The following is a 57671-nucleotide window of genomic DNA, read 5'->3' on the forward strand; positions in this document are numbered from 1 at the left end:
GTGACTCTCTCAAATCTTTGGCAAAGTTGCCTGCTACAACTTCAAGATCAAGTTTCAGCGAGTGATCTTAGCACTTGGCTTCGACCTTTACAGGCTGATGCAGTATCGAATAACCACATTGTTTTATATGCTTCTAATATGTTTGTGAAAGGTTGGGTTGAGACCCATTATCTCGCACAAATCCAGCAAATTTGTCAAACACTTGCACAAAATCCTGAACTACGTATTTCTTTAAAAGAAGGGGTCAAACCTGCACCCAAGATAGTGGAAAGCACACCAAATACAACACTTAGATCAGAAAGTGCGGTAGATTTTCAAACAGAATCTAATACGCCAATAAAATTTGAATCCCATCTCAATACTAAACATTTATTTGATAACTTTGTTGAAGGTAAATCGAACCAACTGGCACGCGCAGTCGGTCAAAAACTTGCTCAAGCACCGGGCGAACCATCAGCCAATCCTTTCTTTTTATATGGCGGCACTGGTTTAGGGAAAACTCACTTGTTACACGCCATTGGCAACGGCATTTTAGCCAATAAACCGAATGCACGTGTGCTTTATATTCACGCAAATAACTTTATGCAGCATATGGTAAAAGCAGTGCGTGATAATAAAATGGATCAATTTAAAAAATTCTATCGTTCTCTTGATGCGCTTTTAGTGGATGATATTCAATTTTTCGCTGAAAAAGAAAAAACCCAAGAAGAATTCTTCCATATATTCAATAACTTATTTGAAACGGGTCGCCAAATTATCTTGACGTCAGATCGTTATCCTAAAGAAATTGAAAAAATTGAAGAACGTTTAAAATCACGTTTTGGCTGGGGCTTAACAACAGCCATAGAGCCGCCCGATCTTGAAACGCGTGTAGCGATTTTATTGAAAAAGGCGGAAGAACATAATATGAACTTGCCAGAAGAAGTCGCTTTCTTCATTGCTCAACGCTTGCGTACCAACGTGCGTGAACTTGAGGGGGCGTTAAATCGAGTAAAAGCAATGCAAGACTTCAAAGGCGGCGACATTGATATTGATTTCGTGCGTGATACCTTAAAAGATATTTTGGCTCTACAAGAACGCTTGGTTACCATTGAAAATATTCAAAAAGTGGTGGCTGAATATTATCGAATTAAGGTTTCAGATTTAAAATCAAAAAGTCGTGCGCGTTCAGTGACTCGTCCACGCCAAATTGCTATGGCGTTAGCAAAAGAATTAACAAACCGCAGTTTGCCTGAAATCGGTCGTGCATTTGATCGTGATCACACGACCGTATTAAACGCTTGCCGAGAAGTGCCAAAATTCCGCGAGCAAGACAATAGCATTCAAGAAGATTGGGCGAATTTGATCCGCACTTTGTCCGCATAAAAGGAGAACGCAATGCAATTTAGCATTTCAAGAGAAAATTTATTAAAACCGTTGCAACAAGTATGTGGCGTATTGAGTAATCGCCCAAATATTCCTGTATTAAACAACGTATTGTTGCAAATTGAAGACAATCGTCTGACTATCACTGGTACAGATTTAGAAGTCGAATTATCGAGTCAAACTCAGCTTTCATCGTCTTCTGAAAATGGCACTTTTACCATTCCAGCAAAAAAATTCTTAGATATTTGCCGCACTTTATCTGATGATTCAGAAATCACGGTTACTTTTGAACAAGACCGTGCATTAGTGCAATCGGGGCGTAGTCGTTTTACGCTGACAACCCAACCTGCCGAAGAATATCCAAACCTCACAGATTGGCAGTCTGAAGTGGATTTTCAACTTCCGCAAAATACCTTACGCCGTTTAATTGAAGCCACTCAATTTTCTATGGCAAACCAAGATGCGCGCTATTTCTTAAATGGTATGAAATTTGAAACAGAGGGCAATTTATTGCGAACTGTGGCAACAGATGGTCATAGACTTGCGGTGTGTACCATTTCCCTTGAACAAGAATTACAAAATCATTCTGTGATTTTACCGCGTAAAGGTGTGTTAGAGCTGGTTCGTTTATTAGAAACAAACGATGAACCAGCACGTTTACAAATTGGCACCAACAATTTACGTGTCCATTTAAAAAACACGGTATTTACATCAAAATTAATTGATGGTCGCTTTCCTGACTATCGCCGAGTATTGCCTCGTAATGCCACAAAAATTGTCGAAGGCAATTGGGAAATGCTGAAACAGGCTTTTGTTCGTGCGTCCATTTTATCTAATGAACGAGCGCGCAGCGTGCGTTTAAGCTTAAAGGAAAACCAGCTTAAAATTACTGCCTCAAACACAGAACACGAAGAAGCAGAAGAAATTGTCGATGTCAATTACAATGGCGAAGAATTAGAAGTGGGCTTTAATGTCACCTATATTCTTGATGTGCTGAATGCACTTAAATGTAATCAAGTGCGAATGCGCTTAACTGATGCGTTCTCCAGTTGCTTAATTGAAAACTGTGAAGACAGCAGCTGCGAATACGTCATTATGCCAATGCGTTTATAATATGGCGATTTCTCGTTTACTGGTCGAAAAATTTCGTAACTTAACAGCAGTGGATCTTGATTTTGATCCCTGCTTTAACTTTTTAATCGGCAACAACGGCAGCGGAAAAACCAGCTTATTAGAAGCTATTTTTTATCTTGGTCACGGACGTTCATTTAAAAGTGCGGTCACAAACCGCATCATTTCTTACGACGAACCGCACTTTACCCTATTTGGGCAAATCCAAGAAAGCCAACATCAATGGTCTGTTGGCTTACAAAAACTGCGTCAAGGAAACACCTTAGTAAAAATTAACGGCGAAGATGGCAATAAAATTTCCGATCTTGCCCATCTTCTGCCAATGCAATTAATCACGCCAGAGGGCTTAACCTTACTCAACGGCGGGCCAAGTTATCGCCGAGCGTTTTTAGATTGGGGATTATTCCACCACCAAACAAGTTTCTATTCTGCTTGGAGCAATCTCAACCGATTACTTAAACAACGAAATGCCGCACTCGCACAAAATCAGCCTTACTCTGCCATAAAAATTTGGGACGTTGAACTTGCCAAACTTGCCCACCAAGTAAGTCAATGGCGTGCCGAATATGCAGAAGCTCTCCGCCCTGAAATTGAACAAACTTGCCAACTTTTTCTGCCTGAATTAGAAATTAATGTCAGCTTTCATCAGGGGTGGGAAAAAAATGCTGATTATTATGAAATTCTTCAACAAAATTTTGAACGGGATCGTGCCTTAAATTACACCTTTTCTGGCCCTCAAAAAGCGGATTTTCGTTTCAAAGCACAAGGATTGCCTGTTGAAGATGTGCTTTCTCGTGGACAACTTAAACTTTTAATGTGTGTATTAAGACTAGCGCAGGGCGAGCATTTAATGAAAGAAAAGCAACGCCATTGTATTTTTTTAATTGATGATTTTGCCTCGGAATTAGATCAATACAAACGCGCCTTGTTGGCAGAACGATTACAACAAAGCGGTTCGCAAGTATTTGTTACCGCCATCACTCAAAGACAACTAAAAGAAATGCAAGTGGAAAACAAAAAAATGTTTTCTGTCCATAATGGCATCATTAACGCCTTAAATTAACCAAAAGTGCGGTAAAAAATACGCCAATTTTTTAAAAAATATCAAAAATCATTATCATTACCTAATAAATGTAATTCAAGTTTTGAGCGATTTATGCTATAAAACCCACTCATTATAAAAATGAAGACAACTTGCAAACTATCAATGCAACACAGCCAAGATTTGAATCAACTTGTAGCCGTATATCAAATTGTGTCCTATCAAATCTACTTTTTAAACTTAATTAATAAAGACAGCTTCTATGCTAAATAAAAAATTCAAACTCAATTTTATTGCACTTACTGTCGCCTACGCATTAACCCCTTATACAGAAGCCGCGTTAGTGAGAGACGATGTGGATTATCAAATATTTCGTGATTTTGCAGAGAATAAAGGGAAGTTTTCTGTTGGTGCAACAAATGTGCTGGTAAAGGATAAAAATAATAAAGATTTGGGCACTGCCTTACCTAACGGTATTCCGATGATTGATTTTAGTGTGGTGGATGTAGATAAGAGAATTGCCACGTTGGTAAATCCACAATATGTAGTAGGCGTAAAACACGTTAGTAACGGCGTGAGTGAACTACATTTTGGGAACTTAAATGGCAATATGCATAATGGCAATGCCAAATCGCACCGAGATGTATCCTCTGAAGAAAACCGATATTACACCGTTGAAAAAAACGAGTATCCAACTAAATTAAATGGAAAAGCAGTAACTACTGAAGATCAAGCTCAAAAACGCCGTGAAGATTATTATATGCCACGTCTTGATAAATTTGTTACCGAAGTTGCACCAATAGAGGCTTCAACTGATAGTAGTACAGCGGGGACATATAATAATAAAGATAAATATCCTTACTTTGTAAGACTTGGTAGTGGTACTCAATTTATTTATGAAAATGGAACACGCTATGAATTATGGTTAGGTAAAGAAGGGCAGAAAAGCGATGCGGGCGGCTATAATCTTAAATTAGTTGGTAATGCTTATACCTATGGTATTGCAGGTACGCCTTATGAAGTAAATCACGAGAACGATGGGCTTATCGGCTTTGGAAACTCAAACAATGTACACAGCGATCCAAAAGGAATATTATCTCAAGATCCGCTTACCAATTACGCTGTTTTAGGCGACAGTGGCTCCCCATTATTTGTATATGATAGAGAAAAAGGTAAATGGCTTTTTCTTGGCAGTTATGATTTTTGGGCAGGTTATAACAAAAAATCTTGGCAGGAATGGAATATCTATAAACCTGAATTTGCAGAAAAAATTTATCAACAATATAGTGCAGGTTCTTTAATTGGTTCCAAGACAGATTATAGTTGGTCTTCTAATGGCAAGACAAGTACAATTACGGGAGGGGAGAAATCTTTAAATGTTGATTTAGCTGACGGAAAAGATAAACCTAATCACGGGAAAAGTGTTACATTTGAAGGGAGTGGAACGCTTACCTTAAATAATAATATCGATCAAGGTGCAGGCGGATTATTCTTTGAAGGAGATTATGAAGTTAAAGGCACTTCTGATAGTACCACTTGGAAAGGAGCTGGCGTTTCTGTTGCAGAAGGAAAAGAAGTTGTCTGGAAAGTACATAATCCAAACTCTGACCGCTTAGCAAAAATTGGTAAAGGGACATTGATTGTTGAAGGAAAGGGCGAAAATAAAGGATTGCTTAAAGTTGGCGATGGTACTGTTATCTTAAAACAGAAAGCTGATGCCAATAATAAAGTTCAAGCCTTTTCACAAGTAGGTATAGTGAGTGGTCGCTCAACCCTTGTGCTTAATGATGATAAACAAGTAGATCCAAATTCAATTTACTTTGGCTTTAGAGGCGGTCGATTAGATTTAAACGGTAATTCACTAACCTTTGACCACATCAGAAATATTGATGATGGGGCAAGACTAGTTAATCATAATATGACTAATGCCTCAAATATAACGATTACTGGGACAGGATTAATTACAAATCCAAGTCAAGTCACTCTAGATTATATACGCCCACGAGATGAAGAAAATCCTTATGCCCTTCGACGGATTAAAGATGGGGGACAGCTCTATTTAAATGAGGAAAACTACACTTATTATGCGTTAAGAAAAGGTGCTAAGGCTAATTTACAACTTCCTTATAATGACAATGAAAGCAATGAAACTTGGTTATATATGGGTAAAAATTCCGATGAAGCCAAAAAGAAAACGATGGAATACATCAATAATAGCCGTATGAATGGCTTTAACGGTTATTTTGGCGAGGAAGAGGGTAAAAATAACGGTAATCTAAATGTGACTTTTAAAGGCAAAAGTGAGCAAAATCGCTTTTTATTAACAGGCGGTACAAACCTTAACGGTGAATTAAAAGTTGAAAAAGGCACATTATTCCTTTCTGGCAGACCAACACCGCACGCAAGAGATATTGCGGGTATTTCTTCAACAGAAAAAGATAAACACTTTGCTGAAAATAATGAAGTGGTAGTAGAAGATGACTGGATTAACCGCACTTTTAAAGCAACCACAATGAACGTGACTGGCAATGCCTCACTTTATTCAGGTCGCAATGTTGAAAGCATTACTTCAAATATCACAGCTTCTAAGGAAGCAAAAGTGCATATTGGCTATAAAGCAGGCGATACCGTTTGTGTACGTTCTGACTATACGGGCTATGTGACTTGTACTACTGACAAGTTATCCGATAAAGCCCTTAATAGCTTTAACGCCACCAAGGTATCTGGCAATGTAAATTTATCAGATAATGCAAACTTTGTCTTAGGCAAAGCCAATTTATTCGGCACAATTCACAGCACGGGAAATAGCCAAGTCAATTTAAAAGAAAATAGCCATTGGCATTTAACAGGAAATAGTGATGTTCATCAATTAGATCTAGCAAATGGGCATATTCATTTAAATGCACAAAACGATGCAAATAAAGTAACTACATATAACACGCTGACTGTGAATAGCTTATCAGGTAATGGTTCTTTCTATTATTGGGTTGATTTTACCAATAAGAAAAATGACAAAGTTGTTGTAACCCAATCCGCCACAGGTAACTTTACATTACAAGTAGCAGATAAAACAGGCGAGCCAAATCATAATGAACTCACGCTTTTTGATGCTTCAAAAGCTCAAAGAAATCATTTGAATGTGTCATTAATTGGGAATACCGTTGATTTAGGTGCTTGGAAATATACGTTGAAAGAAACTGATGGACGTTACGATTTGTATAACCCCGAGGTGGAAAAAAGAAACCAAACTGTCGATACACCAAATATCACAACACCTAATAATATTCAAGCTGATGCACCTAGTGTACCAAGTAACAATGAAGAAATAGCCCGTGTTGAAGCACCAGTTCCACCACCTGCGCCTGCTACACCATCAGAGACAACTAAAACAGTGTCAGAAAATAGTCCGCAAGAAAGTGAAACCGTAGAGAAAAACGAGCAAGACTCAACCGAGACAACAGCTCAAAATAGAGAAGTTGCAAAAGAAGCTAAACCAAGTGTAGAAGCTAACACTCAAACAAATGAAGTGGCTCAAAGTGGAAGTGAAACCGAGGAAGCTCAAACGACTGAAACAAAAGAAACAGCTACGGTAGAAAAAGAGGAAAAGGCTAAAGTAGAAACAGAAACGGCTAAAGTAGAAACAGAAACGGCTAAAGTAGAAACAGAAACGGCTAAAGTAGAAACAGAGAAAACTCAAGAAGCCCCTAAAGTTGCTTCTCAAACGTCTCCGAAACAGGAACAGTCTGAAACTGTTCAACCGCAAGCAGAGCTTGAAAGTGAAAAGGTTCCGACTGTTAAGAATGCAGAAGAAGTTCAAGCTCAACTGCAAACACAACCAAGTGCAACAGTAAGCACTGAACAACCTGCGAAAGAGACTAGCTCAAATGTTGAACAACCTGCACCAGAGAATTCAATAAATACTGGATCTGCAACCGCAATGACAGAAACTGCTGAAAAATCCGATAAACCACAAATGGAAACTGTGACCGAAAATGATCGTCAGCCTGAAGCTAATACTGTTGCGGATAATTCTGTAGCAAATAATTCAGAAAGCAGTGAGTCAAAGAGTAGACGTAGAAGAAGTGTTAGCCAGCCTAAAGAGACTTCTACTGAAGAAACAACAGTAACTTCTACTGACAAAACAACAGTAGCTGATAATTCAAAAAGCAGTAAGCCAAATCGTAGACATAGAAGAAGTGTTAGCCAGCCTCAAGAGACTTCTACTGAAAAAACAACAGTAGCTGATAATTCAGAAAGTAATAAGACAAATAGTAGACGTAGAAGTAGAAGAAATGTTAGCTCGGAACCAACTGTTACAAGTGACAGCGATCGTTCTGCAGTACCATTGCGCGATCTCACAAGTACAAACACAAATGCGGTAATTTCTGATGCAAGGGCAAAAGCACAATTTGTTGCATTAAATGTAGGGAAAGCAGTTTCTCAACATATTAGCCAGTTAGAAATGAATAACGAGGGGCAATATAACGTTTGGGTATCTAATACTTCAATGAACAAAAATTATTCCTCAGAGCAATATCGTCGTTTTAGTTCTAAAAGTACGCAAACTCAACTTGGTTGGGATCAAACAATCTCAAACAATGTTCAGTTAGGTGGCGTGTTTACTTATGTTCGCAATAGTAACAACTTTGATAAGGCAAGCAGTAAAAATACTCTAGCACAAGTTAATTTCTATTCTAAATATTATGCGGATAATCATTGGTATTTAGCGGTGGATTTAGGCTATGGTAATTTCCAAAGCAACTTACAAACTAATCATAATGCGAAATTTGCTCGCCATACTGCACAATTTGGTTTAACCGCAGGCAAAGCATTTAATCTTGGCAATTTTGCTGTTAAACCAACTGTAGGGGTTCGTTATAGTTACTTATCAAACGCTAATTTTGCATTAGATCAAGATCGCATTAAAGTAAATCCAATATCTGTCAAAACAGCCTTTGCTCAAGTTGATTTAAGTTATACTTATCACTTAGGCGAGTTTTCCATTACGCCAATTTTGTCTGCTCGATATGATGCAAATCAAGGCAGCGGCAAAATTAATGTAGATAGATATGATTTTGCTTACAACGTGGAAAATCAACAGCAATATAACGCGGGACTTAAATTGAAATATCATAATGTGAAATTAAGTCTAATCGGTGGATTAACAAAAGCAAAACAAGCGGAAAAACAAAAAACAGCGGAAGTGAAACTAAGTTTTAGTTTTTAATAAGCCTGTTTGAATTAGCGTTATAGACGACAAAGCCCTGTGTATTACAGGGCTTTATTTTTGAATGAAATTCAGTGATTAAGTGCGGTGAAAAATCAGCTCATTTTTTATTTTTAACGTAAAAACGCTGGAATATTTTTTTCGTATGCTGAGATTTTGTCTTCGTGCTGTAGAGTTAAGCCGATATTATCTAAACCGTTTAGCAAACAATGACGGCGGAATTCATCCAGTTCAAAGTGATAAACTTTATCCCCTACAGTGACCGTCATCGCTTCTAAATCTACGTGGATTTGTTTGCCATCATTTGCCCATACCCATTGGAAGATTTCTTCTACTTCTTCTTCGCTTAAACGAATCGGTAACATGTGGTTGTTTAAGCTGTTGTTATAGAAAATATCTGCAAAACTTGGGGCGATCATTACTTTAAAGCCGTAGTCTGCTAATGCCCAAGGGGCATGTTCACGAGAAGAACCACAACCAAGATTTTTACGTGCGAGCAAAATCGTCGCACCTTGATATCGTGGATAATTCAAGACAAATTCTGGATTTGGCTTAGTGCCGTCCACATCTAAATAACGCCATTCGTGGAATAAATGTTTGCCGAAACCTACGCGAGTGATGGCTTGTAAAAATTGTTTTGGAATAATTGCATCAGTATCTACATTCGCCGCATCCAATGGAACGACTAAGCCTGAAAGTTGTTTAAATCCTGCCATTTTTCTTTTTCCTCTTATTGAGCCTTAATTTAATGCCACTTCACGAATATCAACAAATTTACCGAACATTCCTGCCGCCGCTGCCATTGCAGGACTTACTAAATGGGTACGCCCATTACGACCTTGACGCCCTTCAAAGTTACGGTTTGACGTGGAAGCACAGCGTTCCCATTCGCCTAAACGGTCGTCGTTCATTCCTAAGCACATTGAACAACCTGGATTACGCCATTCTGCACCTGCGGCAATAAAGATTTTATCCAAGCCCTCTTTTTCCGCTTGTTCTTTCACTAAGCCAGAACCCGGTACTACTAAAATACGTTTTACATTATCCGCTTTTTTACGACCTTTCATTACAGCCGCTGCTGCGCGTAAATCTTCAATACGCGAGTTGGTGCAAGATCCGATAAATACTTGATCAACTTTAATATCTTTTAAATTAGTGCCAGCTTCCAAGCCAATATAATGTAAGGCTTTTTCTGCCGAAGCACGTTGTACAGGATCTGCCATTTCTTGCGGATTTGGTATGGTTTCATTCACAGAAATTACCTGCCCTGGGTTTGTCCCCCAAGTGACTTGTGGTGCGATGTCTTTTGCTTCTAGCGTTACCACAGTGTCAAATTGTGCATCATCGTCAGATTTTAAGGTTTTCCAATAAGCAACCGCATCATCCCAATCCTTGCCTTTCGGCGCGTGTGGACGATCTTTCAAATATGCAAATGTGGTTTCATCTGGTGCAATCAAGCCTGCTTTTGCACCCATTTCAATCGCCATATTACATACAGTCATACGCCCCTCCATAGAAAGGTCTCGGATCGCTTCGCCGCAGAATTCTACAACGTGTCCTGTTCCGCCTGCCATAGTGGTTTTACCGATAATGGCAAGAATAATATCTTTTGCCGTAATACCTGATGCGACTTTACCACGCACTTCAATTTTCATACTTTTTGCGCGAGCCTGTTTTAAAGTTTGAGTGGCTAATACGTGTTCTACTTCAGAAGTACCAATACCAAAAGCCAAGGCACCAAATGCACCGTGCGTTGCGGTGTGTGAATCGCCACAAACAATTGTCATACCCGGTAAGGTTAAACCTTGTTCAGGCCCCATAACGTGTACAATGCCTTGCTCTTTGGTTGTTATATCAAATAATTTAATACCTGTTGCTTTGGTATTTTTATCCAATTCTAACACTTGAATTTTCGCTTGACCTTCAAGTTTATTGACGTCTCGTACTTGAGTAGAAATGCTGTGATCCATTGTGCCGAAAGTTTTGTTTACTTGACGTACTTGGCGATTTGCGACGCGTAACCCATCAAAGGCCTGCGGGCTGGTTACTTCGTGAATCAAATGACGGTTGATATACAAAATCGGCGTTTCGCCCTCTGCTTCATACACAATGTGTGAATCAAATAATTTTTCGTAAAGTGTTTTTGCCATAATATTTTTCTCTATTCGTTAAGGGAAGTGCGGTTAAAATTCGACGTGTTTTTCAGCCGCACTTTAAATACTTTGTCCCCCTGTTTATTGGGGATATTTCTAAATAACTAAGAGTGGGAGATTGCCCCCCTTCCGCCCTTCGGGCACCTTCCCCCGTAAACGGAGGAAGGCAAGTATTAAATTGCTTGTGTAATCAATGTACCCATTTCTGCCGTTGAAACTGGTGTGGAATCATCTGCTAAATCAGCGGTGCGATGACCACTTGCCAAGACTTTTTGAACCGCACTTTCAATAGCATCTGCTGCTTCATTTAAGTTGAAGCTGTAACGCAACATCATCGCGGCAGAAAGAATTTGTGCGATTGGGTTGGCAATGCCTTTGCCTGCAATATCAGGGGCAGAACCACCAGCAGGCTCGTATAAACCAAAACCTTCTTCGTTGAGGCTTGCAGATGGCAACATTCCCATAGAACCTGTGATCATAGCCGCTTCGTCAGAAATAATATCGCCGAAAATGTTAGAGCAAAGTAAAACATCAAAAGATTCTGGTGCCTTGATTAATTGCATTGTGGCGTTATCGATATAGATATGCTCTAAAGTCACTTCTGGATAGTCTTTTGCCATTTCTGTCACGGTTTCACGCCATAAAATAGAAGACTGTAATACGTTAGCTTTATCCACAGAAGTGACTTTTTTATTGCGTTTCATTGCTGCATCAAAAGCCGCACGTGCAATGCGTTCGATTTCATATTTGTAATACACTTCGGTATCAAATGCTTTGGTTTGTGTACCATCCCCCTCACGGCCTTTAGGCTGACCAAAATAAATTCCGCCCGTTAATTCACGTACTACCACCATATCAAAGCCTTTTGCGGCAATATCTGCACGTAATGGACAGAATTTTTCGAGTCCTTTATAAAGGGTAGCAGGGCGAAGATTACAGAATAATTTGAAATATTTACGCAAAGGCAATAATGCACCACGTTCTGGCTGTTGATCTGGCGGTAAATTTGTCCATTTAGGGCCGCCCACAGAGCCAAACAAAATCGCATCCGCTTCATCACAGCCTTTTAAGGTTTCTGCTGGTAATGGATAACCGCAATGATCAATGGCAGCACCGCCCACAAAAAACTCGTTAAAGTTAAGTTTAAAACCAAATTTTTCTTGAACTTTGTTTAATACTTTAATGGCTTCAGCCATTACTTCGGGGCCGATACCATCGCCTGCTAATACTGCTATATTGTATGATTGCATATTATTTTTCCTATTTTTTACTTCAAAAGTGCGGTTAGTTTTTTCGTATTTTTCCCCTCTTTGCGAAAAAGGGGAACTCGATAGATTAATGCTGTTTATGATTCTTAATATCTGCCACTTTATGCGCTCGATAAATGGCATTGATAGCGTGGACTAAAGCAAGTGCGGAAGATTCAACAATATCTGTTGCTAAACCGACACCGTGGAATTTACGCCCTTTGTGTTCCACCACAATATCCACTTGCCCTAATGCTTCTGCACCCTCGCCTTTAGCGGTTAAGTTATAGTGAGACATTTTGATTTCTAAGCCAGTTAAATTTAAGATGGCGTTGTAAACCGCATCCACTGGGCCATTGCCGCCAATTGAAGACGTACTTAATTTTTCGCCATCCAACTTCAATTGAACAAAGGCTGTTGCTGGATATTCTTTCGTTGAATGAGCAGAAAGTTTATCTAATACTAAGCGATCCTCGTCCCCTTGTTGCATATCGATAAACGCCAAGGCTTCCAAGTCATAATCGAACACTTGACCTTTTTTATCCGCCAATTTTAAGAACGCGTCATACAATTTATCCAAATCATAATCTTGTTCGTTATAGCCCATATCCGCCATATGACCTTTCACAGCCGCACGCCCAGAACGTGCGGTTAAATTCAATTTTTCTTTTTTCAAACCAATGGTTTCTGGAGACATAATTTCGTAGGTATTTTTGTTTTTCAACATACCATCTTGATGAATACCAGAAGAATGGGCAAAAGCATTTGAGCCTACAATGGCTTTATTCGGTTGAATTGGCATATTGCAAAGCTGGCTAACCATTTGACTCACGCGATGAATTTCTTGGGTATTAATACGAGTATCCACACCCATAAAATCCTGACGCACTTTCATTGCCATCACGACTTCCTCAAGGGAAGTATTGCCCGCACGTTCCCCAATTCCATTAATAGTACATTCAATTTGACGCGCACCATTTTGCACTGCCGTTAAAGAATTAGCCGTTGCCATACCTAAGTCATTGTGGCAATGCACAGAAATCACAGCTTTGTCGATATTCGGCACGCGATTATGCACTTGAGCAATAATGTTGCCATATTCATTTGGTAAGCAGAAACCGACTGTATCGGGAATATTTACTGTAGTTGCGCCTGCATTGATTGCGACTTCAACAATACGACAGATATTGTCAATGCCTGTACGCCCCGCATCTTCGCAAGAAAACTCAACATCATCCGTATAATTACGTGCGCGTTTCACTGCTGCAACTGCCATTCCTACTACATCATCAAAAGAACGTTTTAATTTCGCTTCAACGTGTAATGCCGAGCTTGCAATAAAAGTATGAATACGAAATGCTTCAGCGACTTTCAATGCTTGGTATGCGGCATCAATGTCTTTATCTACGGCTCGAGATAACGCGGCAACACGAGCGTTTTTGATATGGCGCGCAATGGTTTGAACAGATTCAAAATCTCCTTGAGAAGAAACGGGGAACCCCACTTCCATTACATCCACGCCTAAGCGTTCAAGTGCTAAAGCGATCTGTAATTTTTCTTTTACCGTCAAACTTGCTTTTAACGCCTGTTCCCCATCACGCAAAGTCGTATCAAAAATAATAACGCGATCTGTCATAACAATTTCCTTACTAAAAATTCCTCTAAAATCACTCCAAAAGTGCGGTGCGTTTTTCCTGTATTTTTTAGACAAAAAACCCGCAACTTATAAAGTGCGGGTTTAAAATTGGGTATTTACATCTGACTGTTTTTTATCCACAACTTAGCCGCACGCAAAATGTGAGAGCAGCAGGTTGAGAGATAAAGAAACAATACGAGACATAAATAAAAATCCTTCTGTGTAAAACGTTTTCCATATTACGAATAAAAAACTGGCTGTCAAACTATTTTTTGGCATTTTATATTAAAAATAAACCTACTCACACTTTATTAAATATATATTTAACTAATAAATTTAATAAAATCAGAATATTTAACCAATTTAATCATCATCAACAAATTTTTCTTATTGGATTTTTTACATTTTCAAAATAAGAAAAATTTTGCAATTTTTTACTCACTAAAAAGAATTTTTGCGATCTACATCGCAAAATGCTTTTAAATTAATCGTTTCTCTCCCTCGTTTTTTCCATACTAGATTTTCAAATAAAAAGGAAAAAATATGAATGACATTACCTACACATTACTCCGTTTAATGCAAGTGCCTAAACTTGGCGGCGTTGGCATTGATAAAATTTTGTCCAATATTACCTTAAATGAATTACTTAATTATGATGATGTTGCTTTCCGACAAATGGGATGGGGAGCCATTCAAATTCGCCGTTGGTTCAAACCTGAAGCAAAATTTATTGAGCCAGCACTCGCGTGGTCACAAAAAGAGGGAAATCATTTAGTAAATTATTTTTCCCCTTTTTATCCCTTTTTATTGAAACAAACCGCAAACTTTCCGCCACTATTATTTGTAAAAGGAAATTTAACCGCACTTTCACAACGCCAAATGGCAATGGTTGGGAGCCGTTATTGCACGACTTATGGAGAATATTGGGCAAAACATTTTGCAACAGAACTTTCATTAGCGGGTTTTACCATAACAAGCGGTTTAGCATTAGGAATTGATGGTCATTGTCATCAGGCTGTCGTTAATATTCAAGGGCAAACTATTGCGGTCTTAGGCAGTGGATTAGAACAAATCTATCCCTCTAAACATCAAAGATTATCAGCACAAATCATCGAAAATAATGGTGCATTAGTCTCTGAATTTTTACCAAACCAAGCACCTATTGCTGCTAATTTTCCACGCCGTAATCGGATTATTAGTGGGCTTTCAGTCGGCACGCTTGTTGTTGAAGCCACCGAAAAAAGCGGCTCTCTTATTACTGCGCGGTATGCGTTGGAACAAAACCGAGAGGTTTTTGCTGTGCCAGGCAATATTCAAAATGAATCAAGTCAAGGTTGTCATCGCCTGATTAAACAAGGCGCAATGTTGGTAGAAAATGCAAAGGATATTTTGGAAACGCTCTACCAACATTCTATCCACAGCCAAACTGAAATTGATTTTGACCAGATCGCCGTGCCTAATTACACGCCACCACCCGATCCTCGCCGATTAGTAGAAGCACCAAGCCACCCGAAACTTTATTCACGTATTGGCTATACTCCTGTGAGCATTGATGATTTAGCTGAAGAATTTAATTTAAGTGTCGATGTTTTACTTGTTCAATTGCTCGATCTTGAGCTACAAGATCTTATCATAAGTGAAAATGGCTTATATAAACGCGTTTAACGTAAATTTTTATGCTAAGATACGCCCATTCTTTTTTCATAAAAGGACGATTATGTTAGCAATTATCTCCCCTGCCAAAACCCTTGATTTTGAAAGTGCGGTAAAAAATTTTCCTGTTTCTCAACCGCACTTTACTGATTACAGCGAACAACTTATTGAGGTTTGTCGTAAACTTTCTCCGCAAGATCTTTCATCATTAATGTCTATCAGCGATAAGTTGGCAGGTTTAAATGCCGCACGCTTTGCAGAATGGACAAAAATTCACAATGAAGACAATTCCCGCCCTGCACTCTTTGCATTTAAAGGCGATGTTTATACGGGTTTAGATGCTGATTCCCTTTCGGAAGATGATGTCATTTTTGCACAATCCCATTTACGTATGCTGTCTGGGCTTTATGGGCTTTTAAAACCACTTGATTTAATGCAACCTTACCGATTAGAAATGGGGACAAAATTAGCCAATCCGAAAGGAAAAGATCTGTATGCCTTTTGGGGAAATGTGATTACCCAAGCAGTTCAACAAGCTATTGATGCACAAGGCGATAATGTATTAGTCAATCTAGCCTCTGATGAATATTATAAATCTGTTAAAGAAAACCAACTTAACGCCAAAATTATCAAGCCAGTTTTCTTAGACAATAAAAATGGAAAATACAAAGTAATTAGCTTTTATGCTAAAAAAGCACGAGGCTTAATGTGCCGTTATCTTATTCAACATCGTTTAACCGACATTGAACAATTAAAAGAATTTGATTTAGGTGGTTATTGGTTTGATTCAGCATCCTCCACTGAAACCGAATTTGTATTTAAGCGAGATATTAATGAATAAAATTTTTGTTATTTTGACCGCACTTATACTCTCTGGCTGTGCAACTAAGCTGACGCAATTAAATGTGCCTACGCAGTTAGAGCACAACGGTAAAAATTATGCCCTTACTGGCAGCCAAGATTTAGAAACCATTGCTCGCTATGCGTATATATCTAAGCCAGATACGCTAGAAAATTGGCAATCTGAAATTGAAATTCTCTTTGATCGCAATCAACCAGTGCGCTCAATTAAAGAGCGGATCGCATTGAGAGAACGCATTTATCGTAATACAGGCGTAAAAGATTTCCATTTCGATGCTATTCCAGAAAATTCAACCAATCCAAATGAATTAAATGGATATGTCATCTATTCGCCAACGAAAGAAAATCCATCTTGGCAAGTCAATGTGATGAAAGGACGACAATTACCACAATGTGGCTTTGTTCAGTATCAATATTCGCAAAAAGTGCAACAACCAACACTTTCTAAACATTTATCAGTCGATAAAGTGCAACAACATTTGCAAAAATACATTGTGGATATAGAAAGAAAACATTTACAAAATTTGAAATGGCTGTTGTTCTGTGAAAAATAATGTAGATCAAAATCTCATCAGATTTTGCTAGAGCAGATTCTTTGAATGATGTAATCTTATGCCCATTTTCAATTATGGTTAAAAGTAGGTAAATTATGATTAAAAAAATTGCAGTTTTAACAAGTGGTGGCGATGCGCCGGGTATGAATGCCGCAATTCGTGGCGTAGTACGTTCTGCACTTGCAGAAGGCTTAGAAGTGTTTGGTATCTATGATGGTTACCAAGGCTTATACAACAATAAAATCAAACAATTAAATCGCTATAGCGTATCTGATGTAATTAATCGTGGCGGTACTTTTTTAGGTTCTGCACGCTTTCCTGAATTTAAAGATCCAAATGTTCGTGCAAAATGTGCAGAAATTTTACGTTCTCACGGCATTGATGCACTTGTGGTTATCGGTGGTGACGGTTCTTATATGGGGGCAAAATTATTAACCGAAGAACACTGTTTCCCTTGTGTTGGCTTACCCGGTACTATTGATAATGATGTGGCAGGTACTGACTATACCATCGGTTATCAAACCGCATTACAAACTGCAGTGGATGCAATCGACCGTTTACGTGATACATCAAGCTCACACCAACGTATTTCTATCGTTGAAATTATGGGTCGCCATTGTAGTGACTTAACGATTTCTGCGGGCATTGCTGGCGGTTGTGAATATATCGTCGCATCAGAAATTGAATTTAATCGCGAAGAATTAATTCAACAAATTGAACGTAGCATTATTCGCGGTAAACGCCACGCTATTATTGCTATCACTGAACTTTTAACTGATGTTCATTCTCTGGCAAAAGAAATTGAAGCTCGCGTAGGTCACGAAACTCGCGCAACCGTTTTAGGGCATATTCAACGTGGTGGTTCTCCTTGTGCTTTTGACCGTATTCTTGCCTCACGTATGGGCGCATACGCAGTAGATTTATTGCTACAAGGCAAAGGCGGCTATTGCGTAGGTATCCAAAATGAACAACTCGTTCATCACGATATTATTGATGCCATTAATAATATGCAGCGTGTATTTAAGGCTGATTGGCTTAAAGTGGCAAAACGTTTGGAATAATCCTTTATTCCACTATATAAATCACTAACACTTAATTCATCTTTTTATCTTTCTCAAACGGACACAACAATGTGTCTGTTTTTTCTGAAAAAGTGCGGTCAGTTTTTCTCTTATTTTCTACAAATCATTTATTTTTAAAGATTGAAAATAAATGCGACTGCCAGTTCTACCTAGATGATCTTTTTGCTATCAAAATAGAGATCCGATAAAATGCCTCAGGCAAAATAAGGGATAAAATTATGACAAAGAAAAAAGTAAAACCCAATTCAAATACTATCGCACTGAATAAACGTGCAAGACACGATTATTTTATTGAAGATGAAATTGAAGCAGGTCTTGAATTACAAGGCTGGGAAGTCAAATCTATGCGCGCAGGCAAGGCAAATATTAGTGATAGTTATGTTATTTTTAAAAATGGCGAAGCCTTTTTATTCGGCGCAAGCATTCAGCCATTAAATGTTGCATCAACGCATATTGTTTGTGATCCAACTCGCACTCGTAAGTTATTGTTAAATAAACGCGAATTAGCATCCCTATTTGGCAAAGCAAACCGAGACGGTTTTACCATAGTTGCACTTTCTCTTTACTGGAAAAGTGCGTGGGCAAAAGTCAAAATTGGTTTAGCCAAAGGTAAAAAACAACAGGATAAACGTGATGATATTAAAGAACGTGAATGGAAAGTAACAAAAGATCGCATTATGAAAAATGCACATCGAAGATCTTAAATTGTAATAATAAATTAGCCCCAAATTACTTGGGGCTAATTTTTAAAATAGAATGAAAAACATTCAATCTTTTTGTTAATAAAAGAATATCGCCTTATCCCATACCGTATTTTTTTAATTTTTTACGTAATGTACCACGGTTGATACCAAGCATATTTGCTGCACGGGTTTGATTACCACGAGTATATTGCATAATCATATCTAACATAGGGTGTTCAACTTCCGCTAATACTAGCTCGTAAAGATCATTCACATCTTGACCATCTAATTGTGCTAAATAATTACGCAACGCTTGTTTGACCGAATCGCGTAATGGTTTGCTGGTCACTTGTGATTGCGCATTTAATACTGATACCGTTAAGGCATCGGCAGAATTACGTTGTTGTTCTAACATTTTTCTTTATCCAAAATTAAATTGAAAAAATCTTCCAATACAATCAGCTGCTCTTTAGGATCACTAATTGCATTAAAAGTCTGTTTAAAAACGGAATCAGGTTGAATTCCCTGTAAATACCAAGCTACGTGTTTACGCGCAATGCGATAGCCTTTTTGTTCGCCATAGAATTGATGTAATTCTTGAATATGACGCAAAATCTGACCGCACTTTTCCTTTAAACTTGGCATTTGACTTATCGAGTTATGCTCAATTAGGTTTTCTACCGCTTGAAATAACCAAGGGTTACCTAAGGCAGCACGACCGATCATAATGGCATCCGCTCCAGTATAATCAAGAACGAATTTTGCTTTCCGAGCAGAATCAATATCGCCATTAGCTATAACTGGTATAGCAATCGCTTGTTTAACGGCTTTAATGTTATCGTACTCCGCTTCCCCTTCAAAAAGACAAGCACGTGTACGACCGTGTACCGTTAATGCTTGTATGCCACATTGTTCTGCAATTTTGCCGATTTGAACGCAGTTTCGATTAGATTTATCCCAGCCTGTACGAATTTTTAAGGTCACTGGCACATTGACGGCGGACACTACTTCTCGCAAGATTTTTTCCACCAAATCTGGAAATTGCAACAACGCAGAGCCTGCGAGTTTGCGATTTACTTTTTTGGCAGGGCATCCCATATTAATGTCAATGATTTGAGCGCCATATTCCACGTCAATAGCAGCGGCTTGCGCCATCTCGAGTGGATCACTACCTGCAATTTGCACCGCATTGAGACCTAAATCTTCGCTATGTGCCAAACGCAATTTGGATTTTTCGGTATGCCAAACTTGCGGATTTGTGGACATCATTTCTGAAAATGTAAGCCCCGCACCATAATATGCACAAAGACGGCGGAAAGGCTGGTCGGTAATACCTGCCATTGGTGCAAGTAAAACACGATTTTTTAATTGGTATGAACCGATTCGCATTTTACGTTCCTTTCCTAGCAAGCCTAAATCTAATTTATATCGAACTGCTCGACAACCGACAAGGCTGGCTATAATACGCATTTTGCCTTGCTTTGCAAAGTGAAATTTGTTTAAAAAATACACTTTTTTTGATTGACAAAAAGAAATTAAAGCGTTTTTAGCTTACCCGTAATTCGGCACCATTCTTCTCTCGCCGCGACGGGCTCTAACGCAAATGTTTGCGTATAGGCATCGCATACCGATTGAGCTTGAGTTTCTAAAATGCCCGATAAACCAAGATCGCCATTCGGTTTAACAAGTTGGCTAATGATTGGGTAAAGTTCTTTGAGAGGGCCAGCAAGAATATTTGCCACCACGACGTCAGCTTTTAAATCAGAGGGTTTTTCATCAGATAAGAACAGCTGTAGGCGATCTGCCACGCCATTTTGCTCGGCATTATTGCGACTGGCTAGAATTGCTTGTGGATCGATATCAATTCCCACCGCACTTTTCGCACCAAGTTTTAATGCTGCAATGGCTAAAATACCAGATCCACAACCAAAATCGATGACGCTTTTATCTTTTAAATCAAGACCATCTAGCCATTCTAAACATAGTGCGGTTGTAGGATGAGTGCCTGTACCAAATGCTAAACCTGGATCGAGCATCACATTGACGGCATTTTCATCAGGCACATCACGCCAACTTGGACAAATCCATAAACGCTTACCAAATTGCATTGGGTGGAAGTTATCCATCCACTCACGCTCCCAGTCTTTATCTTCTATTTGTTCAATTTTGTATGCCGTATTGCTATCTAAGTGTTTTGCTTCTTTTAATAAGCGGACAATTTCTGCCATATTTGTTTCTGCATCAAATAGCGCAATAACATCAGTATTACCCCATAAACGCGTTTCGCCCGGCAAAGGCTCAAAAATCGGTGTATCTTGACTATCCATAAAAGTTACAGAGACGGAGCCGATTTCTTCTAAAAAATCACTCATTTGTTCTGCTTTTTCATTGGTGCTATTTAGGCGAATTTGAATCCAAGCCATTTGTTTTTTCCTTTCAAAAATTTGCGGATTTTCACCGCACTTTATTCTTTCTCGTAACCTTCGTAATAATAAGATTGCTCAATACCTTTAAAAATAATTTCTCGGTTATTTACATCATCTGTTCAATTCGCTTGTAATAAAAAACGAATTTCTAAATCGTTAATTGGGCTACGCTCCATTGCTTGTAAGTATTGAGTTTTATCCACATTTTGCCAATTAACAACTTTACCTAAATTTTTCTTTAAAACTAAATCTAACCAAATGCGAGTTGAACGACCATTACCTTCTAAAAAAGGGTGCGCAATATTCATTTCTACATATTTATTAATAATATTTTCAAAAGTATCTTCTGGCATTTGCTCTATTTTTCCTAATGCCTCTTTTAAATAAAGTGCATTAGCAAAACGAAAATGACCTTTTGAAATATTTTGTTCACGAATTTTACCAGCAAATTCATAAAGACCATTAAATAGGTAATGATGAATTTGTTGCAGCCCTTTTGTTGAACCAATTTCAATTTGATGAATATCACCGCTTTCAAATAAACGGTAGGCATTTTCTAAACTTTGTTGATCAATTTTTTTCACAATGATGATAAATCCAAAATTTTGGGGCATATTATACCGATTTTTTTAAAAGTCTCGGCAGTAAAGTCGAGCCAAGTGTGGCGAGCATGATGATTGTTATACCAAGTGCGGCTGAAAATGACAGTGTTTCGCCAAGTAATGATATGGCAAATAAGATGCCGAATAGTGGCTCAAGTGCGACTAAAATACCAGAGATATTGGCATCTACACTATTAAGGCCTTTATTCCATAACCAATAGGCAAGCCAGCTACAACCAATGGCAAGATATAATAAACCAGCAATACCTGTGGAATTTAATGATATTTGCCAGTTTTCTGTGAGTAATAGCGTAAATGGCAACGTTGTGATGGTGCCAAGTACAATGCTGACGGAGGTATAGGCTTGCGTTGAGACTTTGGCTACAACTCGCTGTGTCCAACGTAATACGGCAGCGAAGATGATCCCTGCGCTTAGCACTAATAAACAGCCGAATAAACTGATGTTATCAATGCCTTCATTATTTTTTCCACCATTAATTAAAATCGCCACGCCAATAAATGCCATTGCGCCAAATAGCCAGTGAAACCATTTTGCTTTGTCTTTAAAGAAGAAATGCCCGACAAATACAACGAGCAGCGGTTCTAGCCCAATCATGGTGACTGCACTGGACGCAGATGTATATTTTAGCCCGATGAATTGCAATAAAAATACGGCGGTATAGTTAAAGAATGCCAACCACCAAAGCTGTTTACGCATTGGTTTATCAATTTTTTTCCAACGACGTAAAAAGAGTGGCATGACAATAATCATTGCAATAATTAACCGCACTTGCACAACAAGCACAGGATCCATCATCGAATAAGTGAGCTTACCGACGATTAATGAACTGCTCCAAATAAGTAGCGCGAGAATTTGATAGAGCATTGATGTATCCCTGTGAATAGTTCCAATTCTATGTTTTAGCCTAGAAATTGCTGAAAGTGAGAAAATTAAATATCACCTTCCTCTAAGTTTAGAAGAAGGTGACAGCATATTGATTGACGCTTAAAGTGCGGTAGCTTTTAATTGAGTTTTTTCGATTCGACGTTCGCCCAATTTATTACCTACTAAAAAAGCGATCAATCCAAATGCTAATGATGGCACGATTTGATGGAAGTTAAATAATTTGACGCCAAGTTGAGTGAGTAAGATATAACTCCCCAAGCCGATAATCATTGAGCTTAACGCACCATAAGCATTTGCTTTATCCCAATAAATACCCAGTACAATTACCCATAAAAATGCGGCTTCCAGTCCGCCAAAGGCAAATAGGTTTAACCAAATAATCATATCTGGTGGATTGAGGGCGGCAAAGATTAAAAGTGCGGTCAAAATCAGCGTAATAATTGATGAAAAATAGCTCACTTTTTTCTCATTTTTTGCGGCTTCTGGCTTCGTAGAAAGGTATAAATCTTTGACAAAAATAGAAGAGGATTGAATAAGTTGTGCATCAATTGTAGACATAATTGCAGACATCGGCGCAGCTAAGAAAATCCCCGCAACAATAGGCGGCAATACTTTTATCATTAATGTTGGAATTACTTGATCTGATACCGTTAAATTTGGAATAACCGCTCTGCCAAGCGCACCAGCTAAGTGCATACCCAACATAATAATTGAAAGTACAATGGTTCCAATCAGCATACCGCGATGTAAGGCTTTACTATCTTTAAATGCCATACATCGAACTGCGGTATGTGGAAGACCAACCACCCCGAAACAGACAAGTATCCAGAAAGAAGCCATAAATTGGAAATCTAACATTCCATTTGGCCCGTAAGGCGTGACTAAGTCAGGATCAATTTCAGTTAATTTATTAACCGCACTTTCTACACCACCGAGGGCATAAATCGTGCCAATAAGGAGGATTATAGTCCCAAAAATCATTACGGTACCTTGAATGGTATCCGTCAGTACGACGGCACGGAAGCCCCCGATAAAAGTATAGATACCTACCGTTAAAGCAAATAAGAGTAATGCTTGAGTATAAGAAATGCCGATGGTTGTTTCTAATAAACGCGCACCACCAATAAATTGCACGGTCATAGCCGCAAAAAATGCGAGAAGAAGAGCAAGGCTTGATAGCCAAACTAAATATTTGTTTTTATAGCGATAAAAGAAAAGATCATTAATAGTTAAAGCATTGGTTTCTCTTGATAATAGCGCGAATTTTTTACCTAATGCACCTAATGCAAGCCATACGACTGGCACTTGAATCATCGCAAGTAATACCCAACCTAATCCGTATTTATAAGCAGCTCCTGGCCCTCCGACAAAAGAACTTGCACTGGCATAAGTTGATGCAGTTGTCATTGCGAGCACAAAACCAGTCATCGAACGATTTCCCACATAATATTCTGTTAAAAAATCGCCTTTTGTACGTTTTACATAGGCAAAAATTGCCGCACCAAAAACAAAAGTGAGATAAATAATTAAAGGAAGAATAATACCTAAATTCATTTTTGATTCCCCTGATCGTTAATTTCAAGAGAAATATCCTGAAAAATAATTTTGACAATCCAATAACCAATCACGATGAATAAAATGGGTAAGTAAATACAGGAGAGTTCAAACCAGAGGGGAAAGCCGATAGGGCCTTGAGTTTCTTTAGGTAAATAAGCACATAAGCACCAACCTATCACATATAAAATAGATAAGCTCAATGCCCAACTGGCTTCTTTACCAGCTTGTTGATAACGTTGTTTTAATGTCATATTTTTTCCTTAAATTTTTTATAAGTGAAAATATATTTTTTGAATGGTATAAGGGGGCACATATATCCTACGCTCCTTATACTTATGCATATTACAACTTTTTTGAATAATTCAAAATGTTTTGCTGATTTCTAAGTAAATTCGATTTTTATTATATTCATAAAAAGGATGATTACTGGTTACCCTTTGATACGACCAAGATAATTTCGGTGAGATTCCCCAGATATGAAAGTTTCTATGCCAAATAGTAAACACTGATGCATATTCCTTATTTTTCTGGCGAATACCAATAAGATCTTTTTCTTTATAGGCACGTTGTGCATAATTCAGGATTAAACGAGTTGATATACCCGCTTTCCATTCTTGTCCCCATCCTAATCGGACATTTTTTCGTTGATAAGCATTATCTAAATCTCGAGTGTTTTCGCGATTATAATCAGCTCCACCAAACCAATACTGTCCACTTTTTGTCAGGTAAAGTAGTGTAGCGGAAGCTAGATAGTTATTTCCATTTAGATGTTTACGAGTTTCATAGCGTTGTTCACCATACTCAAGTGCGGTCGAAATTTGCCATTTTTCATTTAGCCAATTGGATAAATCCAATCTAGCACCTGAATTTTTAGAGTATTGTTTCATCGCATTTCCGCCAGATGAGCCGCCCGCATACCAACGCTTCTCAGTAAATGGCATTAATGAGAGTTCAAATCGTGCAGTTTGGTATCCAAGACCTACACCAGCTCTCGCGTTAAATTCATTATATTTCTTGTTATCCCAATAATATTTCCCACTACCTTCCAAGGACAATTTTGTAAAGTAGTTGTGAGGTAATGACCATTTTTTTTCAGCATTCCCAAAATACGAAAATCCTCTGGCACTTTCTTTTTCCCAAGCACTCCAGTTGCCAATTTTGGTTCCGGCTTTTGGCGCATTATTAATATTACTTTCATTTAAAAAACTAAATCCACCCTGGACTTTCCATTGATCTCGTTGATTTAAGGCTGAAAGATATTGTTCAATTATTTTTACAGAATCAGGGGAAACTTGCTCTGCTCTTAACTTTTGAAATTGATCTTTTGCCGCCTCGTTATCATTATTCAGAAACAAGGCTTGAGCTAATTGATAGCGTAAAGGTAAAAGATCAGTTTTTTGTGAAAATAAGTGTCGGTAGGCTTTAACGGAATCAGAAAAATATCCTTTTTCTCGTAAGTCAATCGCTTCAGCCCATTCTAACAAAAATGGATCTTTTTTAGTAAGGGGTTGATATAGAGGTAATAAAAGTTGTACCGCCTCGCCATTATTTTGTAATACTGCAGGGATAAGACCACGAATAATCAAGTCTGGGTGTTTGGCTAATTCTTCTTTTGTAATCGATAACTTTGATTGATTATTAGTGCTCAAAAGTGCGGTTGGTTTTTGCGGTAAATTTGGTTTAGCCAAATGTAGCTGTTCATCTAAACGACCATCATGTGGCTGTGGAGATTTTTCTACAGCAATAGAATTTGAGGTAAGAAATAATGATGAGCTGAGAAATAAAATAAATTTAGTTTGTATACTCATTTTTATCCTTATTGGGAAAGAATAAAGCAAGCCTAAGCTTGCTTTAAATGATTAAACAATTTATTACTGTGCTTTTGCACCGTAGGCTCCAGCCCAAGAATTATCTTTAGCTTTCACCATTCCGCCTAATTCTTCAGCGTTATCACCGTAAAATTTACCCTCTGTAATACCTTCCGAGACAAAAGTAGATGATTTTGCTGTTCCATAGAATCTGTTGCCTGAAATTTTAGCATCAATCTCAACTTTTACATTCTTAGGAGCATCATACTTATTAATTTCAGTATTGTAGCGTCTATTCTCGGTGTTTAAATTTCCAGACAATTCTTTCTTTCCAAAATCAACTGTAAATTCAGATGTTCCTCTTCTATAACTTCCGAATATGACATTTCCTTTATCAGCCATTATACTCTCACCTTTGTAAGTGACCTTGCCTGATTTTGGAACATTTTCAGAAGGGATACCATTATAAAAAAGAATATCATTTTGTCCGTATGAGTGATTTGCCATTGCACCAAAGCGTACATGAGTATATTTCCCGCAGCAAACATGTGGTGATAAATTTCGATCCTTAATAAATTCCCCCTCCTTTGTCCAATCTTCATTGAGTTCAAATTTAAAATCAATAGGGATATTTTTTCCATCAACATCAATGCTGGTTATGGTTATATTAGATAGCTCTTGTTCATTGTTAATTGTGTTAATTTGTCCTACGCTATCGTCCTCACTTTCTGTTTTTATAGAAAAGACTAAACCTGTATTAGTCGGTGAACGCTTGGGCATTTCTAGAACAGCTTGTTCTGATGGTTGAGCTGTTGGAGTGCTTGGTTGAACTGTAGGAGTACTTGGTTGAGCAGCCGGAGTACTTGGTTGAGCTGCTGGAGTACTTGGTTGAGGAGCAGGAGCGCTTGGTGCCGATGACCCACCACCGCTTCCACAAGCCGTTAATGTTAAGGCTGCAAGAATCGTTAAACTAAATTTTTTTAAACTGATGTTCATAATTTCACCTAAAATAACTACTAATAGAGGATTATATATAAAAAACTATTAATTATCTTAATAAATACTCTATGTAATTTGTCTTTTATAATAAGGGCTACAAAATGGCTAACATCTGTTAGCCATTTAAATTTTAATTATTCATGCATACCTAATTTTTTCTCCAAATAGTGGATGTTGGTTCCGCCTTTTTGGAAATTTTCATCTTCAAGAATTAATTCATGAAGTGGGATATTGGTTTTAATACCATCAATAATTGTTTCAGATAATGCATTTTGCATACGACGGATTGCAACTTCACGTGTATCACCATAAGTGATAAGTTTTGCGATCATTGAGTCGTAATGTGGAGGCACAGTATAGCCGCCATAAACATGAGAATCCCAACGAACGCCCAAGCCGCCAGGTGAATGTAAGTGATTTACTTTACCCGGAGACGGTAAGAATGTTTTTGGATCTTCTGCATTAATACGGCATTCCATTGCATGGCCTTTAACTTTGATGTCTTCTTGTTTAAAGGAAATCGGCAAGCCTGCTGCAATGCGTAATTGCTCTTTCACTAAATCTACACCTGTAATCATTTCAGTTACTGGATGTTCTACTTGGATACGCGTATTCATTTCAATGAAATAGAATTCGCCATTTTCATATAAGAATTCAAACGTACCTGCTCCACGATAGCCGATTTCTACACAAGCTTTTGCACAGCGTGAGCCAATATCTCGTCGAACTTCTTCTGTGATACCTGGAGCTGGCGCTTCTTCCACAACTTTTTGGTGACGACGCTGCATTGAGCAGTCACGTTCAGCCAAATAAACTGCATTGCCATGCGTGTCTGCTAATACTTGAATTTCCACGTGACGTGGATTTTCTAAGTATTTTTCCATATAGACCATATCATTGTTGAATGCAGCTTTTGCTTCTGCTTTGGTCATTGCGATAGATTCTTCTAATGCGTCTTCGCTACGAACAACACGCATTCCTCGGCCGCCACCACCGCCTGATGCTTTGATAATGATTGGATAGCCAATGCGTTTAGCAATTTCTTTATTTTTAGCAATGTCGTTACCTACAGGGCCATCAGAACCAGGTACACAAGGTACGCCTGCTTTTTTCATTGCTTTAATAGCTGAAACTTTATCGCCCATTAAACGGATGACATCAGCTGTTGGACCGATGAAAGTGAAACCTGAACGTTCAACTTGTTCAGCAAAATCAGCATTTTCAGATAAAAAACCGTATCCTGGATGAATTGCATCTGCGCCTGTTACTTCGGCGGCAGCAATGATAGCTGGAATATTTAAATAACTTTTTGCGGAAGGTGCTGGACCGATACAAACGGTTTCATCAGCGAGTAAAACGTGTTTTAAATCACGATCGGCGGTGGAGTGAACCGCCACTGTTTTAATACCTAATTCTTTACAAGCACGTAAAATGCGTAGTGCAATTTCACCGCGGTTAGCAATCACAACTTTTTCTAACATAAAAGAGTCCGTTTAGTCAGATAGACGTGAATTTTTATGTAGGTTCTTGAAATATTGTTCTTCCTAGAAAATTTGGTGTGAACAGATTTCAATTTATATCGCCTACGATAAATTCGTTCTAATTGTTTGTATATGAAACAGGCGGACTAAAGTCCGCCCGACGAAAATATTGGAAATTATTCAATAACGATTAATGGTTCGTCGAATTCAACTGCATCACCGTCGTTGATAAGAATTGCTTTTACTATGCCAGCTTTGTCCGCTTCAATGCGGTTCATCATTTTCATTGCTTCAACGATACAAAGCGCGTCGCCAACTTTCACGGACTGACCCACTTCAACAAATGCTTTTGCTTCAGGGCTTGGACTGCGATAGAACGTTCCCACCATTGGTGAACGTACAAGATGGCCTGATAATTCATCAGATACAGCTGGTGTCGCTGCCGCTTGTGCTTGAGCTGGCGCAGCAGCTGGAGTTGGTGCTACTGCTGGTGCTGCAGCGTATTGAACTGCTGCTGGAGCAACTGCTGGTGCGGCACGGCTAATACGTACTGTACCTTCTTCTTCTTGCACTTCTAATTCAGTAATGCCAGATTCTTCTACTAATTCGATTAATTTTTTGATTTTACGAATGTCCATACGTTCTTCCTAAAAAGATTGAAATTTTAACCGCACTTTTAAACGAAAAAGTGCGGTTATGAATAAACTTACTTTTGTATTGCAAAGATTACCTTAAATTTTGCAAATTTGCGATAAAATTCTGCGAATTTCGCCAAAAATGCTCGATTTTCTTATTTTTTAGCAAGGTAATCGATAGCAAATAAAAAGGCAAATTCGTAACCTTTTGCACCCAAACCGCAAATAACGCCTTCAGCCACATCGCTAAAATAAGAATGATGACGAAATGGTTCACGTTTATGCACGTTGGATAAATGAATCTCCACAAAAGGAATTGAAACGGCTAAAAGTGCATCGCGCAATGCCACACTGGTATGGGTGTAGGCAGCAGGATTGATTAAAATAAAATCGACTTGCTGAAAACTTTCGTGGATCTTATTAATTAATTTTTCTTCACTATTGGCTTGAAAACATTCCACTTTTACATTGTGTTGAGTGGCTAAGGCTTGCATTTTCTCGTCAATGGATGCAAGAGAAATACCGCCATAATGTTTTGGCTCGCGAGCCCCTAACATATTTAAGTTCGGGCCATTTAACAGCAAAATTCTGTGTGTTTGCGACATTTTTAATCCTTTTTGTGTGGGGCATTATACTGGTTTTTCGATTTTTGGTGGTCGAATCAGATAATTTTAGTGATAAATTCAGATTCTAAATCCACAATAGGTAAATTAGAAGCAGGCCAAGCGCGTAGCGCTTGATATTCCATTAAATCTAACGTGTCTAAGCCTGGCGTTACATTCGGAGTGTATTGTTGTGCGATTCGCGCAAGTTGAGAAAGCCCTAAACTGCTTTCGATACTTGAACTAATAACCGCTTTTAGACCTAACGAATGGGCTTGCTTAATAAGTTCTGCACAACGTTGGATTGAACCAATTAAAGTGGGTTTGATTACGACAGCCGATAAGTGCGGTTCTTTTTCTAGGCAAAAATTAGGCTCTCGCACGGATTCATCCCATGCAATCGCAATGTCGGTTTGAGCTGCAAATTCACGACTGAGTTCTTGAGTTTTACAAGGTTCTTCTAAAAATTGAATACGTTTTCTATGTTGCGGTTTGACTTTAGCGGCAAATTGTAACGCTTTTTCTAACGACCAATGTCGGTTTGCATCTAGTCGTAATTGTAAATCGGGAATGGCTTCTAAAAACATATCGGCAATTAATCCATCGCGATTGGCTTCGTATATACCCACTTTCATTTTTGCCACTTTTTCGCCTTTAATGCTCGCAAGTTTGGCATACAGTTCATCTGGATCGCCACAACAAAGTGGAGCCGTATGATAATTGCCTTCAGCTTGTAAATAACCTTTCATTTCATCCATTGCGCAACTGATACCAAAAGCAACGGAGGGATAGGTGCCATCTAATGGGACGCGAGGTGCATCACAGCTTGCATTGCACCATGTCGTTAGCCATTCCATTGCTTGTTCTTGAGTTTGGTCTAGGGTTTCTTCGCTAAAACCGGGTAGTGGGGCGATTTCTCCCCAACCGTCTCGGCTGCAACTCACTCTTACGATTAAGCCTTCACGGCGTTTTAAAAAACGATCACGCAGAATAAGTTGGCTATCAACGGGGATGGAATAACGGTAAAGATTAAATGATTTTTCAGCCATGCTTGCTCCCAATGCAAAAGTGCGGTCAAAATTCACGAAGATTTTTAACCGCACTTTAGAACGATAAATTAAGGGTTACGTCTGAATTTGCTGAAGTCTGGAGCGCGTTTTTCGTTAAACGCATTGCGACCTTCTTGACCTTCTTCAGTCATGTAGAACAACATTGTCGCGTTACCCGCTAATTCTTGAAGACCAGCTTGGCCATCACAATCCGCATTTAATGCTGCTTTCAAACAACGAATTGCGATTGGGCTATTGCGTAACATTTCACGACACCAACGCACAGTTTCTTTTTCAAGATCAGCGTAAGGCACAACCGTATTGACCAAGCCCATATCTAATGCTTCTTGTGCATTATATTGACGGCATAAGAACCAAATTTCACGCGCTTTTTTCTGACCCACTAAACGAGCCATATAGCTTGCGCCCCAACCACCATCGAATGAACCGACTTTTGGCCCAGTTTGCCCGAAAATGGCATTTTCAGCAGCAATGGTTAAATCACAAAGCATATGAAGTACGTGACCGCCACCAATAGCATAACCAGCCACCATTGCCACCACAGGTTTTGGACAAGAACGAATATCGCGTTGGAAATCCAATACATTTAAGTGATGTACGCCGCTATCATCTTTATAACCGCCGTAATCGCCACGCACTTTTTGGTCACCACCAGAACAGAATGCTTTTTCGCCTTCGCCAGTTAATACAATGACACCAATATTTTCATCGAAACGAGCATCAGAAAATGCGGTGATCATTTCTTTCACTGTTTGTGGGCGGAACGCATTGCGAACCTCTGGGCGGTTAATGGTAATTTTGGCAATACCATCAGTGGATTTATGATAACGAATATCGTTATAGCCTTCACTGTGATCGACCCATTCAACAGGCGCATATAACACATCATCTTTTGGATTTTGCATAAGAATTCCTTTTAATTAACGTAAAAAAGTGCGGTTATTATAGCGGAAGTTTTTCGGATCAGGAAAACTAAATTCATTTGCTGCTTTATCTGTTGTGAAGATATTGCTAGAATTTTGCGTATTCTCTCTTTTATAAGGATCAAATGTGAAATTAATTGCAACCTTAGGTATGGCAGCATTGTTATCTAGCTGTTCAATGTTTGGTAGCCAACAATCCGTAATTCCAGCGGAATTTGCGGGGGCGGATTACCAACTGTCTGATCAAGATTCAAAACAATGGGCAATTGCAAGTAAGCAAGCAGAACAATGCGTTTACCCAAATTTAACTCGAATTTTGCAACAGCATTTTTCTAAAGAAGATAGCTATATTCACTCACAATATGTCTTTTTCTATCCGTTGGAAAAAATTATTGGCGAACAATATGTGAAGATTATCCAAGCCGATGAAAAATCAATGAATTATGCAAGCTATCAGTTTAAAAAATTCCGTACCAGAGTGAGCAATGTTGAACCTTTAACTAAACAGTCTTGTTTGAAGTTGCGTAACGAAGCGCGCGATGATTTGGCTGTCGTGAAAGGTCAATATAAAAATGGTATGGTGGAAGTGCAAAAAAATGAAGATGGCACACCAAAAAATTCTGATGGCATTGCAACCAATCAAAATAAATTCTTCTTTGATATTATCAAATGGGGATCGATGTTGTTACTTTAGTCTATCGATGCAATAAAAAACCGCACTTTAAAGTGCGGTTTTATTTTTCATTCTTTCTAGCTAAAAATTACGCTAATTTTTTGATTTGTGCAGCTAATTTAGATTTGTGGTTTGCTGCTTTGTTAGCGTGGATTAAGCCTTTAGAAGCCATGCGGTCTACAACTTTTTGCATTTCAACGAATGCTGCTTCAGCTGCTGATTTTTCGCCTGCTGCTACTTGAGCATATACTTTTTTGATATAAGTACGCATCATAGAGCGTTGGCTTGCGTTGTGTTGGCGACGTTTTTCAGATTGAACCGCGCGTTTTTTTGCTGACTTGATATTAGCCAAGGTCAAACTCCTAAAATTTCTGTTGATTGATAGACAAAATAAAGGGCGTCAATATGCCGATTTTTTATACTTTTGTCAATGGAAAATTTGTGTTGATTTCGGTGAGACACAACCGAAAGTAAGTATCGTTATTTTTACAAGCTCTTTCAATATGGGCTCACACAAACGATGTGCGGCGGATTTTATCAGTTTTTTTTCACGGAATATAGCGTAAAAACAAAATTTCTATACAATTAGGCAAAAATTTTAGGGTAGAGAAGAATATTTTGAGTAAACGACTTTTAAAATCTAGCATTGTTGTTAGTTCTATGACGTTATTATCAAGAGTGTTAGGTCTTGTGCGCGATGTAGTTATCGCTCATCTCATTGGGGCTGGCGCCGCGGCGGACGTCTTTTTATTTGCTAATCGTATCCCAAATTTTCTTCGCCGTTTATTTGCTGAAGGGGCTTTTTCACAGGCTTTTGTCCCTGTTCTCGCAGAATATCAGAAATCTGGCGATATGAATAAAACCCGTGAATTTATTGGAAAAGTTTCAGGTACCCTTGGGGGATTGGTGAGTATTGTTACGATCCTCGCAATGGTTGGCTCACCTGTCGTTGCCGCTTTATTTGGGATGGGCTGGTTTACCGATTGGATGAATGATGGCCCTGATGCACATAAGTTTGAACAAGCCTCTCTTCTTCTTAAAATAACTTTTCCTTATTTATGGTTTGTTACTTTTGTCGCGCTTTTTGGAGCTGTACTTAACACGATTGGAAAATTCGGCGTGATGTCCTTTTCACCCGTGTTATTAAATATAGCGATGATTGCCACCGCACTTTTCCTTGCACCACAAATGGATAACCCAGATCTTGCACTGGCTATCGGGATTTTTCTAGGCGGATTATTACAGTTCTTATTCCAAATTCCATTTATGAAACAAGCTGGTTTACTGGTGAAACCCAAATGGGCTTGGCGGGATGAAGGCGTAACCAAAATTCGTAAATTAATGATCCCTGCGTTATTTGGTGTATCGGTAAGTCAAATTAATCTTTTGCTGGATACAGTGATTGCAAGTTTCTTAATGACGGGCTCTATTAGCTGGCTGTATTATTCCGACCGCCTACTGGAATTTCCTCTCGGTTTATTTGGCATTGCGATTTCTACCGTAATTTTACCAACACTTGCCCGTCACCACGTTAATCGTGAAGGCGATTCAGCAAAAAGTGCGGTTGATTTTCGTAATACAATGGATTGGGGCGTGCGAATGATTTTATTACTTGGCGTTCCAGCCGCCATTGGTATTGCTGTATTGGCTCAGCCAATGTTACTTACGCTCTTTATGCGTGGAAATTTCATGCTAAATGATGTTTATGCCGCCTCTTATTCTTTATGGGCGTTTAATGCGGGTTTGCTTAGCTTTATGTTGATTAAAATCCTCGCCAATGGCTATTACGCTCGCCAAGATACCAAAACGCCAGTAAAAATCGGCATTATTGCCATGGTGAGTAATATGGGCTTTAATCTATTGGCGATTCCTTTCAGCTATGTTGGTTTAGCTATTGCTTCAGCGATGTCCGCAACTCTTAATGCCTATTTGCTCTATCGCGGCTTAGCCAAAGCGGATGTGTACCATTTTTCACGTAAAAGTGCGGTCTTTTTTGTCAAAGTTTTATTGGCAGCAATTGCAATGGGTGCGGCAGTTTGGTATTACGTGCCTGAAATCAACCAATGGGCGAAAATGGATTTCTTCATGCGTGTTTATTGGCTTGTTTGGTTGATTGTCTTAGCCGCGATAGTTTATGGCACAACGTTGATTTTATTAGGCGTTCGCAAGCACCATTTGCTGACAAAAAACTAACTTCTCGCTATAATGCCGAAATTCTCTTATTTTCATGGATAAGGACATGCAATTAATTCGTGGGCTTCATAATGCAAATCGTGTTTTACAAGGTTGTGCGCTAACGATCGGCAACTTTGATGGTGTGCATTTAGGGCATCAAGCAGTCCTCCGCCATTTACGCCAAAAAGCTGACGAATTAAATTTACCCATGGCGGTATTGTTATTTGAATCTCAGCCGCGTGAATATTTTATGGGGGAAAATGCACCTGCACGTTTAATGCGTTTGCGTGACAAAATTTATTATCTCGAAAAGGCTAAGGTCGATGTCGTAATTGTGGCGAAATTTGACCGCACTTTTGCTGAGCAACCAGCCGATGTTTTTATTGAACAAACGCTTGTTAATCATCTACATGTGAAATTTTTAAGTATTGGCGATGATTTCAAATTCGGCTCAAAACGCCAAGGTAATTTTGCCATGTTGCAAGCAGCTAGTAAGCGTTTTGGTTTTATTGTTGAAGATAACCGTAGTTTTTGTCTAGATGCACAGCGAATTAGTAGCACTGCGATTCGCGAAGCGTTAGCGAATGATGACTTACAACTTGCAGAAAATTTACTCGGTAAACCTTATCGTATTTTCGGGCGTGTGATTCATGGGAATAAATTAGGCAGAACAATAGGATTTCCAACGGCAAATATTCGTTTGCATAGACAAGTAAATCCAATCAAAGGCGTTTATGCCGTAAAAGTGCGGTTAAAATCGGGGGAGATTTTTAACGGCGTGGCAAACATGGGAAAACGCCCAACTATAAATGAATTAATGCAATTATTAGAAGTCCATTTATTTGATTTTTCTCAGAATATTTATGGCCAAATGGTGGAAGTGGAATTCTGCCACAAGATTAGAAACGAGATTAAATTCCCCTCTTTTGATGATTTGAAAGTGCAAATTGAGAAAGATGTAGAAACTGCGAAAGGCTTTTTTAACAGTTAATTTTAAAATGTAAAAATTGGAAAATAAAATGACAGTCGATTACAAAAACACTCTTAACCTACCGGAAACCAGCTTTCCAATGCGCGGTGATTTAGCTAAGCGCGAACCTGATATGTTGAAAAATTGGTACGAGAAAAATCTTTACCAAAAAATTCGTAAAGCGAGTAAGGGCAAAAAATCTTTTATTCTGCACGATGGCCCTCCGTATGCGAATGGTAACATTCATATTGGTCACGCTGTAAACAAGATTCTGAAAGATATTATTATTAAATCCAAAACGGCGTTAGGTTTTGATTCGCCTTATATCCCGGGTTGGGACTGCCACGGCTTGCCAATTGAATTAAAAGTAGAAGGTTTAGTGGGTAAGCCAAACGAGAAAATTACGGCGGCAGAATTTCGTCAAAAATGTCGTGAATACGCGGCGGAACAGGTCGAGGGTCAAAAGAAAGACTTTATCCGTTTAGGTGTGTTGGGCGATTGGGATAATCCATATCTCACGATGAATTTCGATACCGAAGCGAATATTATCCGCACTTTAGGTAAAGTGATTGAAAATGGTCATTTGTATAAAGGCTCAAAACCAGTGCACTGGTGTTTGGATTGCGGTTCTTCTTTAGCAGAAGCAGAAGTGGAATATGAAGACAAAGTTTCTCCGTCAATTTACGTTCGTTTCCCTGCGGAAAGTGCGGATGAAATTGAAGCTAAATTTTCTGCACAAGGTAAAGGACAAGGTAAATTATCAGCCGTCATTTGGACTACCACACCTTGGACAATGCCATCTAACCGTGCGATTGCGGTGAATGCAGACTTAGAATACAACTTAGTCCAACTTGGCGATGAGCGTGTAATTTTAGCCGCTGAATTAGTTGAGTCCGTAGCGAAAGCCGTGGGCGTAGAACAAGTTAAAATTTTAGGTTCAGTAAAAGGTGCTGATCTTGAATTAAGCCGTTTCCATCATCCATTCTATGATTTTACTGTACCAGTGATTTTAGGCGATCACGTAACCACTGATGGCGGTACGGGTTTAGTACATACCGCACCTGATCACGGTTTAGACGATTTTGTCGTGGGTAAACAATATGATTTACCAATGGCGGGTCTTGTATCGAATGATGGTAAATTTATTTCAACGACCGAATTCTTTGCAGGCAAAGGCGTATTTGAAGCAAATCCGCTTGTGATAGAAAAATTACAAGAAGTAGGTAACTTATTAAAAGTTGAAAAAATCAAACACAGCTATCCACACTGCTGGCGTCACAAAACGCCAATTATTTTCCGTGCAACACCGCAATGGTTTATCGGCATGGAAACGCAAGGTTTACGCCAACAAGCATTAGGCGAAATCAAACAAGTTCGCTGGATTCCAGATTGGGGTCAAGCACGTATCGAGAAAATGGTTGAAAACCGCCCAGACTGGTGTATTTCACGCCAACGTACTTGGGGTGTGCCGATGACGTTGTTCGTGCATAAAGAAACCGAAGAACTTCATCCGCGTACCTTAGAGCTACTTGAAGAAGTGGCGAAACGTGTAGAAAGATCGGGTATTCAAGCTTGGTGGGATTTAGACGAAAAAGAATTATTAGGGGCGGATGCAGAAACCTATCGCAAAGTGCCAGATACCCTTGACGTATGGTTTGACTCAGGATCGACTTATTCTTCTGTGGTAGCAAATCGCCCAGAATTTAACGGTCAAGATATCGACATGTATTTAGAAGGTTCTGACCAACACCGTGGTTGGTTTATGTCTTCTTTAATGCTTTCTACGGCAACAGATAGCAAAGCACCATACAAGCAAGTATTAACCCATGGTTTCACTGTGGATGGTCAAGGCCGTAAGATGTCAAAATCTATCGGTAACATCGTGACACCACAAGAAGTCATGGATAAATTCGGTGGTGATATTTTACGTTTATGGGTTGCTTCAACAGACTATACGGGCGAAATGACCGTTTCTGATGAAATCTTAAAACGTGCAGCGGATAGCTATCGCCGTATTCGTAACACCGCGCGTTTCTTATTAGCAAACTTGAATGGTTTTGATCCAAAACGTGATTTAGTCAAACCAGAAGAAATGATTAGCCTAGATCGCTGGGCAGTCGCTTGTGCATTAGATGCACAAAATGAAATTAAAGATGCGTACGATAACTATCAATTCCACACTGTGGTACAACGTTTAATGCGTTTCTGTTCGGTAGAAATGGGGTCGTTCTATTTAGATATTATCAAAGACCGTCAATATACAACTAAAGCGGATAGCCTTGCTCGTCGTAGCTGTCAAACTGCGTTATGGCATATTGCTGAAGCATTAGTTCGTTGGATGGCACCAATCTTATCTTTCACTGCCGATGAAATTTGGCAACACTTGCCACAAACCGAAAGTGCTCGTGCAGAATTCGTATTTACTGAAGAATTTTATCAAGGCTTATTTGGTTTAGGCGAGAATGAAAAATTAGATGATGCTTACTGGCAACAACTGATTAAAGTTCGTTCAGAAGTGAACCGCGTATTAGAAATTTCTCGTAACAATAAAGAAATAGGCGGCGGTTTAGAAGCAGAAGTGACCCTTTATGCGAATGACGAATATCGTGCATTGTTAGAACAATTAGGCAATGAATTACGTTTTGTATTAATTACCTCAAAAGTAGATGTAAAATCTTTATCGGAAAAACCTGCTGATTTAGCGGACGGCGAATTAGAGGGTATCACAGTAAGCGTAACACGTTCTAACGCAGAAAAATGCCCTCGTTGCTGGCATTATTCTGACAAAATTGGGGTAAACCCAGAATATCCAATGCTTTGTCCACGTTGTGTAGAAAATGTAGTGGGCAATGGAGAAGTTCGACACTTTGCATAATTAAATTCATTGTAAAACCAAAAAGTGCGATTGATTTGCTCAGCCCTCAAAAGTTAGACTAAATAAGCAACAATTATGGGCAGATTAATTCACCGCACTTTTTCTATTAAGGAGCAAACAATGGCAGAAGAAACAATTTTTAGTAAAATCATCCGTAAAGAAATTCCAGCAAATATCGTCTATCAAGATGAATTAGTCACTGCATTTCGTGATATTTCCCCCCAAGCTAAAACACATATTTTAATTATTCCAAATAAAGTTATTCCCACAGTGAATGATGTGACGGAGCAAGATGAAATAATGCTAGGTCGATTATTCAGTGTAGCGGCTAAATTAGCTAAAGAAGAAGGCATTGCGGAAGATGGTTATCGCCTAATTGTGAATTGCAATAAATATGGTGGGCAAGAAGTATTCCATTTACATATGCATTTAGTTGGTGGAGAACCTTTAGGTAAAATGTTAGCGAAATAATGAAAAAATATTTTCTAATTTTGGCGAGCTTTATGCTCGCGGCTTGTTCAATTTCAGAGCAAAACTTAACTTATTCAACAAAGCCGATTTTGAATATTACGTCGTCTCTTTCGCCTTTAATTCAAGTTGAAACGACTCAAAAATCAGCGGTTATAAAAAATAAAAGTCAGCAACTTTTGAATATAAGTTACCATTTATATTGGTACGATCATTTAGGGGTAACCCAAATTTGGAAAAATCAGCGAGAAAGTTATTCCGCTCAATTTTTGCTAAAACCACAAGAGCAAAAATCAATTGATTTAACTAAACCTACTGTAGAAAGTAAAAATTACCGCCTTTATTTAAAATAATTTATGAGCACCTTGTTAATTGATTTAAAAGGAAAAGAGTTGGAACAAGAGGAAGTTGAGTTACTTTCGCACCCTCTTGTTGCAGGATTGATTTTATTTACTCGAAATTTTGAAGACAGAGAACAAATTCAAGAATTAATTCGTTCTGTTCGCCAACGAGTAAAAAAGCCTTTATTAATTACAGTGGATCAAGAAGGTGGACGAGTTCAACGTTTTCGTGATGGATTTACAATGTTGCCTTCAATGCAGGCTTTTCAAGAAACACTATCAGCAACTGAACAAGTAAGTTTTGCTAAAGAAGCAGGTTGGCAAATGGCAGCAGAAATGATTGCTTTGGATATTGACTTGAGTTTTGCACCAGTGCTGGATTTGGGGCATGAATGTCGAGCGATTGGTGATCGCAGTTTTTCATCTGATGTAAAAAGTGCGGTAAATTTAGCCACCGCTTTTATTGATGGTATGCATCAAGCAGGTATGGCATCTACGGGTAAACATTTTCCCGGTCATGGTCATGTATTAGCCGATTCCCATTTAGAAACACCTTATGATGATCGCGCAAAAGACGAAATTTTTGGTTACGATCTCCAACCTTTCCAACAGTTGATTTCACAAAATAAACTCGATGCGATTATGCCTGCTCACGTGATTTATGGACAATGTGATAGTCAGCCTGCAAGTGGTTCAGAATATTGGTTGAAAGAAATTTTACGCAAGAAATTAAATTTCCAAGGTACAATTTTTTCCGATGATCTAGGAATGAAAGGCGCGGGAGTAATGGGGAATTTTGTAGAGCGTAGCAAAAAAGCACTGAATGCAGGTTGTGATCTTTTGTTACTGTGCAATGAACGTGAAGGTGTCATTCAAGTATTAGATAATCTAAAACTTACTGAAAATGAACCGCACTTTATGGCTCGTCAAGCTCGCTTAAAAAATTTATTTAAGCGTAGCGTAATCGAATGGAATGACTTGGTTTTAGATCAACGTTGGAAACTGAATCATCGAAATCTCGCAGATATTCAAAGCCGTTGGCTAGATATTCAGGCCGCAAAAAATGATTGATTGTCGATACTATCAACAAAATGAATGTCGTTCTTGTCAATGGCTTGAAATACCTTATAGTCAGCAGCTTGCTGAAAAACAACATCATTTAAAGCAGCAACTGATTTCTATTAATTGCGATAAAGCTCAATGGTTAGCTCCTTTTCAATCTAATGAACAAGGCTTTCGTAATAAAGCAAAAATGGTTGTTAGTGGCAGTGTGGAACGCCCAATACTTGGTATTTTAAAAAATCCTAATGATCCACAAAGTGCAATTGATTTGTGTGATTGTCCTCTTTATCCTGCACATTTCTCAATAATTTTTTCAATCCTCAAAGATTTTATTGGTCGCGCGGGTTTAGTACCTTATAACATTGCTAAACAAAAAGGTGAACTTAAATATATTTTACTGACAGAAAGTATCGCAACAGGAAAATTAATGTTGCGTTTTGTGTTACGTACAGAAAATAAATTGCCATTAATCCGTCGAGAATTACCAAAATTATTAGAAAAACTACCGCACTTAGAAGTGGTTAGCGTTAATTTGCAACCACTGCACGCTGCTATTTTGGAGGGAGAACAAGAAATTTTTCTGACAGAACAACAATTTTTGCCAGAAAATTTCAATAATATTCCGCTTTTTATTCGTCCACAAGGCTTCTTTCAAACTAATCCTAAAGTGGCGGAGGGATTATATGCAACCGCTCAACAATGGGTATCTGAATTACCTATTTATAACCTATGGGATCTATTTTGTGGTGTAGGTGGATTTGGCTTACATTGCGCCAAAGCGTTACAGGAAAAATGGGAAAAACCCACAGAATTAACGGGAATTGAAATTTCTTCTTCTGCTATTTTAGCGGCGAGTAATTCTGCTAAAATACTGGGGTTAGAATATATAAATTTTCAATCTCTAGATGCAGCAAGCGTGATTGAAAATAAAAATGAAAATAAGCCAGATCTTGTGATTGTAAATCCACCACGTCGTGGAATTGGAAAGAAATTAAGTGAATTTCTTAACGAAATGCAATCAGACTTTGTTTTATATTCTAGTTGTAATTCTGTCACAATGGGTAAAGATTTCACTTATTTGACCCATTACAAACCATTAAAAATTCAACTTTTTGATATGTTTCCACAAACATCTCATTATGAAGTATTAGTTCTATTACAAAGAAAAAAGAATAATCAAAAAATATAAATAGTTTGAGGATTTGAAAGAAGGGTGGTGGAACTAAGCAGAATTGGTCTTAACAGCAAGTGGCTTACTGCACGCATCCCTGCGGGATTTCTACCCAGCCCACCATAGATTAGAAAATGCATCTCGGTGTTCTAGCTTTTGCAGCATAAAACTATGCAATAAGGTTTAAACCTTTAAAGCCACTATATCAGGAGACCAATCCTGTCTTCTTACAATATCCGTAAGAAGTGAAGCAATGATAAAATCCTTTATATTAATTGTCAATTAATGTTTTGAATATTCTTTCCAATTAAACAAAAACCACCCAAATTGATTTCGGATGGTTTTATTTTGAATAAATTATGATGAAAAATTATCTTGCGCCATATACAACGATGGTTTTTCCATGGGCATGAATAAGGTTCTGATCCTCTAACATCTTGATAATTCGTCCCACAGTTTCCCGTGAACAACCCACCATTTGCCCTATTTCTTGGCGTGTAATTTTGATTTGCATACCATCAGGATGGGTCATTGCATCGGGTTGTTTAGCTAAATTCATCAGTGTTTGAGCGATACGCCCTGCTACATCTAAGAATGCAAGGTTACTTACTTGACGTGATGTATTTTGCAAACGTCTTGCCAATTGTGCGGTTAAAAACATTAAGATTTCTGGGTTTGCTTGAATTAATTGACGATATTTTTTATAAGAAATCTCAGCAATTTCACATGTTGTTTTTGTTTTTACCCAAGCTGATCGTTTTGAACCCTCATCAAATAATCCCGCTTCTCCAAAAAATTGTCCTGCACCTAAGTAAGTGAGAATCATCTCTTTGCCTTCATCATCTTTTGAAGACACCATTACAGAGCCTTTAATTACATAATACAACGTAGTCGCATCTTCCCCTGCGTGAATTAAAGTTGATTTTGCAGGATATTTATGCAAATGGCAGTGGGTAAGAAACCAATCTAAAATGGGATCATTCGGTGTTGTTTCTTCCTGCGGAGATGTTACAACATCATCAACTTCAGTTAATTCATTTGACATTCGTACTCCTTACATTCCTGTTTCAAAAATTCCGTTTTATTTTTGATGTTAATGGATTCATGCAATTCAGACCATACAATCACCGCAATTCCATTGCGAATTTGAGTCAGTAAAAGTTGTTTTTTTTGGTTGAGTGAAAGTTCTTCTATACCGTAATCAGTTCCTTCGCGTAAAATCACGCTTTCTACGATATTATCTAATGTTTCTGCTTCTAGTTCTTGCCAAGGAATAATCATATATTTACTCAGTAAAGTCAATTTAGGCAAAAAGTGGCTCGATAAAACGCCATTGTTGTTCAAAAGACTGGCTTGCATTCAGACGGAAATTAGTACGAACATAGCGCATAAATTGTCCTTCACATAGTGTCACTAAATGCGAAGCAATTATGCGTTCATCCACATTAAAGCCACGCCCTTCACGCAATTTTCGCATCTGTAAAATATTGACAAACTGCATTTCAAGACGATCGAAAAATTGTGCCACACGAGCTTGTAATTGAGCTTCTTCAAACATTAATGCGTGACCTGTTAGAACACGTGTCAATCCAGGATTTTTACGGGCAAAATCCAAAATTGTTTGTAAAATGTCGTGAATGCGATTCATTGTTTGAGTTTCGTTACGAATTGACGCTGTAATTCGGCTCAGCAAAGTATTTTCAATATGTTCAATTAATGCTTCAAACATTTTTGTTTTACTTGGGAAATAACGATACAGTGCCGCTTCAGATACACCAACTTCTTTTGCTAGACGAGCCGTTGTCATACGCTCCATGCCACGTTCCGAATGAAGCATATGTATCAATACTGTAAGCACTTGCTGACGGCGTTCTTTTACCGTTCTTTTTTCAATTTTTGGAGTTTCAATTTTAGGCGCAATCTCTTCTACGCCTGATAAAGATAATTGTTCTTCTACCATAAATTATTGTTTACCTGAATGACCGAAACCGCCTTCGCCACGTTCGGTTTGTTGAAAATCTTCTACAATATTAAATTCAGCTTGTACCACAGGCACAAAAACAAGTTGAGCAATACGATCGCCAACTTCAATTTTGAATGGCTCATTTCCACGATTCCACATTGATACCATTAATGGTCCTTGATAATCGGAGTCAATTAATCCTACAAGGTTTCCTAGCACAATGCCATGTTTATGACCAAGACCCGAGCGAGGCAAAATCACGGCAGCTAAATTTGGATCTGCAATATAAATTGAAAGCCCCGTTGGAATTAATTTTGTCTCCCCCGCTTGAATTTCAAAAGTTTCATCGATCAACGCCCGCAAATCAAGACCTGCAGAACCTTCAGTTGCGTAAGTTGGCAGAGGAAATTCATTGCCAATACGAGGATCTAAAATTTTTACGTCAATTTTTTTCATGTAATACTCCGTTTGAAATTCATTCTGCGATTGATTGCCTAGGGTAAAACACATTGCAATGATATTTAATTACCTAGGGTAATATACCCCAGGCTAGTTGCAATGTTACCCCTTTGGGGTAAGCGTTCCCCAAAGGGGAACTACTATCACTATAATTAACCGTGGGTATACTTACCCTCGATCAAACATCATTATGATAATATTTAATTACCTAGGGTAAGTATACCCTAGGCTAGTTGCAGTGTTACCCCCTTGGGGTAAACGTTCCCCAAGGGAACTACTATCACTATAATTAACCGTGGGTATACTTACCCTCGGTCAAACATCATTACGATAATATTTAATTACCTAGGGTAAGTATACCCTAGGCTAGTTGCAGTGTTACCCCCTTGGGGGTAACTATTATTACCATCATTAGCCGTGAGTATACTTACCCACGGTTAAACATCATTGCGATAATATTTAATTACCTAGGATAATATACCCTAGGCTAGTTGCAATGTTACCCCCTTGGGGTAAACGTTCCCCAAAGGGGAACTACTATCACTATAATTAACCGTGGGTATACTTACCCTCGGTTAAACATCGATTGTTTATATTGTTCAACAATCTCACTTACCAAATCCACCGCCAAATCTGCTTTCGACTGTAATGCCAGTGTTTTACTGCCATTTTTCCAGAAAAGCTGCAAGGCATTTTCATCAGCGTTAAAAACTTGTCCGCCAGATACATCGTTGGCACAAATCATATCAAGATTTTTGCGTTCAAGTTTATCTTTTGCATAATCATCAATATTTTGGGTTTCCGCTGCAAATCCAACAGTAAAAGGACGATGTGTTTTTAAATGTCCTACATCTGAGATAATATCGGGATTTTTAATTAACTTAATAGATATTTCATCGCCAGATTTTTTGATTTTTTGGTCAGCAACTTCAGTTACTCTGTAATCAGCAACAGCCGCACAGCCAATAAAAATTTGATTTTTCACCGCACTTTCAAGAGAAGCCTGCCACATATCTTGTGCTGAGATGACATTAATTCGATTTACATTTTTTGGTGTTGTTAAATTCACTGGCCCTGAAATTAACGTGACATTCGCCCCTCGTTTGGCAAATGCTTCAGCAATCGCAAATCCCATTTTCCCTGAACTATGGTTAGAAATATAACGAACAGGATCGATGGACTCACGCGTTGGGCCTGCTGTAATGGCGACATTTAATCCTTGTAGATCTTGTTTTTGAGAGAAAAAGTCAGAAAGTGCGGTAAAAATTTCCTCTGGTTCTGACATCCGCCCTTTCCCCATATCGCCGCAAGCTTGAAAACCACTATTCGGGCCAATAAGCGTAATCCCACGTGTTTGAAGAACCGTTAAATTTTGTTGAGTAATAGATTGACGATACATCTGTTGATTCATTGCAGGGGCAAGAAAAATTGGTGCGTCAGTCGCAAGACAAATTGTTGAAAGTAAATCATTCGCCATGCCTACAGTAAGACGGGCAATAAAGTCTGCACTAGCTGGAGCAACAATAATGGCATCAGCCCATTTGGCAAGTTCAATATGACCCATTGCCAGCTCTGCTTGTGGATCAAGTAAAGATTGTGCGACAGCATTGCCTGAAATGGCTTGAAGCGTTAAAGGTGTAACAAATTCTGCCGCAGCAGGGGTTAATACTACACGTACCTCAGCTTCTGCTTTGCGTAATAAACGAATCAACTCTATTGTTTTATAGGCTGCAATACCGCCAGTTATACCGACTACAATATGTTTTCCGTTTAAATTCATTTTCTTACCTTGTTAGTACTCAACCACAATTTCCCCATTTTACTTGAATTTTGTCGAATGCCCAACGCTATTTTTGCGATCTATATCGCAGATTTTGAATCACTCACTCGTCAAAGCTAAAAAGTGCGGTCAAAATCTTTCTTATTTTTCTTTCATAAATTTATGGAAAACAATGATGATTTAATGCCACGGGAAAAATTGCTGGCATTCGGAGCAAAAGCATTAAGTGATTATGAACTACTTGCGATTTTTTTACGTACTGGTATCAAAGGTTGTCCTGTTATGTCACTTTCTAAAAATGTATTAACGCATTTTGGCTCCTTGCACGCTTTACTTTCCTCAGATAAAAAAGCTTTCTGTTCTGTAAAAGGCTTAGGTATTACGCAATTTATTCAACTACAAGCAATTACGGAAATGACCAAGCGTTATTTAAAACAAGAGATGTTAAGTACGCCGATTATTAATGATCCTGAAACTGTAAAACTTTTTTTACTCACTGAATTGCAACACGAAGAAAGAGAAGTGTTTATGGTTTTATTTTTGGATAATCAACATCGTCTGATTAAAAAAGAGCGGTTATTTTTAGGTACAATTAATGTATCAGCGGTTTATCCTCGAGAAATTATTAAAGAAGCACTCTATTGTAATGCAGCAGCTTTAATTTTGGCACATAATCATCCTTCAGGTGTAACGGAGCCGAGTTATTCGGATCAGCTTATTACTAAAAAAATTCAAGATGCAGCTGAACTAATGGAAATTCGCGTGCTTGATCATTTAATTGTAGGGAAAAGCGATTGTTATTCTTTCGCGGAGAATTGTTTATTATAATTTTTTATAATATTGACCATTTTTTTACCGATTACATTCAGGAAAATCGCATTTACACTTGAGAAATGAAAACAAAGTCAGTATAATTTGCGACCTTTAATATAGTAAGCGGGTCGGATTAGCGCGACCTGACGAGGTAGCAAGCTAGGTTTAACCAGCTTTAAACATCCGAACCGTAAGCTCGAGCTTATATTTAATTATTGGAGATTATTATGTCTAGAGTTTGTCAAGTAACAGGCAAGCGTCCAGCTGTGGGTAATAACCGCTCACACGCAATGAATGCGACACGTCGTCGTTTTCTTCCAAACCTTCACACTCACCGTTTCTGGGTTGAAAGTGAAAACCGTTTCGTAACCTTACGTTTAACTGCGAAAGGTATGCGTATTATTGATAAAAAAGGCATTGATGCAGTATTAGCTGAAATCCGTGCTCGTGGCGAAAAAATCTAAGGAGCTAAAAAATGGCAGCTAAAGGTGCTCGTGAGAAAATCCGTTTAGTTTCTACTGCAGAGACAGGTCACTTCTACACAACTGATAAAAACAAACGTAATATGCCTGAAAAAATGGAAATCAAAAAATTTGATCCAGTAGTGCGTAAACACGTTATCTATAAAGAAGCAAAAATCAAATAATATTGATTTAATTATTTTAAACCCGAGTAAAAACTCGGGTTTTTTATTTGTTCTTATTACAAACGTTTGCTTCTTATTTAACCGTTTGACTCGTAAAAAGTTAAATTTGCTTTTCATATTGTAAAAAAAATGTACAATTGTCCCCGTTTTGACGTAACCCTACATCAAAACCTGTTTCCAACCTAGCCCGTCCTGTGGGCAAACTAGGGTAAAAACAAAAAAGCTGAAACGCTTTTTTTAATAAGTAGCGAGTCAAATGCCCTATGTATCTGTTTTATAAACGGTAAATTTATCGCAAGGCACCCGACTTATTTTTTTCACCTCTTTTAGAAGGTTTTAATCAAAATGACAATGATCACCCCTGTACAAGCAATTCTTGCTTCAAACCAACATTTTTTAGATCGCCAAGATGTAATGGAATCCAACGTACGTAGTTATCCTCGCAAATTACCTTTTGCCTATGCAAAAGCACAAGGCTGTTGGGTTACTGATGTTGAAGGTAATGAATACCTCGACTTTTTAGCAGGCGCAGGAACCCTTGCATTAGGACATAATCATCCTGTGTTAATGCAAGCCATTAAAGACGTATTAGATAGCGGATTGCCGTTACACACTTTAGATTTAACCACTCCACTTAAAGATGCGTTTAGTGAAGAATTATTGTCATTCTTCCCGAAAGATAAATATATCTTACAATTCACAGGCCCTTCTGGTGCAGATGCAAATGAAGCAGCCATCAAATTAGCCAAAACTTACACAGGGCGTGGCAATATCATCGCTTTCTCAGGCGGTTTTCACGGTATGACCCAAGGGGCATTAGCCTTAACAGGTAATCTTGGTGCAAAAAATGCCGTTGAAAATTTAATGCCGGGCGTACAATTTATGCCATATCCACACGAATACCGCTGCCCATTTGGCATTGGTGGAGAAGCGGGTGCGAAAGCAGTTGAACATTATTTTGAAAACTTCATCGAAGATATAGAAAGCGGCGTGGTAAAACCTGCTGCGGTGATCTTAGAAGCAATCCAAGGGGAAGGTGGCGTTGTGCCAGCACCAATCAGCTTCTTACAAAAAGTACGTGAAGTTACCCAAAGACACGGTATTTTAATGATCTTAGATGAAGTACAAGCTGGTTTCTGTCGTTCTGGAAAAATGTTCGCCTTTGAACACGCAGGTATTGAGCCTGATATTATTGTGATGTCAAAAGCAGTTGGTGGCAGCTTACCATTAGCTGTATTAGCTATCCGTAAAGAATTTGATGCGTGGCAACCTGCAGGACATACAGGTACATTCCGTGGCAATCAATTAGCGATGGCAACGGGTTATGCGTCACTTAAAATTATGCGTGATGAAAACCTTGCACAAAATGCGCAAGAACGTGGCGAATACTTAACCAATACATTACGTGAATTAAGCAAAGAATATCCGTGTATTGGTAACGTGCGTGGTCGTGGCTTAATGATGGGCATTGATATTGTTGATGAACGCCAGCCAAAAGATGCAACAGGGGCTTACCCACGCGATTGTGAATTAGCGGCAGCAATCCAAAAAGCTTGCTTCAAAAACAAACTCTTGCTCGAACGTGGCGGACGCGGTGGCAACGTGGTTCGCGTGCTTTGTGCAGTAAACATCAACCAAAGTGAATGCGAAGAATTTATCAAACGTTTCAAGCAATCTGTAGCAGACGCATTAAAAGCCGTGAGAGGCTAAAGTGCGGTTAAATTTTTCAAAATTTTTGTGAATTTTGACCGCTTAGTAATTATCCTCCCTCTTTAAAAATAGGGGCAAGGGGGAAATTTGATTACAATGTTTAATTACTCACAAAGTTGAATTTTCTTCTGCTAAATATCCCCTACCCCCTCTTTGCTAAAGAGGGGGAATCTTTTAGGAAATTAGATAACAGTGTCAAACCTCAAACAACACAAACAAGCTTTGTTTTGCAACGATAGCAAAGCAATTACTGATTATGAAACAGCGATGCATAATGCGGTGCAAGCAGTCTCTGCTTGGCTGAAAAATGAAAAAATGTACACAGGCGGTTCAATCAAACAAATGCGAGCCTTAATAAGCGGTTTTAATCCGACGAAAGAGGGTATGGGTGTACAGAAATCACTCGATCATTTGGTGGAAATTTTCCTCAATCCAAGCCTTAAAGTGCATCATCCACACTCACTTGCCCATTTACATTGCCCAACAATAGTGGCAAGTCAAATTGCGGAAGTACTGATTAATGCGACCAACCAATCAATGGATTCGTGGGATCAAAGCCCAGCAGGTTCAATTATGGAGGAGCATTTGATCGACTGGCTACGCCAAAAAGCAGGCTACGGCGAAGGCACTTCGGGCGTGTTTACCTCTGGTGGCACGCAATCAAATTTAATGGGTGTGTTGCTGGCACGTGATTGGGCGATTGCGAAACATTGGAAAAATAATGATGGCTCCGAATGGTCAGTACAACGTGATGGTATTCCAGCGGAAGCAATACAAAAAGTGAAAGTAATTTGTTCAGAAAACGCACACTTCTCTGTACAAAAAAATATGGCAATGATGGGAATGGGTTTCCAATCAGTCGTTACTGTGCCATCAAATACCAATGCACAAATGGATGTGATTGCACTTAGGCAAACACTTGCACAGCTTAAAGCCGAAGGCAAAATTACTGCCTGTATTGTTGCTACCGCAGGCACAACAGATGCGGGTGCAATTGATGACTTAAAAGCAATCCGCAAACTTGCCGATGAATATCAAGCGTGGTTACACGTTGATGCTGCTTGGGGTGGCGCATTATTGCTTTCCAAAGATTATCGCCATTTCTTAGCTGGTATTGAATTAACCGACTCAATCACGCTAGATTTCCACAAACACTTCTTCCAAACCATTTCCTGTGGTGCATTTTTGCTCAAGGATCCAGCAAACTATCGCTTCATCGATTACAAAGCTGATTATCTCAATTCGGAATATGATGAAGCTCACGGCGTGCCAAACTTAGTGGCAAAATCGCTACAAACAACTCGTCGTTTTGACGCATTAAAATTATGGTTTACCCTTGAAGCATTGGGAGAAGATCTTTACGCTTCAATGATCGATCACGGCGTAAAACTAACCAAAGAAGTCGAGCAATACATCAACGATACTCCAGCCTTAGAGATGCTTGTACCAAGTCAGTTTGCATCGGTGTTATTCCGTGTCGTACCAAAAGACTATCCAGCTGAATTTATTGATGCACTAAACCAAAACGTGGCAGATGAACTCTTTGCACGAGGCGAAGCGAATATTGGCGTGACTAAAGTAGGCGACAAACAATCACTGAAAATGACTACCCTAAGCCCGATTGCAACATTGGAAAATGTTAAAGCGTTATTAACTCAAGTACTAACAGAAGCAAATCGTATTAAAGACGACATCAAAAATAGCACTTACACACCACCCATTGATTAATTAGTCAATTAACACAAAAAATAACCGCTTGTATCTGAAGACAAGCGGTTATTCTGTAAAATAAAAATCTTTTAGCATAGATTAAACGAGATATATAAATTTTATCCATTAGATAACTACCTATATTTTTGAAATATTCATCATTTTAATTTTCAAAGAATATAAAAAATGGTAAAACTAACCGCACTTTATATCATTATTCAATCTACTCACTAAGTTAAAAATTATGCCAGAACTTCCCGAAGTTGAAACTGCACTACGTGGTATTAGCCCTTATCTTAAAAATTTTACGATTGAGAAAGTTGCCGTACGCCAGCCTAAATTGCGCTGGGCTGTATCAGAAGAATTGATAACGCTAAAAAAGGTAAAAATTGTCGATCTCACTCGTCGAGCAAAATATTTGATTATTCACACGGAAAAAGGCTATATCATCGGGCATTTGGGCATGTCAGGTTCGGTGCGAATTGTGCCACAGGATAGCGCAATAGATAAACATGACCATATTGATATTGTGATGAATAATGGCAAATTATTACGTTATAACGATCCTCGTCGTTTCGGTGCATGGTTGTGGACGGAGAATCTAGATGACTTTCATCTTTTCTTAAAGCTAGGGCCTGAACCGCTTTCTGATGAATTTAATGCAGAATATTTATTCAAAAAATCTCGTCAAAAATCAACCGCACTTAAAACCTTCTTGATGGATAACGCTGTGGTGGTGGGTGTTGGAAATATTTATGCGAATGAAAGTTTGTTTATTTGTGGTATTCATCCACTTAAACTCGCTAAAAATCTGACCCGCAATCAATGTATTTCCTTAGTGAACACGATTAAAGATGTTTTGAGAAAAGCCATTATTCAAGGTGGAACGACACTTAAAGATTTTTTACAGCCAGATGGTCGCCCAGGTTATTTTGCACAAGAATTATTGGTATATGGCAATAAAGATAAACCTTGTCCAAAGTGCGGTGGAAAAATTGAAAGTTTAGTTATTGGGCAGCGTAATAGTTTCTTTTGCCCGAAATGTCAGAAAAGGGGTTAGAACAAATAAATTTTCAAATTGAAAAGAAAGTATTAAATATAATGAAAACAGCGGTCAAAATAGACCGCTATTTTTAGTTTACTGGAAATTCTTCAATGACAACAGGAACTTGTAAGATTTTGCCTAACCGTAAAATAGTAACAAGAACTTTTGAATTAGGTTTTGTATTTGCGATAATTTGCATCATTTCTCGGGCTGAAATCCCCTCTTGATTATTTAATTTCAAAATCACATCGCCAACTTGAATACCTGCTTTTGCTGCAGGGCTATTCGGGCTTACGTCTGTGATAACTATTCCTTCTTCACTACTTGAACTAATATCACTTTGCACACCAAAATAACCTCGAATCACACGTCCATCACGCATAATTTTACGTAGTACATCATTTGCAATATCTATTGGAATGGCAAAATTTAGTCCTTCTGCGATTTCATTGGCGGTTTTACCAATACTAAGTGTGCTGATTCCTACCAATTCTCCTGCAGAATTAATTAAGGCACCGCCTGAGTTTCCGCGGTTAATTGATGCATCGGTTTGGATGAAGTTTTGTCTGCCAACAGAATCACCTACCGCATTACGACCCATTGCGCTAATGATTCCTTGAGACACACTTTGTCCTAAATTGTAAGGATTACCGATTGCCAACACTACATCGCCGACTTGAGCTTGACGATTTGAATTTTGTGGAATAGTTGAAAGATTATTTGCACGAATTTTGAGAACAGCGAGATCAGTGAGATTATCTGAACCAACAAGACTGGCCTCAAAAATATTTCCGTTTTGCAACGCTACTACAATTTGATCGGCATTTTGGATAACGTGTTTATTTGTCAAAATATAACCGTCTTTACTCATAATTACGCCAGAACCTAAGTTATTCACTTGTAGTTGCTCATTATCATTAATGCTGGAAGAAAAAGAGCGGTTATAAACATTCACTACTGCTGGAGAGGCAATACGCACGGCATTTTTGAATGATACAATATCATCAGTAGTGAAGATGTTGCTGTTATTCAGTCTTGGAACCGCAAACAAAATCACGCCCGCAGCAGCCAAGCCCCAAAGGGCGGAATGGAAAAGTTTTTTAAGCATTTAGATTCCTTTCGGCGTGTAAGTTAATTTTATATCGTCACCGATTTGTTCTAATTCATTGAGTTGCCATAATGGTGCATCGGCAAGTTTAGTTAAATTCGGTAATTGGCATAGACCACGAGCATTGTCGCCAAGTAATTTGGGTGCAACGTAAATAATCAATTCATCTACTAATTTCGCATCAATTAAACTCCCTGCTAAATTTGCTCCAGCTTCTACCCAAAGGGTATTTATTTGTCGTCTTCCCAATTCTTGCATTAATTCTTTTAGTAAATTTTCTTTTGGAAGAATAATTTGTTCACAGAAATCAGGAAAGCCTGTTAAATCTCGTGGTTCATTAGAAACTAACCAAACAGGAGAATACGTTAAAAAAAGTTTATGAGTCGGCTGAATGCGATGTTGTGAATCTAAAATGACTCGCACAGGCTGGCGAAGATCTTCTTTTTTATATTCTGTTTTAAGATTTTCAGGAAATTCGTCCCAGCGTACATTAAGGCTTGGATCATCTGCAATTATTGTCGCAGAAGTAGATAAAAGTGCGGATGATTTTGCACGCATTTTTTGTACGTCTGAACGAGCATCTGAACCCGTAATCCATTTACTTTCTCCACTTGCCATTGCTGTTCGTCCATCTAAACTCATCGCGAGTTTGAGTTGAACAAAAGGCATACCTTGACGCATTCGTTTTAAAAAGCCTTTATTTATTTTTTCTGCTTGATCGCTCAATAAATTCACCGCACTTTCGATGCCGGCATCAGACAACATTTTCAAACCTTTCCCTGCGACTTGATGATTTGGATCTTGCATAGCCGCAATGACTTTTACTACGCCAGCCTCAATTAATCCTAATGCACAAGGTGGGGTGCGACCATAATGAGAGCAGGGCTCTAAGGTGACGTAAGCTGTTGTTCCTTTGGCATTTTCGCCAGCTTGAGCTAAAGCAACGCGTTCGGCATGAGGTTGTCCAGCCTTAAAATGAAAGCCTTCTCCCACAATTTCACCATTTTTTACCAATACGCATCCCACCGATGGGTTCGGTGTGGTGGTATATTGTCCTTTGGTGGCTAAATCTAAGGCGCGTTGCATAAATACGTGATCTTGTGAGGAAAATTCGCTCATGGTTAATCCTTTAAGCTCTCAATTTCTTTGGTGAATTGATTAATGTTATCAAAACTCAAATAGACTGATGCAAAACGAATATAAGCCACTTTATCGAGTTTTTTTAACTCATTCATCGCGAGTTTTCCAACCAGTTTACTTGGTACTTCACGTTCACCCGTCGCACGTAATTGAAAAATTATATGGTTAATTGCTTTTTCTACATCATCTGCACTTACAGGACGTTTTTCTAAGGCGTGTTGAATACCGCTACGCAATTTATCTTCATTGAATGGCTCACGTGTACCATCAGTTTTGATAATTTTCGGTATGATTAATTCTGCCATTTCAAAAGTAGTAAAACGTTCGTGACAATGACCGCACTCACGGCGGCGGCGAACTTGATAACCATCAGATACTAAACGGCTATCAATGACTTTAGTTTCTTCTGTATCACAAAATGGACAGCGCATAAACAATTCTCCGTAAAAAGGGTCGTTATCTTAGCAAAAAATCGGTTCTTTGACGATTGCTTTATGCTTTTCTTGTCTTCTTTTGTGCGAATAATAAGCCAAACCAATCTTTTGTTTGTTTTAATAATTTTTCGATATTTCCAGCTTGTTCAAATCTTGAGGTTTGCGCCAATACGCGTGACCAATATGGATCGGCTTTTGACCCGAAACCATTACTTTCAGTTAATTCCTGAAGTTTTTCAGAAACAGAATTTTCATCACTCACAATAAAATCACTTATATTTCTTACTGTTGGCACTAATTGGATTTCAATTTGACTTTGTAAATAATCTTTTACGTAAATTTGTAATTGAGCAAGCGCAACTTCACGCTCAATAGTCGGTAATTCGAGAACCTTATCTTGCGTAATTAATTTTGCTGGTACCGCATTTTCTTGTGTAACACATTGAATTAAATAATAAATCCAAGGACGAATACAATAGCGATCTTTGTATTTCGCAAAATGCCAGTGAATGACTTGTGAATTATCGCCAAATAAAGCGTCCATATAACCAAATAAACGTATTTTTTGATTTTCGTTTTGCCAATCTACGGCAATATTAAAATCTATAGAAGCCTGTTTAGGCTCGCCAAGATCGGCTATTTTCTCTTTAAATTCTAGAACATTGTCGCGAATATTTTCAGCATAAACCTTTCCAAACTCTGCGCGCGGTAACACGCCTTTTACTTCTGCTTGTCTAAAATAATCAGCAAAATTTTGTTCATCAAGGTAAATTAAGTCATTATTGAGAGAATAATTATCTAACCCACTTAAAGTGAAGTTTTCACTGTCAGCAATGCGTTCATCTTTATCGCGGAAATAAACACCGAGTTGTTTTTCAAAGAAAAATTTCACTGGATTTTCCACAAAGCTGACTAAAGAATCCACTTCAACTTCTTCGATTTTTTCTGGGTTTTCTGTCATAGTGACGGCAAATTCTGAATTGCTAGCCACCGTGTCAAATTGTGCTATTGGCAACCATTTTGTCGCAAAAGAGCGGGTAAATTTTTCGTTGTTTTTGAAATTATCTGGGCTAAATGCGGTCATTGGGTGTTCAATGACAGTAAGGACATTTTCCTTTTGCCCTTGATTAATATAATCCAACAGTTGACTTACCAATACGGATGGTTCTTTCGGTTGATTATCTGTAATGGAACGCCCAACATAGCTGATATAGCAATAATCACGTGCTGCCAATAAGGCTTCTAAGAACAAATAGCGATCATCATCACGGCGAACACGATCGCCTTTTTGATAATGATATTGCATTAAATCAAAACTGTTTGGTGTTTGTGTTCTTGGGTAATCCGCATCATTCATTCCAAGTAAACAAACCACTTTGAATGGCACTGAACGCATTGGTAATAAGGTGCAGAAATTTACTTTTCCTGCAAGGAATTTGAGGCTATTTGGCGCATCTTCCAATTGCATTGTGATGACATCGGCGATCACTTCTGCTTGTAATTCTTCATTAAAATGGAGCGATTTTAGATGCTCAGCTAATTCATTAATTTTCTCTTGAATATAGAAAATCGTGTCGCTAGTGTCTTCATTTTGTATGAAGAAATCTGATAAAAGTGCGGTTAAAATTTCTTGCCATTTTTCGATGGAATGTGCTTGTTGCAGCGTTTCATGCAGCGCGGAAAGTACGGTAAAAAACTGTGACAACTTGCCAGCGAGTTCACCCTTTAAGCCATAACTGCTGTTTAAGCCCAGACTATCTTGCCAAATGCCCTGTTCTTCACGCATCGCATAACCTAAAATCATTCGTTCTAATCCAGCCTGCCAAGAATTGAAATTGATGCCATCTTGATTTTTTTGCAAACCGACACGAATCCCTGAATCCGCCACCCATTCTCGCACTAATGGTAAATCAGCAAGGGAAATATTAAATCGTTCTCGCATCGCAGGAATATCCAACAACGCTAAAACATCCTCTGCACTAAAATTGCTTTCTTTTAAGCGTAATAAAGTTAAGTAACTTGAGACCAACACATCGCTTTCTGAAAGTTTATTATCTGAAAGTGAAAATGGAATTTGTGGCGCATCTCCATTTTTTTGCCCGAAAACTGCCTGAATATAGGGTGTGTATTGGTTAATATCTGCCACCATAACAACCACATCTTTTGGCGTAAGGCTAGGAGCTTGATTGAATAAATCCAGTAAATAATCGTGCAATACTTCCACTTCTCGCATAGCACTGTGGCAAGAATGTAGGGTTAAAGTGCGGTCATTTTTTGCGATATTTAACGGTTTATTTTCTAAATGCAGAATTTGAGACTGTAATTGCCCAAGCAAACTGTTTGATTTAATTTCTTGATAAGCATTGACAGGATAAGTTGGAATATGTTCTTCATCTCTCACCAATGTATAGAGAAAATCTCGCCCCATTTTTCCCCAAGCCGCCAGTAATGGATTGCCTAGTTGAAGGTTTTCTTTTTGATAAGTGACGTCAAACTGAGCGTTTTCTAGTTGAGAAAGTTGATCCTCGGAAAAGAGCGGTTGATTTTCATCTTGTTTATTGAATTGATAACGCTTGCGAGAACGCAAATAATCAAGGCGTAGATCACTAATATCCCCCCAATATTCTTGGCAAGGATTATTAAAAAATAAGTGAATATCCACTTCAGAGGATATCGCTTGCAAAATATTAAGATAAGCAGTTGGAAGCGCAGGAATACCAAAAATAAATATGCGTGAAGGTAATTTTTTCGGTGCTTTTTTATCCGCAAGCAAGGCTAAGAACTGATTATGCAAAGCCGCTCGATGTGTAGCATCATCAACATCTGATTTAACATCGACGACCAACGCACGCCATAGCTCCCCTTGCCATTTTGTATTGCCTTGAATTTGCTCAAACAACGTATCGTTTAGGTTAGGTTGTTGCTTTTGTATTTGCGCAGTGATTTGTTCATCTTCGCCTTTTTCCCAAGCAAAAATCCATTCAGCTCGGTAAACTAAATATTGGTCAAATAAGTCGGCTATTTTACTGCTAAGTTGATAAAGTTTGTATTGTTCAGAATGTGGCGAAGATGCTAAATAATTTCGTAAAGGCAAAAAATTTTCTTTCTCGAGAAAAGTCGGGATTAAGCGTATTAAACGCCACATCATTGAATCTTTATCAAAAGGGTTTTCCAATGCCGTTGCGGGTAAATTTTGAGCATAAAGCTGCCAAATAAAACTTGCTGGCATAGGAAATTTTAGGTTCGCTGAAATGCCTGTTTCTTTGGCGAGTTCAATTTGTAGCCATTGCGCCATATTAGGGCTTTGCACCAAAATAATATCTTGTTGAAAAGGATCTTCAGGTGGTAAAGATTTGAATAAAGAAGAAAGAATTTCTTTTTGTTTTTCAAGCTGATTGGAATAATAAACAATGAACACAATGGCGACCTTTTGATGATTTAACCTAGAAAAAACAACGCCATTTTACTGAGTTTTTATCAAAAT

51 protein-coding genes and 1 pseudogene (1 of these 52 running past the window's edge) are annotated in these 57671 nt (G+C 38.5%); 23 read left to right on the forward strand and 29 right to left on the reverse strand.

Going from position 1 to position 57671, the window contains the following annotated elements; all coding sequences use genetic code 11:
- The 4 genes from dnaA (at position 1) to DQN24_RS00020 (ending at position 8765) form a co-directional block, all read left to right on the forward strand.
- The gene (dnaA, locus tag DQN24_RS00005) at positions 1–1365 is read left to right on the forward strand and encodes a chromosomal replication initiator protein DnaA (RefSeq protein ID WP_021034810.1); all 1365 of its coding nucleotides are present in this window, start codon (positions 1–3) and stop codon (positions 1363–1365) included.
- A gap of 12 nt (positions 1366–1377) precedes the next feature.
- On the forward strand, positions 1378–2478 hold the full coding sequence (gene dnaN / locus DQN24_RS00010; RefSeq protein ID WP_005655970.1) for a DNA polymerase III subunit beta: 1101 nt from the start codon (positions 1378–1380) through the stop codon (positions 2476–2478).
- 1 nt (position 2479) lies between these two features.
- Positions 2480–3559, forward strand: coding sequence for a DNA replication/repair protein RecF (recF, locus tag DQN24_RS00015; RefSeq protein ID WP_005655969.1), 1080 nt, complete (start codon positions 2480–2482; stop codon positions 3557–3559).
- 241 nt (positions 3560–3800) lie between these two features.
- Positions 3801–8765: a S6 family peptidase gene (locus DQN24_RS00020; RefSeq protein ID WP_111695195.1), complete on the forward strand. Its 4965-nt coding sequence runs from the start codon at positions 3801–3803 to the stop codon at positions 8763–8765.
- A 113-nt stretch (positions 8766–8878) separates the two neighbouring features.
- Here the strand turns inward: DQN24_RS00020 and leuD are convergent, their stop codons facing one another.
- The 4 genes from leuD to leuA form a co-directional block, all read right to left on the reverse strand.
- On the reverse strand, positions 8879–9481 hold the full coding sequence (leuD, locus tag DQN24_RS00025) for a 3-isopropylmalate dehydratase small subunit (protein ID WP_038440278.1): 603 nt from the start codon (positions 9479–9481) through the stop codon (positions 8879–8881).
- Between the two features lie 24 nt (positions 9482–9505).
- Positions 9506–10915: a 3-isopropylmalate dehydratase large subunit gene (leuC, locus tag DQN24_RS00030; RefSeq protein WP_011272333.1), complete on the reverse strand. Its 1410-nt coding sequence runs from the start codon at positions 10913–10915 to the stop codon at positions 9506–9508.
- A 176-nt stretch (positions 10916–11091) separates the two neighbouring features.
- The gene (gene leuB / locus DQN24_RS00035; RefSeq protein WP_038440279.1) at positions 11092–12168 is read right to left on the reverse strand and encodes a 3-isopropylmalate dehydrogenase; all 1077 of its coding nucleotides are present in this window, start codon (positions 12166–12168) and stop codon (positions 11092–11094) included.
- 85 nt (positions 12169–12253) lie between these two features.
- A complete protein-coding gene (gene leuA, locus DQN24_RS00040) occupies positions 12254–13801 on the reverse strand; it encodes a 2-isopropylmalate synthase (protein ID WP_111695196.1) in 1548 nt (515 codons plus the stop codon).
- Positions 13802–14344: 543 nt separating this feature from the next.
- On the opposite strand from leuA, the gene dprA reads away from it, so the two are divergent.
- The 5 genes from dprA (at position 14345) to smpB (ending at position 18655) form a co-directional block, all read left to right on the forward strand.
- Positions 14345–15466, forward strand: coding sequence for a DNA-processing protein DprA (dprA, locus tag DQN24_RS00045; protein ID WP_012055334.1), 1122 nt, complete (start codon positions 14345–14347; stop codon positions 15464–15466).
- A 52-nt stretch (positions 15467–15518) separates the two neighbouring features.
- A complete protein-coding gene (gene yaaA / locus DQN24_RS00050) occupies positions 15519–16295 on the forward strand; it encodes a peroxide stress protein YaaA (RefSeq protein ID WP_005666012.1) in 777 nt (258 codons plus the stop codon).
- Positions 16288–16869, forward strand: coding sequence for a hypothetical protein (locus DQN24_RS00055; protein ID WP_111695197.1), 582 nt, complete (start codon positions 16288–16290; stop codon positions 16867–16869). The genes yaaA and DQN24_RS00055 overlap by 8 nt, the downstream gene beginning before the upstream one ends.
- 95 nt (positions 16870–16964) lie before the next feature.
- Complete coding sequence (gene pfkA, locus DQN24_RS00060; RefSeq protein ID WP_048955057.1) at positions 16965–17930, forward strand: 6-phosphofructokinase; 966 nt, start codon at positions 16965–16967, stop codon at positions 17928–17930.
- 239 nt (positions 17931–18169) lie between these two features.
- Positions 18170–18655, forward strand: a complete 486-nt coding sequence (gene smpB, locus DQN24_RS00065) for an SsrA-binding protein SmpB (protein WP_005647965.1) — start codon at positions 18170–18172, stop codon at positions 18653–18655.
- 94 nt (positions 18656–18749) lie between these two features.
- Here smpB and fis read toward each other — a convergent pair whose 3' ends face one another.
- From fis to menB, 14 genes and pseudogenes are all read right to left on the reverse strand, one after another.
- Positions 18750–19049, reverse strand: a complete 300-nt coding sequence (gene fis, locus DQN24_RS00070; protein ID WP_005651583.1) for a DNA-binding transcriptional regulator Fis — start codon at positions 19047–19049, stop codon at positions 18750–18752.
- Positions 19043–20023, reverse strand: a complete 981-nt coding sequence (gene dusB, locus DQN24_RS00075) for a tRNA dihydrouridine synthase DusB (protein ID WP_041175395.1) — start codon at positions 20021–20023, stop codon at positions 19043–19045. Before dusB ends, fis begins: the two co-directional genes overlap by 7 nt.
- 146 nt (positions 20024–20169) lie before the next feature.
- On the reverse strand, positions 20170–21057 hold the full coding sequence (prmA, locus tag DQN24_RS00080; protein WP_021034802.1) for a 50S ribosomal protein L11 methyltransferase: 888 nt from the start codon (positions 21055–21057) through the stop codon (positions 20170–20172).
- 41 nt (positions 21058–21098) lie between these two features.
- Positions 21099–21644: pseudogene (gene fic / locus DQN24_RS00085) on the reverse strand (protein adenylyltransferase Fic).
- Between the two features lie 31 nt (positions 21645–21675).
- The gene (locus DQN24_RS00090) at positions 21676–22548 is read right to left on the reverse strand and encodes a DMT family transporter (RefSeq protein ID WP_021034800.1); all 873 of its coding nucleotides are present in this window, start codon (positions 22546–22548) and stop codon (positions 21676–21678) included.
- Positions 22549–22668: 120 nt separating this feature from the next.
- Positions 22669–24123, reverse strand: a complete 1455-nt coding sequence (panF, locus tag DQN24_RS00095) for a sodium/pantothenate symporter (protein ID WP_021034799.1) — start codon at positions 24121–24123, stop codon at positions 22669–22671.
- Positions 24120–24377, reverse strand: coding sequence for a YhdT family protein (locus tag DQN24_RS00100; RefSeq protein WP_021034798.1), 258 nt, complete (start codon positions 24375–24377; stop codon positions 24120–24122). The genes panF and DQN24_RS00100 overlap by 4 nt, the downstream gene beginning before the upstream one ends.
- Before the next feature lie 111 nt (positions 24378–24488).
- On the reverse strand, positions 24489–25934 hold the full coding sequence (locus tag DQN24_RS00105; RefSeq protein WP_111695198.1) for a surface lipoprotein assembly modifier: 1446 nt from the start codon (positions 25932–25934) through the stop codon (positions 24489–24491).
- Positions 25935–25997: 63 nt separating this feature from the next.
- Positions 25998–26930, reverse strand: a complete 933-nt coding sequence (locus DQN24_RS00110; protein ID WP_111695199.1) for a Slam-dependent surface lipoprotein — start codon at positions 26928–26930, stop codon at positions 25998–26000.
- A 137-nt stretch (positions 26931–27067) separates the two neighbouring features.
- Positions 27068–28414, reverse strand: a complete 1347-nt coding sequence (gene accC / locus DQN24_RS00115; protein ID WP_111695200.1) for an acetyl-CoA carboxylase biotin carboxylase subunit — start codon at positions 28412–28414, stop codon at positions 27068–27070.
- Positions 28415–28590: 176 nt separating this feature from the next.
- Positions 28591–29052 carry an acetyl-CoA carboxylase biotin carboxyl carrier protein gene (gene accB / locus DQN24_RS00120; RefSeq protein ID WP_111695201.1) on the reverse strand — a complete coding sequence of 154 codons (462 nt, stop codon included), beginning with the start codon at positions 29050–29052 and terminating at the stop codon, positions 28591–28593.
- Positions 29053–29204: 152 nt separating this feature from the next.
- Entirely contained in the window at positions 29205–29654 is a 450-nt protein-coding gene (gene aroQ, locus DQN24_RS00125; RefSeq protein WP_111695202.1) for a type II 3-dehydroquinate dehydratase, read from the reverse strand.
- A 56-nt stretch (positions 29655–29710) separates the two neighbouring features.
- Positions 29711–30700, reverse strand: a complete 990-nt coding sequence (menC, locus tag DQN24_RS00130) for an o-succinylbenzoate synthase (RefSeq protein WP_172453963.1) — start codon at positions 30698–30700, stop codon at positions 29711–29713.
- Positions 30701–30768: 68 nt separating this feature from the next.
- The gene (gene menB / locus DQN24_RS00135) at positions 30769–31626 is read right to left on the reverse strand and encodes a 1,4-dihydroxy-2-naphthoyl-CoA synthase (RefSeq protein WP_005626704.1); all 858 of its coding nucleotides are present in this window, start codon (positions 31624–31626) and stop codon (positions 30769–30771) included.
- Between the two features lie 145 nt (positions 31627–31771).
- Between menB and DQN24_RS00145 the strand changes: the two genes are divergently transcribed.
- Positions 31772–32338, forward strand: a complete 567-nt coding sequence (locus tag DQN24_RS00145) for a DUF5358 domain-containing protein (protein ID WP_111695204.1) — start codon at positions 31772–31774, stop codon at positions 32336–32338.
- Positions 32339–32405: 67 nt separating this feature from the next.
- On the opposite strand, the gene rpsT is transcribed toward DQN24_RS00145, so the two are convergent.
- Positions 32406–32669 carry a 30S ribosomal protein S20 gene (gene rpsT, locus DQN24_RS00150; RefSeq protein ID WP_005651580.1) on the reverse strand — a complete coding sequence of 88 codons (264 nt, stop codon included), beginning with the start codon at positions 32667–32669 and terminating at the stop codon, positions 32406–32408.
- A 266-nt stretch (positions 32670–32935) separates the two neighbouring features.
- Here rpsT and murJ point away from each other — a divergent pair, with 266 nt between their 5' ends.
- The 7 genes from murJ (at position 32936) to rlmC (ending at position 41397) form a co-directional block, all read left to right on the forward strand.
- The gene (gene murJ, locus DQN24_RS00160; RefSeq protein ID WP_111695205.1) at positions 32936–34510 is read left to right on the forward strand and encodes a murein biosynthesis integral membrane protein MurJ; all 1575 of its coding nucleotides are present in this window, start codon (positions 32936–32938) and stop codon (positions 34508–34510) included.
- 46 nt (positions 34511–34556) lie between these two features.
- Positions 34557–35483, forward strand: coding sequence for a bifunctional riboflavin kinase/FAD synthetase (gene ribF, locus DQN24_RS00165; RefSeq protein WP_172453964.1), 927 nt, complete (start codon positions 34557–34559; stop codon positions 35481–35483).
- 28 nt (positions 35484–35511) lie between these two features.
- Positions 35512–38337, forward strand: coding sequence for an isoleucine--tRNA ligase (gene ileS, locus DQN24_RS00170; protein ID WP_111695207.1), 2826 nt, complete (start codon positions 35512–35514; stop codon positions 38335–38337).
- 120 nt (positions 38338–38457) lie between these two features.
- Positions 38458–38808 (forward strand): purine nucleoside phosphoramidase, encoded by a 351-nt coding sequence (hinT, locus tag DQN24_RS00175; protein ID WP_111695208.1) that lies wholly within the window; start codon positions 38458–38460, stop codon positions 38806–38808.
- Positions 38808–39158: a YcfL family protein gene (locus DQN24_RS00180; RefSeq protein ID WP_111695209.1), complete on the forward strand. Its 351-nt coding sequence runs from the start codon at positions 38808–38810 to the stop codon at positions 39156–39158. The genes hinT and DQN24_RS00180 overlap by 1 nt, the downstream gene beginning before the upstream one ends.
- A gap of 3 nt (positions 39159–39161) precedes the next feature.
- The gene (nagZ, locus tag DQN24_RS00185) at positions 39162–40217 is read left to right on the forward strand and encodes a beta-N-acetylhexosaminidase (RefSeq protein WP_111695210.1); all 1056 of its coding nucleotides are present in this window, start codon (positions 39162–39164) and stop codon (positions 40215–40217) included.
- Positions 40210–41397, forward strand: coding sequence for a 23S rRNA (uracil(747)-C(5))-methyltransferase RlmC (gene rlmC, locus DQN24_RS00190; protein WP_111695211.1), 1188 nt, complete (start codon positions 40210–40212; stop codon positions 41395–41397). Before nagZ ends, rlmC begins: the two co-directional genes overlap by 8 nt.
- Positions 41398–41749: 352 nt before the next feature.
- Here the strand turns inward: rlmC and crp are convergent, their stop codons facing one another.
- The 5 genes from crp to coaBC all read right to left on the reverse strand — a co-directional run bounded on the left by crp (position 41750) and on the right by coaBC (position 45581).
- A complete protein-coding gene (gene crp, locus DQN24_RS00195) occupies positions 41750–42424 on the reverse strand; it encodes a cAMP-activated global transcriptional regulator CRP (RefSeq protein ID WP_032824524.1) in 675 nt (224 codons plus the stop codon).
- Positions 42409–42660, reverse strand: coding sequence for a YheU family protein (locus DQN24_RS00200; RefSeq protein ID WP_032824522.1), 252 nt, complete (start codon positions 42658–42660; stop codon positions 42409–42411). The genes crp and DQN24_RS00200 overlap by 16 nt, the downstream gene beginning before the upstream one ends.
- A gap of 22 nt (positions 42661–42682) precedes the next feature.
- Positions 42683–43339, reverse strand: coding sequence for a nucleoid occlusion factor SlmA (slmA, locus tag DQN24_RS00205; protein ID WP_111695212.1), 657 nt, complete (start codon positions 43337–43339; stop codon positions 42683–42685).
- A 3-nt stretch (positions 43340–43342) separates the two neighbouring features.
- Positions 43343–43798, reverse strand: a complete 456-nt coding sequence (gene dut / locus DQN24_RS00210) for a dUTP diphosphatase (protein WP_044330861.1) — start codon at positions 43796–43798, stop codon at positions 43343–43345.
- Between the two features lie 568 nt (positions 43799–44366).
- Complete coding sequence (gene coaBC, locus DQN24_RS00215; RefSeq protein WP_111695213.1) at positions 44367–45581, reverse strand: bifunctional phosphopantothenoylcysteine decarboxylase/phosphopantothenate--cysteine ligase CoaBC; 1215 nt, start codon at positions 45579–45581, stop codon at positions 44367–44369.
- Positions 45582–45743: 162 nt separating this feature from the next.
- Between coaBC and radC the strand changes: the two genes are divergently transcribed.
- The 6 genes from radC (at position 45744) to mutM (ending at position 51520) form a co-directional block, all read left to right on the forward strand.
- A complete protein-coding gene (radC, locus tag DQN24_RS00220; RefSeq protein WP_050846688.1) occupies positions 45744–46409 on the forward strand; it encodes a RadC family protein in 666 nt (221 codons plus the stop codon).
- 212 nt (positions 46410–46621) lie between these two features.
- A complete protein-coding gene (rpmB, locus tag DQN24_RS00225; protein WP_005542826.1) occupies positions 46622–46858 on the forward strand; it encodes a 50S ribosomal protein L28 in 237 nt (78 codons plus the stop codon).
- An 11-nt stretch (positions 46859–46869) separates the two neighbouring features.
- Positions 46870–47040, forward strand: a complete 171-nt coding sequence (gene rpmG / locus DQN24_RS00230) for a 50S ribosomal protein L33 (RefSeq protein WP_005613503.1) — start codon at positions 46870–46872, stop codon at positions 47038–47040.
- Positions 47041–47385: 345 nt separating this feature from the next.
- Positions 47386–48750 (forward strand): diaminobutyrate--2-oxoglutarate transaminase, encoded by a 1365-nt coding sequence (locus DQN24_RS00235; RefSeq protein WP_111695214.1) that lies wholly within the window; start codon positions 47386–47388, stop codon positions 48748–48750.
- A 192-nt stretch (positions 48751–48942) separates the two neighbouring features.
- Entirely contained in the window at positions 48943–50478 is a 1536-nt protein-coding gene (gene ddc, locus DQN24_RS00240; protein ID WP_021034783.1) for an L-2,4-diaminobutyrate decarboxylase, read from the forward strand.
- Positions 50479–50704: 226 nt separating this feature from the next.
- Positions 50705–51520 carry a DNA-formamidopyrimidine glycosylase gene (mutM, locus tag DQN24_RS00245; protein ID WP_021034782.1) on the forward strand — a complete coding sequence of 272 codons (816 nt, stop codon included), beginning with the start codon at positions 50705–50707 and terminating at the stop codon, positions 51518–51520.
- Between the two features lie 73 nt (positions 51521–51593).
- On the opposite strand, the gene degS is transcribed toward mutM, so the two are convergent.
- From degS to DQN24_RS00270, 5 genes are all read right to left on the reverse strand, one after another.
- Positions 51594–52613, reverse strand: a complete 1020-nt coding sequence (degS, locus tag DQN24_RS00250) for an outer membrane-stress sensor serine endopeptidase DegS (protein ID WP_005688381.1) — start codon at positions 52611–52613, stop codon at positions 51594–51596.
- Positions 52614–53732 carry a bifunctional diaminohydroxyphosphoribosylaminopyrimidine deaminase/5-amino-6-(5-phosphoribosylamino)uracil reductase RibD gene (gene ribD, locus DQN24_RS00255; RefSeq protein ID WP_021034781.1) on the reverse strand — a complete coding sequence of 373 codons (1119 nt, stop codon included), beginning with the start codon at positions 53730–53732 and terminating at the stop codon, positions 52614–52616.
- A 2-nt stretch (positions 53733–53734) separates the two neighbouring features.
- Positions 53735–54184, reverse strand: a complete 450-nt coding sequence (gene nrdR / locus DQN24_RS00260; protein WP_021034780.1) for a transcriptional regulator NrdR — start codon at positions 54182–54184, stop codon at positions 53735–53737.
- 61 nt (positions 54185–54245) lie between these two features.
- Positions 54246–57605 carry an exodeoxyribonuclease V subunit gamma gene (gene recC, locus DQN24_RS00265; RefSeq protein ID WP_111695215.1) on the reverse strand — a complete coding sequence of 1120 codons (3360 nt, stop codon included), beginning with the start codon at positions 57603–57605 and terminating at the stop codon, positions 54246–54248.
- Positions 57606–57650: 45 nt separating this feature from the next.
- Positions 57651–57671, reverse strand: the 3' end of a protein-coding gene (locus DQN24_RS00270) for a DUF5374 domain-containing protein (RefSeq protein ID WP_054249354.1). It continues 267 nt past the right edge of the window; the window shows 21 of its 288 coding nt (coding positions 268–288); its start codon lies beyond the right edge, outside the window; it ends in the stop codon at positions 57651–57653.

The organism is Haemophilus influenzae, assembly GCF_900475755.1.
Taxonomy (GTDB): Bacteria; Pseudomonadota; Gammaproteobacteria; order Enterobacterales; family Pasteurellaceae; genus Haemophilus; species Haemophilus influenzae_D.

Bases quoted from the DNA above. Each gene is read 5' to 3' on its own strand.
- dnaN (WP_005655970.1), top strand. From the start codon at position 1,378: ATGCAATTTAGCATTTCAAGAGAAAATTTATTAAAACCGTTGCAACAA.
- recF (WP_005655969.1), top strand. From the start codon at position 2,480: ATGGCGATTTCTCGTTTACTGGTCGAAAAATTTCGTAACTTAACAGCA.
- DQN24_RS00020 (WP_111695195.1), top strand. From the start codon at position 3,801: ATGCTAAATAAAAAATTCAAACTCAATTTTATTGCACTTACTGTCGCC.
- leuD (WP_038440278.1), bottom strand. From the start codon at position 9,481: ATGGCAGGATTTAAACAACTTTCAGGCTTAGTCGTTCCATTGGATGCG.
- leuC (WP_011272333.1), bottom strand. From the start codon at position 10,915: ATGGCAAAAACACTTTACGAAAAATTATTTGATTCACACATTGTGTAT.
- leuB (WP_038440279.1), bottom strand. From the start codon at position 12,168: ATGCAATCATACAATATAGCAGTATTAGCAGGCGATGGTATCGGCCCC.
- leuA (WP_111695196.1), bottom strand. From the start codon at position 13,801: ATGACAGATCGCGTTATTATTTTTGATACGACTTTGCGTGATGGGGAA.
- dprA (WP_012055334.1), top strand. From the start codon at position 14,345: ATGAATGACATTACCTACACATTACTCCGTTTAATGCAAGTGCCTAAA.
- yaaA (WP_005666012.1), top strand. From the start codon at position 15,519: ATGTTAGCAATTATCTCCCCTGCCAAAACCCTTGATTTTGAAAGTGCG.
- DQN24_RS00055 (WP_111695197.1), top strand. From the start codon at position 16,288: ATGAATAAAATTTTTGTTATTTTGACCGCACTTATACTCTCTGGCTGT.
- pfkA (WP_048955057.1), top strand. From the start codon at position 16,965: ATGATTAAAAAAATTGCAGTTTTAACAAGTGGTGGCGATGCGCCGGGT.
- smpB (WP_005647965.1), top strand. From the start codon at position 18,170: ATGACAAAGAAAAAAGTAAAACCCAATTCAAATACTATCGCACTGAAT.
- fis (WP_005651583.1), bottom strand. From the start codon at position 19,049: ATGTTAGAACAACAACGTAATTCTGCCGATGCCTTAACGGTATCAGTA.
- dusB (WP_041175395.1), bottom strand. From the start codon at position 20,023: ATGCGAATCGGTTCATACCAATTAAAAAATCGTGTTTTACTTGCACCA.
- prmA (WP_021034802.1), bottom strand. From the start codon at position 21,057: ATGGCTTGGATTCAAATTCGCCTAAATAGCACCAATGAAAAAGCAGAA.
- DQN24_RS00090 (WP_021034800.1), bottom strand. From the start codon at position 22,548: ATGCTCTATCAAATTCTCGCGCTACTTATTTGGAGCAGTTCATTAATC.
- panF (WP_021034799.1), bottom strand. From the start codon at position 24,123: ATGAATTTAGGTATTATTCTTCCTTTAATTATTTATCTCACTTTTGTT.
- DQN24_RS00100 (WP_021034798.1), bottom strand. From the start codon at position 24,377: ATGACATTAAAACAACGTTATCAACAAGCTGGTAAAGAAGCCAGTTGG.
- DQN24_RS00105 (WP_111695198.1), bottom strand. From the start codon at position 25,934: ATGAGTATACAAACTAAATTTATTTTATTTCTCAGCTCATCATTATTT.
- DQN24_RS00110 (WP_111695199.1), bottom strand. From the start codon at position 26,930: ATGAACATCAGTTTAAAAAAATTTAGTTTAACGATTCTTGCAGCCTTA.
- accC (WP_111695200.1), bottom strand. From the start codon at position 28,414: ATGTTAGAAAAAGTTGTGATTGCTAACCGCGGTGAAATTGCACTACGC.
- accB (WP_111695201.1), bottom strand. From the start codon at position 29,052: ATGGACATTCGTAAAATCAAAAAATTAATCGAATTAGTAGAAGAATCT.
- aroQ (WP_111695202.1), bottom strand. From the start codon at position 29,654: ATGTCGCAAACACACAGAATTTTGCTGTTAAATGGCCCGAACTTAAAT.
- menC (WP_172453963.1), bottom strand. From the start codon at position 30,700: ATGGCTGAAAAATCATTTAATCTTTACCGTTATTCCATCCCCGTTGAT.
- menB (WP_005626704.1), bottom strand. From the start codon at position 31,626: ATGCAAAATCCAAAAGATGATGTGTTATATGCGCCTGTTGAATGGGTC.
- ribF (WP_172453964.1), top strand. From the start codon at position 34,557: ATGCAATTAATTCGTGGGCTTCATAATGCAAATCGTGTTTTACAAGGT.
- ileS (WP_111695207.1), top strand. From the start codon at position 35,512: ATGACAGTCGATTACAAAAACACTCTTAACCTACCGGAAACCAGCTTT.
- hinT (WP_111695208.1), top strand. From the start codon at position 38,458: ATGGCAGAAGAAACAATTTTTAGTAAAATCATCCGTAAAGAAATTCCA.
- DQN24_RS00180 (WP_111695209.1), top strand. From the start codon at position 38,808: ATGAAAAAATATTTTCTAATTTTGGCGAGCTTTATGCTCGCGGCTTGT.
- nagZ (WP_111695210.1), top strand. From the start codon at position 39,162: ATGAGCACCTTGTTAATTGATTTAAAAGGAAAAGAGTTGGAACAAGAG.
- rlmC (WP_111695211.1), top strand. From the start codon at position 40,210: ATGATTGATTGTCGATACTATCAACAAAATGAATGTCGTTCTTGTCAA.
- crp (WP_032824524.1), bottom strand. From the start codon at position 42,424: ATGTCAAATGAATTAACTGAAGTTGATGATGTTGTAACATCTCCGCAG.
- DQN24_RS00200 (WP_032824522.1), bottom strand. From the start codon at position 42,660: ATGATTATTCCTTGGCAAGAACTAGAAGCAGAAACATTAGATAATATC.
- slmA (WP_111695212.1), bottom strand. From the start codon at position 43,339: ATGGTAGAAGAACAATTATCTTTATCAGGCGTAGAAGAGATTGCGCCT.
- dut (WP_044330861.1), bottom strand. From the start codon at position 43,798: ATGAAAAAAATTGACGTAAAAATTTTAGATCCTCGTATTGGCAATGAA.
- coaBC (WP_111695213.1), bottom strand. From the start codon at position 45,581: ATGAATTTAAACGGAAAACATATTGTAGTCGGTATAACTGGCGGTATT.
- radC (WP_050846688.1), top strand. From the start codon at position 45,744: ATGGAAAACAATGATGATTTAATGCCACGGGAAAAATTGCTGGCATTC.
- rpmB (WP_005542826.1), top strand. From the start codon at position 46,622: ATGTCTAGAGTTTGTCAAGTAACAGGCAAGCGTCCAGCTGTGGGTAAT.
- rpmG (WP_005613503.1), top strand. From the start codon at position 46,870: ATGGCAGCTAAAGGTGCTCGTGAGAAAATCCGTTTAGTTTCTACTGCA.
- DQN24_RS00235 (WP_111695214.1), top strand. From the start codon at position 47,386: ATGACAATGATCACCCCTGTACAAGCAATTCTTGCTTCAAACCAACAT.
- mutM (WP_021034782.1), top strand. From the start codon at position 50,705: ATGCCAGAACTTCCCGAAGTTGAAACTGCACTACGTGGTATTAGCCCT.
- degS (WP_005688381.1), bottom strand. From the start codon at position 52,613: ATGCTTAAAAAACTTTTCCATTCCGCCCTTTGGGGCTTGGCTGCTGCG.
- ribD (WP_021034781.1), bottom strand. From the start codon at position 53,732: ATGAGCGAATTTTCCTCACAAGATCACGTATTTATGCAACGCGCCTTA.
- nrdR (WP_021034780.1), bottom strand. From the start codon at position 54,184: ATGCGCTGTCCATTTTGTGATACAGAAGAAACTAAAGTCATTGATAGC.